This window comes from Chitinophaga sp. H8 (assembly GCF_040567655.1).
Taxonomy (GTDB): Bacteria; Bacteroidota; Bacteroidia; order Chitinophagales; family Chitinophagaceae; genus Chitinophaga; species Chitinophaga defluvii.
The window spans coordinates 2,133,844-2,191,514 of the sequence record NZ_JBEXAC010000002.1 but is presented as its reverse complement, the minus strand read 5'-3'; the positions used below and the strand labels follow the sequence as shown (position 1 = coordinate 2,191,514).

The window sequence follows — 57,671 nt, the reverse complement described above, 5'->3', positions numbered from 1 at the left end:
CCAGTCAGATGTAATAATGCCAATCCTGCTATTGACAGCTGATATTGTGATGCTACCTTCGATAATTGCGCCTCCAGCTGGGAAGTTTGCGCATTCTGCAAATCCAGAAAAGTGATCACCCCATTCCTGTACCTCGACTGTGCCAGCTGCAAGGCTCTTTCTGCCTGCTGCAACAACGCTTCCGAGGTGATCAGCTTTTCCCTGCTGGTTTGTATATCTGCATTGGCTTCCGCAATATCTTTTTGCAGGTTATCCGTTACCTCCTGCGTATGCAGCTTAGCTACCGCTATCTGCTGAGCAGCAATATTTTCCTGTATATGCAGTTTCTTTCCATGAAAAATGGGCACCGACAAAGTAACCCCTGCGCTGTAGTTATACTTTAAGGCACCCAGCTGGGGCAGGTAGCCGTTCTTAAATCCTGTACCAGCATCCAGGAACAAAGAAGGCATATACTGTGTTTTAGCCGTTTTTAATGCCAGCGCTGCTACCTTCTCCTGTTCCAGGGCTGTTCTGATAGCTGCGTTACTGTTGGCCACATCTGCACTCCCGGTAATGTTTTCCGGTGCTGCCGGCCAGTTAAAGTCTGCTTTTACCACGCCGGACGCAGCAGCTCCGGTGAGGTATTGTAAAATAGCTACCTGTTTCTTTAGTTGGTTCTCAAAGTCGATCTTCTTATTACGGTAGCTTTCCAGTTTTACCTTCGTATTCAACAGGTCCAGATCTATCGCATCTCCATGTTTTAATTTCTGACTCACGATCTTTTCCGTTTCTTCCAATAGTTGGATGTTGGCATCCTGTACGCCTATATTCTGATTTACAAATGCGATGTTCAGGTATACATTGGCTACCTGGTAAGCCAGCGTTTCCCTGGCTTCTTCCGTTTGTAGCTGGAGCAGGTTTTGTGCAGCGATAGATTCATTCACGGCACCACCGGACTTACCAAAGTCGAGCAGCAGCTGCCGTCCGCTGACACCGATATTATAGTTCTCTGCCGGAAAAGCCTGGAAGGTAGCATCACTACCTGGTAAGGCTATCTTGGAAACGGGGTACAGATGGTTATATCCTGCTGATCCGTTGATATCCGGCATACGGCTGGTTTTAGTCAGCTGCGTTTTATCTGCTGCTATTTTTTGCTGTACATACAATGATTTGAGCTGTGCATAATGCCCGAAAGATTGCTGTATCATTTCCAGTAAGTCGGATGGCACTGCCTGCGCAGTAATTTCTATAGGCGTATCCGTACTCACGGATGCAGTGCTTTGTTCCTGTTGTGCCGGTGTACTTGCTGTGACTGGCGTAGCAGGCATTTCCATCAGCATGGCCTGTTGTGCGTGCACTCCGGTGGTGGCCAGCATACCTGCTATTAAAAATGTAAGTATTATCTTTTTCATGATCTGATCTTTGTAATAAAATAGATGAGCATGTTCCTGCTCACCGGCATGTATTAATGCGCATGCTCCGCAGCTTCTTTCATAGCGGCTGCACTCAGGCTCCGCGTTTTAACAAAAAACATCAGGGGCAGTACGCAGATGAAGAAAATACCTACCAACCGGAATGCATCCAGGTAAGTAAGCACATAGGCGTGCTTGTTCACCAGTCCTTCCAGCATCGTTAATCCACTCTGGTGTGCCTGCGCAGCGGTCATCCCTCCTTTTGCCACCATACCGGCTGCATATTGCTGCACCCTTTCTGTGGCAATCGGATTATCTGTTGTTACATAGTTGAGTAATTGCATCCGGTGCTCCTGATATTGCCGGGCCACATAAGTGTTCATAAAAGCAATACCGAACGACCCACCCAGCTGCCGCATCATATTATTGACTGCGATCCCCTGCGGCATTTCCAGCGGTGTTAATCCGGACACGGCCTGATTGGTCAGCGGTACGCTCAGCATCGCCGCCCCTAATCCGCGCAATAATAATGGCAGGAAAAAGAAGGTAACGCCCGCATCTCCGCTGGCAAAAGACATCCAGAAACAAAAGAAGGCAAACAGCGTAAAACCTGTTGTAATCAGGTATTTGGGAGGTACGCCCCTTTGGATGGCTTTCCCTACCAGCGGCATCATCACAGCGGCCATGATAGCACCGGGAAATAAGGATTCACCGGTAAGCGTAGGGGTATATCCCATGATCCGCTGCATCCATACCGGGTATACGAACATGGAACAATACATCCCTACCCCCATGATAAATGTAAGGATGGTGGTAATCGCCAGCGTCCGGTTTTTCAGCACTTTCAGGTTCACTGCCGGATGATCTGTTTTTAATTCCCACCAGAGAAATCCTACAAAGGATACAATAGCCGCCACCGTTAATACCACAATATGTTTTGCGGCAAACCAGTCTTCCGTTTGTCCTCTTTCCAGGATGTACTGTAAGGCGCCTACCCATACGATCAGCAGGGCGATCCCGATGTAATCGATCTTAATGGCCTTGCGGTCTATGTTATATTCATGTGGTTGTTTCTCAATAAAAGTATATACCAGGAAAGCAGCAATGATCCCTACGGGTACGTTGATATCAAAGATGAACGACCAGTGGAAGTTGTCTACAATATACCCGCCCAGTGTAGGCCCGATGGTAGGACCAATGATCACGCCCATACCGAATAAGGCAGAAGCTTTGGGCCTTTCAGACACTTCAAAGGCATCAAAGAGGATGGCCTGTGAAGTGGATAACAGCGCACCGCCGCCTACCCCCTGGATAAAGCGCCAGGCCACCAGCTCCCACAACCCGTTGGCGTTGCCGCACATAAAGGAGGCGAAGGTGAAAAGTATAATGGATCCCAGGTAGTAGTTCTTCCGGCCAAAATAAGAAGCCAGGAACCCCGTCATGGGAATAATGATCACGTTGGCAATAGCGTAGGCCGTCACAATCCAGGAAGCATCCTCAATAGTGGCGCCCAGGTTGCCGCTGATCTGCGACAAGGCTACATTGACGATCGTGGTATCTATCAGCTCCAGCATGGTAGCTGATATCACGGTAGTGACAATGACAAATTTTGCAAACCCTTTTGGCGTAGCCATCTGATTAATATTTTAAAGCCACGTCCACACTTAAACCGGCACGCAGGATATTGAGGTATTCTCCTACATTGTCTATGCTGATCTTCACGGGTACCCGCTGTACTATTTTCACAAAATTGCCGGTCGCATTATCCGGAGGAAGCAGGGAGAATTTAGCACCGGTGGCGCGGGAAATATCGCTTACACGCCCTTTGATGTGCAGGTCGGGATAACTGTCTACCGCTATCTCTGCTTCCTGTCCTACTTTAATATTTTCCAGCTGTGTTTCTTTAAAATTGGCCACTACATAAAAGCCTTTGTCATCCACAATCGTAAATAGTGCTTGTCCGGCCTGTACATACTGTCCGGGTTCTACATTCTTTTTACCGATGCGGCCATTGATATTGGCAAACAGGGAGGTGTAGGATAATTTCAGTCTGGCCTGGTCGAGCATGGCTTTTTTGCTGGCTACGATGGCTTCCTGTTTTTTAATAGTGGTACCAGCTACTTCTATGCTGGACTGTGCCAGGCTGATCTGATTTTGTGCCGCCAGGTATTCTTTGTTGTGGGTAAGACTCCCGGCTTTGGTATCGTCCAGCTGGCGATTGGTGATAGCCTGATCATTAAAGAGGCTTTGATCTCTCCGCAGGTCGGCATCCGCTTTGTCCTTTTTTACCAGGGCTACCTGCGCATTAGCCTGTACCAGGCGGAGATTAGCACCTGCGTTCAGCTGCGAGGCTTTTGCTGATAACAGGTCGGCCAGGGCCTGCTGATAATCTGCTTCTGCCTGCTGTACGGCTATTTTATATTCCTCTGCGTCAATATTGACCAGGGTATCCCCCTTTTTCACCTGCCCGTAATCCTGTACGTTTACCAGGTCTACATAACCTGCTACCCGGGCTATTACGGGGGCAGAAAAGCCCTCTACCTGGGCGTTGTCTGTTGTTTCATGATGACGGGCATAATTCCACTGACGGAAGCCAAAAATGCCTCCCAGTACTAATATGATGAGAAAGATGATCCGGACCATTAACCTGCCCTTTTGGGGCGCTGTCTTCGTTGTTTCCATTGTAAAAGTGTGTATTTCGGACGCAAAGGTAAACCAGGTTTACCAAATAGACAAACTAGTTGACTATTTTTAATTTTTTTTTAATTTTGTATTATTACCGGGATACAGGGTAGTACTTTCCTGGACTATACCGGTCAAATAGCTTAAACCATTGATAATCATGAGCAATCCAACAGATTTAAAGTTACAGGCATGTATGCAGAAGCGTCCACGGAGTCTGCTCCGTTTGCTAAGCATTACAAAAAAGGACCTGGATTGGCGGCTCACCGAGAAATTACAGGAAAGAGGATACCCTGATTTTAAACTGGGAGATATGGTTTTGTTAGCCAATATCCAGCCGGAGGGTACCATCAACAACGACCTGGCTAAAAAGGCCCGGATTTCCAAACAGGCCATGAGTAAAGTGGTCAAAAACCTGGAAGCAGCAGGTTATATCCTCACGCGGAAACATGAAAAGGACAACCGTGCAGTGGTCATATTCCTGAGTGAAAAAGGTAAAAAACTGATGATCACCGTATCTGAATGTGTAGATGAGATCCAGGAAGTATATGTGAGCGTAATCGGGGAAGCAGAAAATGAAGCACTGAAGAATACATTAATAAAACTGATCACGGCCCTGCACCCGGAGATTTAGGAACGTGGCTGTTCACCGCCGGAGCGGCATTTATCTTATTTCAAATACATACTGTCACTATATCTCACCGTTAGCTATGTATATAACTTATGGTCTTTAAATACTATGATTATCCATAACTTAGTAGTAGCAAAGACCCGGCATTACACCCAAGCAACTTGCATATGTTATCTGACAGACTCTTACATAACGACCAGGAATATATAGACGGACTGCTTGAAAACTCGCCTGCCATTATTGAAGACATTTACCGGCGGCATGCCCCCAAAGCAAAAAGATTCATTCTACAGCAAAATGGTACCCCCAAAGATGCAGCACATCTTTTTGAAGAAACATTGCTGGACCTTTACTACTATGCCCGTTACCGGTCGTTCGACCTGCAATCTCCTTTTGAACCTTTTCTGCAATTGCTCTGCAAACGCAAATGGGTGCAGGCACTGGAAAAAAAAGGACAACGGATGCCAGGGCTGGAGCAGGAAGAGGTGCTGGTGATCAGCAGTACCAATATGCAGGACATCACCAATATTGTTAAGGAAGGAGATAAACGACGGGAAATATACCATAGCTATCTGCAACAGGACCAGGAATGCCAGGACTTGCTGCGCTGGTCGCTCAGCGATCTGATACCGGCAGATATTGCGGCCAAAGCCAATATTCCGGAAGCACAGCTCCACCATAAAAGAGCGGCCTGTATGGCAATGGTGATCAAACAATTGCCAGGTGCCCAACAAATGAGTCAGGTGCCGGATCATGATTATGAGCTGGCCGACAAGCTTGTTACCCACGATATTTCAGATGCCGAACGTGAGCCATTCGAAGCCCGTGCCAAAAACACGCCGCTCACCGGCGAAATGCTGCGACGCTACGCCATCGTGTTTAAACTGCTGCAACAGGAACTATGGGCTGGCAGCACCCGCGATGGCCTGCTGCAAACATTACTGGAAAACCGTACGGCCTGGTTTTCGCTGAAAGATCACACGCCGTCGCCCATACGTAAATGGGTGATCATGGCGGCAGTAGTGGCGATATGTTTATCAGGGCTCCTGTTTCTCAGCCCCTGGTCCAAAAATATATACCGGCAATTTGCGCCTACTAAAATGCTGCACGAAGATGATCCTAACCTCGCTACCGAACAACTGCTGGACCGTGCAGAGGCTTACTTCAACACCCGGTATTTCAATAAAGCCGTTCCCCTGCTTACACAGGTACTCACAAAAGATTCTACGAATACCAATGCAAGATATTACCGCGGTGTATGCCTGGTAGAGCTGGACCAGCAAGATGCTGCCCGCCGCGATCTGCTCACCATCTACGAAGGCAAATCTGCGCTGCAATATGACGCCGTTTTTTATATCGCCCTCAGCTATCTCAAACAAGGCAACAAACAGCTATGCCTGGAATGGCTGCTGAAAATACCGGAAAATGCCAGCATCTACCTGAAAGTGCAGAAGCTCGTGGGAGAGTTGAGATAAGCTGTTAGCTGTTGGCTATTAGCTTTTAGCCACGCAAAGCTTGCTGAACGATAAACTGTGAATTGATAAGCACTGCTAGCTGCATAACTTCCTAAGCTATGTGCTATAAGTCCAGCATATGAGCTGATTATAACGAACAAAAGCTAACAGCTAAAAGCCAACAGCTAAAAGCTACGTATTACGCTGCATATCCTAATCCTCCTGAGCGGATAATACTTTCCGCTTCATTTTTAATGAGTTCATACACAGCGGGCTGCTCTTTTTTGATCAGCACCAGTTGTTGCAATATCAGGTAATAGATTTCACCACTGTTACAGCCAGTGATCTGTGCGGTTAAAATATCCTGCTTTACTTGTTGATAGCCGGCAATATCCAGCTTCTGGTAAACATGGTATAGGTCATTCATCCAGTTCATAAAACTCTAAATTTTCATAGGCAGTCTAAAAATAGTAATAATATTAACAAAAACAAATATCTGTAAAAGGTATTAACATACTTATCAACAGCAATCGTATTTCTTATACAAAGTGCTTTAAATATCTCAAAGGTGTGAAAGACATGCTACGATGCAAGAAAGAGTTGCGCCTTCACTTCATTCAGTTTAGGCTTATTAATTTCTTCAATTGTTGCACTAATCCTATCTATCTTATCTATTGGGAGAAATTTAGGAATTAATGTCTCAATATCTATTTTGAATATCTTGCTAATAATAACAAGATCCTGAAGCGTAAAAGGTTTAATTCCATTAATTAGTTCAGACATATGAGTTTTGCTCTTATGTCCAAGCAACAACCCTAATTCCTCCTGCGTTAAATTAAAATCTTTCAATTTATGCTGAATCGCCTTTTTTCTTTTTTCAAGAAATACCCTTTCTTTCTCAGCAATCAATTCAGCTTGATCACTTTGATATATCAATTCATTTCCCACAGCATTCTCATCACTCCAAACCCGATTCTCATATACTTTAATTAAATCTCTCAATTTAGTTCGCAAATTCTTAAAATGAACGCTTGTTTTTGCAAGCAGACGCAACTTACGATCAGCAACCATTGCCCGCTCATAATCTAATTCATTCCTTATAGAACCAGACTCAATAAGCTTTTCAATATCCATATGCGTTTTCATTATTCTATATAACCATTTTGTCTAAGCCACCTTTCAATTGTTGACTTATTGTTTTTAAAAGTTCGTTCATATTCATCATGAGATCCAACCCATATTATAGTCGCTTCTCCTTCATCATCAAAGTCTACTAACACTAAAGAACGGTGAATATTAATGTTAAAAAAGTAAAAGCCATCGTTATGAACACAGTCAGCATCCTTTCGTATATCACCTAACTTAAAATGCGTTGGCTTAAACTCCTCCAGATCCTTCAAAAGTTTGTCAATTTCATCACAAAGAAATTTATTGCCTTTATTCTTTCTTTTAAGTTTAACAAGAAATTGGGGCATTATCTGATGGGTTAAAACAATACAATGTGTAAATGAAATTGTGTAATTCATATTACCTCAAACAAATTAAGTCAACCAGCCTCCTCACGCTTTTATAGCCGGACTGGTAAATCCCAGTTTTTGCAAGCCTTGTTTTACTTCCGGGCAGGACATAAATAATTTCCAGAGGAGGCCGGTGCGGTAGTTCTCTATCATTACCACAATAGGACCCTGGTCGATGGCCAGGTATTGATGATCGTACCAATTGCTGGTTTCGCTGAAGGCATCATAAAAACCATATTCTCCCCATAGTTTATCACCTACTTTATTATAAAAATATTTCAGCGCCTGCATGGAATATTCCGGTGTATAAGGGAAAGAGGATAATGCAGCAGTAGGCGTAATCACGCCGAGGTCGTTTGCAGGAGAATGTGCACTATAGAATTCATGGTTATCGCTGGCGGTAAGCCCCCAGCAATCGGCGCTGTAGCCTTTGTATTTTTTTGGGTTTTCTATACAGTACTGCCGGTTGATCAGCGTATGATTTTTATTCTGTTCCCAGTAATCGGCATAACGGTCTTTCAGTCCGTGGGGATCTAGTCCCAGAAAAGAGTAATGGGCAAAGAACAGGGGCCCCCCATAATCAAATCCCAGGGGCAAGGTAATGCCATAAAAAGTCTTTCCGTTAAAAAAGGTATTGCTCATAGCCCATCCCTGATGATATACCTGCGGACTGATGGCAAACTTCGGCGATGCCGCTGCGAGCACATAGGTGATCAGGCATTCATTATATCCTTTGATGGGATGGTTCATGCTCCAGCCGTTATTGGGCGACCAGTGCCAGTACAACACGTCCTGCCCTCCGCGGGTAAACCAGTCCCATTCCGCATCATTCCATAGCCAGCCGATCTTGTCGCGCAGCTCATTTTCTTTGGGTGTATCCTTTGAAAAATATTGCCGTACGCACAGCAATCCCTGAAACATAAACGCAGATTCCACAATATCTGCCCCATCATCCTTCCGGCTAAAAGCAATGGTTTTGCCGGTGGTACCATCCAGCCAATGCGCCCACATCCCGTGATAGCTATCTGCCTTTACCAGGAAGTTCACTATTTTCAGCAGCCGGTCTACCCCTTCTTCCCGTGTGATAAACCCTCTTTCAATACCTACCAGTATGACCATCACCCCAAATCCAGATCCTCCGATCGTTACCACATTAGGTGTTGCTGTACGCTCCGGTGCTAACCCCGATACGGGATGTCCAAACTTCCAGAAATAATTAAACGTACGGTGCTGTACGGCTGTTAACAAAGCTGAATCTCCCAACGGCGCCGCTTTGCGCTGCGCCATGGTGGGCAGGGAGCAGAGCAAACATAAAGCTATTAGCTGTTGGCTTTTAGCTATTAGCTGTTGTGTTTTGCTGAAAAAGCGAAAGATTGATTTAATAGCTATTAGCAGTTGGCTATTAACTGTCAGGTATTGTGTTTTGCTGAAAAAGCGAAAATCAATTTTAATCATTGAACGATGATTTAAAAGAACATAACATGGTGCTAAAAGGTAGTCGCCAACAGCTAATCCCTCTATAACAAAACACAATAGCTAATAGCCAATAGCTAATAGCCAACATCTCCTTAATTATATCCCTCATTCTGGTCCATCTTACCTTGGCTCAGATCGATCTGTTGCTGGGGGATGGGGAATATTTCGTTTTTGTTGGCAGTAAATACTTTACCATCTTTCGCAAATTCGCTGGCAGCGCGGCCCGGAACAATTTTATTCTGACGGACAAGGTCAAAGAAGCGGTCATGTTCCATTGCCATTTCCACCCTTCTTTCTTTCCAGATAGTTTCTCTGGTAACGGAGGTTACGCCTGTAGGGAATCCTGCGCGGATGCGGAGGTCACTGATATCTTTGATAGCAGCACCTGCATTACCGATGGCTAAAGCGGCTTCTGCATGGATCAGTTTTATTTCGCCAAAGCGCAATATCCGCAGATTTTTAGGCAGGTAATCCACTTTACCGCAATTTTTCTCCGCTCCCCGGCTATGATAAGCCTTGTAATTATAGCGGAGGTTTTCCACACTATCCTTACCGGGTATACGGAAACCATCCCATAGTACGGTGCCACCAGGATTGATAAAAATCACGGTAGCAGCCTTTCTTTTGTCGCCTGGTTCGTAGGCATCAATCAGGCTTTGGGAAGGCCCGCCAAATCCCCATCCCAGATCAGCCCATCCGCCTTTGCCGCCCGCACGGGGTCCCTGGCATACTACATAGGAACCGATAGCGCCGTCACAGTTGGCATTGATACCCGTTTGTACTTCAAACAGGGATTCCCTTCCGTTGGCCCCTGTTTCGCGCCAGATGCTGGCGTAATCATCCAGCAGGCCATAGTCGCCCAGCTTTTGGGTAACAATAGAATCCGACAGGCTGAATGCCCGCTGGTAGTTCTGGCGGTACAGAAATACCTTGGCCAGCAACCCGGCAGCGGCGCCCTTTGTGGCTCTGCCCACCTGTGTACCGGGAGCGCCTTTTATGGGCAGGTTGGCCAGCGCAAATTCCAGGTCGGAAATAATGAAATCGTAAATACTGTCTACGCTGGCCCGCACCTGGAACTTATCACTATTCGCTTCCTCTGTGGCAGGTACCCGGTCCAGCTTGGGCAGCTTGCCAAAGAAACGCACCAGGTCAAAATACAGCAATCCTCTTATAAAACGTACTTCTCCCTCCAGGCGCTTTTTCACATCTTCAGCAGCCGGGCTGAGCGGCAATTTATCCAATGCCTGATTAGCCCGTACCACTCCCCGGAAATAACCGGTCCACAAATCATTTAAAGCATTTACGCTGGGGGTCATCGACAGCCTATCGAAGGTTCCCACATTATCCGCATTATCAGTAGCATTACTTCCTTTATCAGCATCGTCGGAAGCGATGTTGGTCATCCCCACATAAGAGAAGCCATGCATCCCGCTATTCCACAACCCGTTATACACGCCGGTTACCAGCGCTTCTGCTGCCTGGGGATCATTTTTGATGGCCTCTTCTTCTATCAATGCCTGTGGCGCTACTTCCAGGTATTTTTTGCAGGACATAATCACCAGGCTGATGATCAACCCTACCCCGGCCACTTTCCATATAATATTGCTATGTGTGTTCATAATACAATTTTTAGAAGGTCACATTTACACCAAAAGAATAAGTCCTGGTGGTAGGATATGCATTAAATTCAATGCCCGAATCCAGTATCCCGCTTTTGTTGCTGGTACTGTTCGCGTCATCTATCTTACCTCCCGGCAGATCAGGCGTAAAGCCGGAAAATTGCTTGATGGTAAATAAATTCTGCGCGGTAGCATATACCCGGAAATTGCTGATGCCGATGGCTTTTAACTTATCTGGTTTAAGGGTATAACCCAGGGTAAGATTATTCAGACGTAAAAAAGCGCCGGACTCTACAAAATAGGTAGAGGAAGGCGTGGCCCTGTCTATCACCCGCGGATCGGTATTGGAAGGACGGTCTGCCTTCCAGCGGTTGTCGGCATATTTGGATTCAATGTTATCCGGTGCTTCTACCCGGTACGCCTTTTTCCCATTGTATATTTTATTGCCCGTATTGCCGTAGAAGTTAGCCCCAAAGTCCAGCCCTTTGTAAGTAAGGCCCAGGTTAAACCCGTAATAAAATTTAGGCTGATAGGACCCGCTGTATTCTTTATCCTGTGCATCTATCACCCCATTGCCATCACGGTCTTCATATTTCAGGTCGCCGGGTTTGGCATTAGGTTGTATCACGGTACCATCTTTATTTTTATAATTATCGATCTCTTCCTGGCTCTGGAAGATGCCTAATGCTTTGTACACATAAAAGCTCCCCACTTCGTGCCCGTTGTCGGTGCGGGTTACAAAGCTCTGCTGTCCTACATTACCACCCAGCAGCGCCTGACCGCCATTTAATCCGGTCAGCTCGTTTTTGTTGAAAGTACCATTAGCCCCGATGTTATAAGTAAAGTCTTCGCTGATGTTATCTTTCCAGTTCAATGCCAGCTCAAAACCGGAATTTTTGAAAGATGCCGCGTTGGTGATGAACGCATTATCGGGATCACCGAGGATACCCGGTATAGCCACAATGGTGAGCGCATCGTTGGTGCGTTTATGGTAGTAATCCAGCTGACCGCTCAGCCGGCTGTTGAGCACACTGAATTCTACACCTATATCAAACTGGTTGGTAGATTCCCATTTCAGGTTGCTGTCTTTGATATCCTGGATCACATCTCCCAGTACAATATTGTTGTCGAAGAAATAGGGGATATTGATCGTAGCCGTGGTGATATAAGCGTTGGAAGCGATGTTATCATTGCCGAGGATGCCCCAGCTGCCCCGTAGTTTCAGGAAGTCGAACAGCTTTTGATCTTTCATAAAGGACTCTTCAGAGATCACCCAACCTAATCCTACGGTGGGGAAGTAACCCCATTTTTCCTTAAACCGGGAGCTGCCGTCTGCGCGGAGAGAAGCACTCAGTAAGTAGCGGTTATCGTATCCGTAATTAACACGGCCTACAAATGATTGGCGGGCATATTTATCGCCACCGTTGTTCAGCGTGGATTGCTGATCCGTATTACCCAGATCCAGGTACCACTGGTCCGGGCTTTCCGGCACATTGATACGGCCACCTTTCAGGAAGGTGCTGTAAAAGCCTTCCGTAACCGCACCGCCCAGCAGCGTCAGGGAGTGTTTTCCGAAGGTTTGATCATAGGTGACCGTATTATCCCATATCCATCCCTGTGAGCGGGTTTCTTCCATGTTCAGCTGACTGTTTTCCTGACGCTGGTTCCCCCCTGCATTTAAAAACGTTTTGTCATCGTTGAGAAATTTATAGAGATAAATACGGTCGTTACCGAATTTAAGGTCTGCGTTAAAAGCAGAGCGGAATTTCAGTGCTTTGACGGGGGTAAATTCCAGGGCTACATTTCCCTGTACCCTGCTTTCCTGGCGGCGGTCGTTGCGTTTGTCCAGGGATAATAACGGGTTGGCCACATTCCCCCAGGCGGAGGTATTTCCATATCGCCCGCCTTCTTCCGGTATTACAATAGGAGATGCCCGGTAGATATTGCCATAGATACCATTCAGGTCCACATCCCTGCCATCGGCACGGGAGTAGGAAAGCTGTGAGCTGAATTTCCATTGATCGGAGATATTGATATCATTATTGGCACGGAAGGTAAAGCGCTTGAAGGAATTGGTTTGCACAATACCATCTTCCTGAATAAATCCGCCGCTGAAATAATAGGTTTGTTTTTCCGTACCACCGGAAACGGATATATTATGGCTCATCTGGAAGGCGTTGCGGAGGATCACATCGTACCAGTTGGTAGTACCGTCGTAGGTGACGGGATCAGCAGGATTTTTATCCGGCGCCGCATCTTTCAGGTAGTCGATGTATTGGTTCCTGTTGGCCATTTTTACCAGGTTGGCCGCCTGCCGGAAACCTGCATTACCATCATATCTTACCTGTGGTTTTCCGATTTTCCCTTTGCGGGTAGTGATGATAATAACGCCGTTGGCTGCACGCACCCCATAGATGGCTGCCGATGCATCCTTCAGGACGTCCATGGTGAGGATATCAGCGGTGCTGATGTTACGGATATCATCTGTCAGCACCCCGTCTACCACATACAAGGGATTGGCCCCTGCCAGCACGGAGCCGGTACCCCGCACTTTGATCTGTGGTTGTGTATTGGGTGCCCCGGAAGTAATGATCTGCACCCCTGCCAGCTTGCCCTGGGCAGCCTGTGTAGCGGTCATTACCGGCTGATTGGACAGCTCCTCTCCTTTTACCGAGGTGATAGACCCGGTAAGATCTTTTTTCTTCTGGGTACCATATCCCACCACCACTACCTGTTCCAGTTCTTTGGAAGAGGATTCCAGCACAATGTCGATGGTGCTTTTGCCCGACAGCGGCACATCTACGGGTTTATACCCGATGTACGACACCTGCAAAACGGCCACATTGGCATTTGGCACCCGCAGGGAGAACGTACCATCAGGACCGCTGGTAGTACCTGAGGAAGTATTCATCAACCGTATGGTAACCCCAATAAGCGGGGTACCTGTCTGATCCGATACCTTACCTTTTACCAGTACCGCAGAATCCTGTGCGATGGTGTGCGGCAGGGTTATTCCTGTTGTTTTATCAAGGGGTGCGTGAGGTGGCTGATACGCGATGTCCTGTGCAAAAAGCGGCCATGCGCTGCAAAGGGCGACCAATAAAAGCAGGGTTCCTGAATAAATACCTTTCATAACTACTGTGTTTTGGGCGGATAAACCGATGAGTAACAAGCATCTGTTAAGGCCAGATCCAGTCCAGGTGTTTAAAAGTCCGGTAATGGGGAGAAAGAGGACAGTAGTAATGGGGAGAAAGAGGACAGTAGCAATAGGGAGAAAACGGACAGAAAGAAATAGGGAAAAAGCGGACAGCGAAATCGAAATATGCAGTTATTTTTCCGGGCACGGTTTAAAATGTGGATATCCACATGGCTCCAGATAGTATAACAACTGAGTTGGATAAAAGTTAAACAGAAAATGAAAGGCAGCTGATATTTTTTAGTATACTTATGTATCAATCAGCAGCATTCACCAATATTCACACATGAATATGAACAAGTTCATTATTTTTCTGGCGATATGCATTTTCGCATTTGCCTGTACTGAAGCAACCTCCCAGGCTATTAAAAAGGATTTACTGGCTTATAATGTTAAAGATTTCGGCGCACTGGGTGATGGGAAAACGGACGATACGCAGGCAATACAACAGGCACTGGACTATATTATTGATCATGGCGGAGGCACATTGTATTTCCCCAACGGGCATTACCGGCTTGCTACCATACAGGAAAAATATGAAGTAAAAGCGCATCTGATCATCAAGCCCAATGCTACTCCGGGAAGATCTTATGTAATGATCCGGTTAGCCGGTGAGAATTGCGTTGTTACTCCCTGCGCCTATGCCAATCATACCGGCAAAGACGAAGGAGCCGTATGGGATAATGGCACCGTACTTTTTTCGGATGTGATGGGAGCAAAACTCACTGATCCCCAGGCAACCCCCACATTTATACTGGCAGCAGGATCCGGTGGCGGGATTTATAAACTTAACCAGGCGGTGATCAGATTGCAGGACCTTGCTTTTCAGGTCAAAGCAGCCAAAGGGAAATACCCTTATTTATCGGGGGTAAATATGGCACATGCTGCCACACTCTACACCGATAATATTTTGATTTACTCCTCCACAAAAAATGTAGACCTTACTGCCCCAACGGATGATGGACATTATTCCGCCGGCTTAGTTGCCCCCAGAATATGGTGTAATCCGGAACAGGAGCTGAGAAATACTTACGTAAAAAGTGCTTTCCGTTATGGATTTATTTTTTCGGAACATGCCAATGGCAATAATCTTTCTGTCTGGAACTGCGACAATGCTTTTGTGTTTGCAAAAATGGACCACTCCGCCTGGCTGGGGCGTATACATGCGCAAAACTGCAAGAACATTATAAAAACGCTGGATGTTGAATTTGCCCGTCAGGTGCCAGGATCGGCCTTCTTTAAAATAGAACAGGTTGGCATCGAAATCAATACCGGTCAGCAGCCCATCGCATTTAATTACAGCAATTTTATAGTAGATCCGGAAAATCTGCTCCATGGAGCATTAAACTATCATATTGTAAAATCCAATGTAGGTGCGGACAACTCCTATTTTAACAAGCTGGGTGGCAGCCATGTACGCAATGATCCCTCCTTCTGAATGGTTCGTTATGCAACATCAGATGCTTATTAAGTAACCAGGCTTTCTTTCATGGCTTTTACAATCGCATTAGACCTGGAATTAACATCCAGTTTGCGGTAGATATTCATGATATGCGATCGCACGGTGCCTACACTGATGTGGCAATGCGCTGCAATATTTTTGTAGGTATCGCCTCCCACCAGGCAGCGCAGTATTTCCAGCTCGCGGGCGGTAAGGCCGTATCCGTTGCCGGGACGTTCTTCCAGGCGATTATTAAAAAATGCCAATACTTTATTTACCGCAACCATATTGGAGTGTATGGCCGCTTCATATACACGGGAAATAAATGCAGATAAAGAAACAGGGGGCTCATGGCCAGCGGAAACTTCCAGCGGACGGGGCTCCACACTCTCAACCGATTGCCTTTCTTCATTTACTGTCAGCAGGATCACATTAATTTCAGGATAAGCTGCCTTTACAATGCTGGCAGCTTCCAAAGCAGACATCCCAGGAATGTCGATATCCATAAACACCAGGTTACAGATGTCTTTAGCTAATTGTTGTAACATTTCTTTCGTTTCACCGTGCAATCCTGCTGCATCCAAAACGTTAGCATCTCCCAAATAATCTACCCCTTTAGGCCGCACTCTTTTCATATTATTGCTTTTGGGTTTTTTATATTCCATGAAACCTCCGCTGGTACTGCAAGTTTGGAAGCTAGTAAGGTGAAATATATTTAAATTGGAAAGTTGACACAGTCTCCATATCTCAAACAAATTTGAAACAAATACCTTCAGTAGACAATCGGATATGTATATGGTTTTTCAATAAATACTAATAAACAAATTGTTTTATATTAAATAAAATATAAATATACAATTTACTGGTTTTTCATCACTAAAAGCAATTCCAGGGTTAACTTAAATGCTCATTATCAGATAGTTAATCTATCGCTCCCGGTTATTTTCGAGTATAAACTGAACAATGGGTGCAGGATCAGTAAGGCTATGTGGATGATGCCCTACACCTGGCTTTTTGATTTCACGGACCGTACCTCCCAATGCGTGGTATCTTTTTACCAGCACGCCGGTATTTTCCTCATAGGGCACTACCTCATCGGCCATTCCGCAAATATGCAGTAAAGGGATCCGGTGTGCCGCCAATGGTTTCAGATTATCCACGGGATTGCCCTTAAAAGTCATAGCTTCCTGTTCGCTAAGACCATAAGCCTGCAAACATTGTTCCCACAATTTTTTTTGTTCGCCTTTATCATTTTTAGCTGATACCGGTCCTTTCCTGCCGGGCCAGCTTTTGATATCCAGCACAGGGGCATCAGCGTAAATACAGGCTACCTGCTCCGGATGCCTGGCGGCCCAGTTATAACCAATTAAACCTGCCCGGCTGAAACATTCCAATACTGTTTTGGGAGAAAGGGAAAAAGTGGTGGTCAGGTATTTATAAAATTGTTCCCATACCTCTACCGCAGCAGGGCTGCCATGCAGATCAGCCACTTCTATATAGGCAACGTGGTATCCTATACGTAGTAGTGCGGTATCTGTCTGGGGCTCGTGCCCCCAGAACAATGCACGCCATATCCAGGGATTTCCGGGTGCAGCTTCCCTGGGAAAAGCCAGTTTGGCGGGCCTGCCTGCAAAGGTAAAAGACCGGGCATCATACCCGAAAAAATCAAAGGGTTCACCGGGATAGGTAGAAGTGGCAACAGGTGTGTCTTGCTGGGCCGTTATTATCTGTATACTGCAGATACAGATAATAACAGTCATAAGTAGTTTTTTCATGTGGACGTGGTGACTGAATTTTTTACAAAATACATTTTTATTTCTGCTTTATGCCACCACCTGTCCGGTATTTCCTGCTACTGTGGTTTTGCATTTACCGGCAGCAGCTTTCTTTTCACGTATAGCCGCTGCGTTGATATCAGCGTACCGGTTGCAGGATAACCTTACGCAGCCAGAAGAGTTCCGTACCGGCTGCCGTCATTGGTTTTATACTAAGCGTCTGACTACCTGGCTGTGTTACTTTTACAATCCCTGCTGCATGTTGTATATACAGAAGGGGTTTATTTATATCATATTCACCTGTTCTTAGTGTCAGGAAAGACAGTTGCTGCCCTACCATTTGCACGACGGCCTCTCGAACGGGCATCTTATCCGTACAGGCATATTCCAGGATTATTTTATAATCGCCGGGATCTTGTACCTGCAGATTAAACACCAGTTCATCTGCAGGCTCACGGATAGCTGTAGCGCAGTTATCATGCTTCCAGTCGCCGAAGTAATGCGAATAAGTAAGCAGTTTATTTTGTGCCTGTCCCTTGGTTTGCGCCCATATGGCTGGAATTTCTGTTTGTGTGTATTGGGTGCTCACCGTTTGGGTACGTTCTCCGGAATAGTCAGGTTGTGTACCGGTATAGTTTACCAGCAATACGGTATTGCGAGTATCCGGCAGCGTAGCCGGCAATTGTACCTGGAGTTCTTCCGGCAGTTGTTTCCATTTTACGGGGGTGGTACTACCCAGTAATGTCACGCTTGTCACTTTTGCTTTCATATAGGGTACGCGCAGCATACCATTAGCAGGAGGCGTCCATACATGCAGGTACAGCCGTTGTTTTTTGGCCGTAGTTACCCCCCAGGGTTGGGCAGGGATGAGGCCGTGGGTGGTACCATAGATACTTTCTCCGTATTGTTTCAGCCATTTGCCGGTAGCCAGCAGGTATTGTACGGAATATGCGGGCCACTTGCCGGTACCATCCGGTCCTACGTTGAGCATCAGGTTGCCGCCTTTGGAAGCCACGTTAGACAGCAGGCGGATAATTTCTCCCGGCGCTTTAAAGTTCATATCATGCGCAATGAATCCCCAGGAGTCGTTATGGGTATAGATCGATTCCCAGGCACCGGGGATGGGTACCGGCGGCACTTCCGAATCGCCAAAATCGCGGTAATCGCCCAGGTCGTGCCCTACGCGGCTGCTGAACAGGCAGCCTGGCTGCAGGGTGCGGAGGCTGTCGATCATCTGCCGGGTCTGCTCTTTGGTAAGTCCTCCCGGCATGTCAAACCACACGATGCCCAGGGGGCCATAGTTGGTCAGCAATTCTTTGAGCTGGGGAACTGATTTCTCGCGGTAATAGCGGAGGTAGTCTTTTTTCTTTTCGTCAAAGTCCCAGTTATTACCTCCGCCGTTGGGCTCGTGCCAGTCGAGGAATTGGGAGTAATAAAATCCGAAGGGAATGCCCTGTGCTTTACAGGCAGCTGATAGCGCCTTCATGGGATCTTTTTTATAGGGAGAGGCATCCATGATATCAAAGTCTGATACTTTGGAATCGTACATGCTGAAACCTTCATGGTGTTTGGCGGTGATAACCATATAGCCGATACCCGCATCTTTGGCAGTTTGCGCCCATTGGGCGGCATCAAAATCGACCGGGTTAAAGCTGTCAGCCACCTGCTCATACTCCGCTGCCGGGATCTGTGCCCGGTATTGCAGCCATTCCCCGCTGCCGTAGTAGCTGCTGTCTTTCCAGTTGCCCCCCAGTTTGGAATACAGTCCCCAATGTATAAACAAGCCAAATTTGGCGTCTTTGAACCATTGCAGATTGGGATGTTCTTTTTGCGTGGCAGCACCTTTTGTCCACATATCAGGCATGTCCTGCGCTATGGCGCGGGCACTTACCAGGGCCAGCCCCAGCAGGAAAAGTCTTTTTACCAGCATAAATAACATGATTACCGCTAAAAAGTAGCTATATCCAACGGCTTATACAAGGTCAGCTAAAAATGCTATCAGAGAAAGGGAAAATGATATGGACATGGAGAATAACCTTTACGTTAACAACCGGTTAACTAAACTTTCAAACCGGAATTCCTACCTTAGGATCACTCTTGTACGGCTTTTTAAATATAAAAATATTTTATTCATCACCCAACGGCCGTTTAACCTGCATTTCCACAGAAGAAAGGGGTTGACAATACAGGCCGGGTGACATGTGAATGTTCGTTGGGCTGACCTTCTGGTCGGCCCTTTTTCATGCCTGCCTGTGCTCAGGTATCCTTATAGCCAAGCCTGCGTTAAAGCGCCTTATAAGTACCTCTCCGCCTGCTTATCCCCGGGGTATCCTTATTACCATTCCCCCCATTCCAGTACCTTTTAACACCTGGCATCCTTATAGCAAAGCCTACGTTAAAGTACCCTTAAGGTATCCTTAAAGTACCCTTAAAGTACCTATATAGTACCCCTTATAAGGGATACTATATAGGTACTATATCCCTGGGTGAAGGGAGTTAAATACCCGGGAATAACCTGACGATGTTGGCAGTATTACCACCCTCTTATAGTATTTTGACAGCATCTAATATTTTTTTATCCGCCATTAACATGGTATTAACAATATTGACAAATAATCATCTTAACGTTGTGTAATTACAAGTTTCAAAAAGTAGTTACAACATAGCAGATTAAGATTTTTTATAGTTAACCGGCACCCCTGGTTAACATTTACTCCCAAAAAGGTTGGTTTTGATTTTTGATGTCCACGTTAACCCTTATCGCTGTCCTTTACACCGTATCCTATACGGCTAAAGTGATGGACTTCGTTAACAGGACTTTTCCTCCCCTCGTAGTATTCACTACGAGGGATTTTTTTTGCGCTGCTATCTGTTTTTTTTCACGGCAAAGGCAATAAGTACGGGCGGATCAAAATAATTCGCAGCGTGTTAACTCCATATTAACAAGCGGGAATAAATACAATTGTAACATTGCAAGGCAAGTGCAGCAATGGGGCATGTGGTACGATGTAAAAATTGTCAAAACAGGAGCAGGAAAAAGCGGCATTAGTCACCCTGCGCATGATTACAACAACCACGATCTAAACAACATATTCGCAAACCAGCCATGCTCTTCCAGAAGAGTACCTCGTTTGTAAAAGTTCTAATTAATCATCATCTAGCTAATAGCTCTCCTGCAGTGTCTACTACGGGAGATCATTTAAAAACATTATTAACGAATGCTTTCATTTACTATCGTTGTGAAGTTAAGTTCCCCCCTGCGGTTTTTACCATAGGGGATTTTTTTTATTCTTTTAATAGTGTTTCCCCTACCTTTGAGGCAATCTGTTTACTACTCCCCCTCAACCCGCTTTCCCTTTCTTTATATATGCTGTGAAGATGCATTGCATCCTTCATTGTTATAAGTGCTTGTTGGCCTCGCCGGCCAACAAGTTGCTTATAGGGTAGCTTTTAATTCTCCCGTTTTCAGCCATGGCACCGGCCTTTTCAGTTTGATTATTTTCTTTTCTACATTAACCTCTGCTTAACCAATTAATCCCCGTTACTGATGTATAATTGCAGTGTTGATCATTTAGTTGTGTTAAAATATCCCGTGTTAGCCATTAAGGACAACACTAACCGGTTTTGAATTAACCAGTTAACCATGTCAACGCGGATGCTTTGGACAAAATGCGGTCACTGCGGATACTTCTGCTTTCATGCCGTAGTGGTCAACGCTATGAAAAAGCAATACCGCCGTGCTTGCCGGCCCCTCAAAAGGCTGGCAAGCGTTTTTATACTAAATACCTGCAACCGGCTTCCCCTCCAGCCCCTGCAATACCAAATTTCCTATAAATATTCCTGAACGCTCCTGCCAGCCGGCCGGCAATTGTAGAATGCCCTCCTTCTAATAACATACGTGATATATCAAATGAATCAGCCAATCTTTCTGCCGGAGTAGCCATAATATTATATATTACTTGTAAAAATTCATTATAAAATGATAATTAAATATTTATGTCTAAAATATTGCTATCAAATCAAGTGCTGAAGTTAGATTTAACTGCTGTGCTAAAATTATAATTAGCTGCTGTATAAAAATTAGGATTAAACGTTGTATAAAAGTTAGACTTAACGGCTAAGCGCACAAATAATTAAAAATTGCAGTGTCCCCTACCCCTGAATGTCCATACATGCTAAGGTCAAGTCATAGTATCAGCTAATACCCCTGATCTGTTAATCGCTGGTTAATAAAAAAAATATTTCTTCCGCGGATTTCTGCTTTTCTCAGAATTATGAATAAATTTATTTGATAGCATAAATATCAAAACGACACCTGATTACCGCGTTACAATTGAACAACCACTGTTACACAAAGCGATACACTTATGCGCTCAGCAACTTACATCCCATTCCACCATCCTCAACCCTCTTTGCATGCATACCGACTCCGACCTTTTGTTACTGCAGCACCTGATCCTTGTAGATCTGGTTCCTCATACACAACCTAATCCACCAGATTATATCAGTTTTTCCCGGACTACACAGGTAGTAACACTCAAAACAGCCAATATTAAAGACAAGCTGGCATTGCTGATCAACACGCAACCGGACAAACAGTTGCTACGGAGTGATCTTTACCATTATCAGCGTTGCCTGGTAGCCCTGGCGGGTGAACTACAGGCTTACATTGCCATCAGTAAAAACATGCCACTGCCCGAAATATTCCAGGAATTTACCTGGGCCAATCTCTATCTCCTGATATACAAACTACTCACCGAATTACTGGCACATATCAATGAGCATTTTATGCCTTATGTAGATGATACTGCTCCCGGCAACTAACCATTGCTGCAAAAATCTGCTCCCCCGGCTTTTTTAGCACCGGCGATAATGTTACTTTGCTCCCTAATACCTGTTACTAAATTACTGTCTGGTAATTTGTCCCCATCCTGCTTGTCCGATCGTCATAAGGATGAAACAATTAAACTTATCAATTATGAAAGCGTTCGTATTAATCTTCAGGGTCAACAGCAGTACAGATATGAAACCCTCTCCCGAGCAGATGCAGGAAAGGATGGACTGGCTGGGCAGCATCGCCGCACAGAACAAACTGGTGAGCAAAGGCAACAGCTTATCTTTTGGAGAAGCCAAAACGGTAAAACCCGGCCATGTGGTAACAGATGGCCCTTATACAGAGATCAAAGAATTTGTAAGTGGTTTTATCATCATCCAAACAGCAACGATTGAAGAAGCGGTAGAAATTGCCAAAAAAAATCCCATCTTCAAAAGTGGTGGCAGTATAGAAGTAAGAGCGGTGCTGACACCGGGGGATAACCAATAATGCCCATGACAGCAAAATCCCACTCACATAAGGAACTTTTGCCTCACCTGTTCAGGTTGGAGTATGCTAAAATGACGGCCGTGCTATGCCGTCATTTTGGCTTGCAGCACATCGAAACAGCGGAAGACATTGTGAGTGAAACTTTTTTAAAAGCAACGGAATTATGGGGGGTAAAAGGTATTCCCGAAAATCCTGCCGCCTGGCTGTATACTGTAGCCAAAAATAAAACCAGGGACTATCTCCGGCGGCAGGCCATTTTTGCAACAAAGGTAACCGGCGCCCTCTTAGCCGATAGCAGCACGCTGGCGCCCGACTTTGATTTTCAGCAGCAAACCATTGCCGACAGTCAGCTGGCCATGATCTTTGCTGTATGCAATCCTGCCAATGCCCCCGAAGCACAGATCTGTCTGGCCTTACAGATCCTCTGCGGATTTAGTGTGCAGGAAATTGCCCATGCCTTCCTGGCCAAACCCGACACCATTAAAAAGCGGTTGCTCCGGGCAAGGGCCAACCTGCGGAACGACCATTTCCAGATCCGTGCATTAGCCGAAGCCAGTATACAGTCGCGCCTGGATACAGTATTGAGCACCCTCTACCTGTTGTTCAATGAAGGGTATTTTTCGGCTACCAATGACCAGGTGATCCGGAAAGACCTGTGCTCGGAAGCGATCCGGCTCACGCTGCTGCTCACTGAAAATGCCCTGACCAATACTACTGAAGCCAATGCGCTGCTGGCACTGATGTGCTATCAAAGCTCCCGCCTGGATGCCAGGGCGAATGATGCGGGCGAAACGATCCTGTATGAAGAACAGGATAAAAGTCTGTGGAGTGCCGAGCTGATAGAAAAAGGTAATCATTACCTCGTTAATGCCTGCACCGGGGCTGAAGTATCCAGGTATCACCTGGAAGCAGGCATTGCGTACTGGCATACCACGCCTACCGCCACCAACAAATGGGCACCTATTTTACAGCTGTACAACCAGCTGCTGCTGATCGCCTATTCTCCCATGACCGCCCTGAACCGGACCTTTGCCCTGGCCAAAGTATATGGTCATGAACGGGGCCTTGCCGAAGCGGAAACACTGCAGCTCATAGACAATCCCCATTACCATGCGCTGCTCGCCTATTTGCTTGCGGATACGGACCCCGGTAAAGCCATCCGCTGTTACCAGCAGGCAATAGCCCTGACCCCTTCCAAAGCAGGTAAACAAACCTTGCAGCAGGCGGTAGCAAAGCTCCGGCAAAAACAACAGGACGGTGCATAACTGTTCCCGGGAAAACCCATTTCCGACTTAAAAGACATTCCTTCCCTCATTGCCCAGCAGTACTCCTTCAGTCGCCGCTCATTGCACCAACAACTTGTTCCCGAAGGGATTCATTACCCGTAGCCCCGCTTGCATTTATTTATTAAAGTTTTGTATATTTATACAGATAGTTTACTGCGTCAGCAAGTGACAATGGCTGTTCCCCAACACCCCGGATTCAACAAGTACAGGCAATGTGTTTTTCCAGCAACCGTAATCTATTTATCAGGCGTACTGTCATTCAAAGAAGCATGAAAAAGAACTACTATGAAATATTTTCTAATCGCCTTTTTGGCGCTGACTTTTCTATTGTCAGCACAGGAGGCGTCGGCCACTAACCTCAGGGGCCGTATTGTTCGTTATGATCCCTACAGCGGACGCTTGTTCCCGTTATACAACGTCCGTGTTGATTTCTGGTTATGGAATGGTACCCAATGGCTGAATGTAGCCTACAGCGTTACTAACGGCGATGGTTTTTATTTCTTTAATAATGTAGCACCGGGCTATCTGTTTAAAGTGCAGGTATTTAATGCCTATTACCCCCTGCAGCAGCCATGGTCTGTTGTCAATGTGCTGCCTCCTTACTTTCAGGATATCCCACAGATCAGTACCTGAGCATACTGTATGGAGATAGCCTTAACACCTATAATTGAACCTGGAATATAAATTTTACTGCAATGACAGATCAGGATGAAAGTATTTACAGATCGCTGCTGAAGGGAATCAGTACCGGCGAATGTGCGCTGATATTAGGTCCTTTGTTTGGCGTTACACAAGATGGAAAAAAGATCCATGAAATGCTCCGGCATACTTTGCAACAGGATTACAAAGTAGACCTGGACACTGATTTCGACAACCTGTTCATTGTCAGAAAATATCCGGATGCGGTGTTTGAATTCCAGTTGCGCGGTGCTATCCAGGAGTTTTATGCAGATATACAACCACAGGTGCATAAAGTGTATGATGATCTTGTGCAGATTAATTTCCATGCCATTGTAAGCTTTACCCAGGATGAATTTTTAAAGGATGCCTTTAAGCGGGCACAATCCCAGAAAGTATTCCAGTACTTCTCTGTTAAAGGCACCGCTGCCGAGAATACTCCCCCCGCCAATAACGCAGGCGCCACTTTAGGCGCCCGGAAAAAAGGGCCGCCTATTCTTTATAACCTGTATGGCCGGTGTAATGACCCCGACTCCCTGATAGTAGGGTATGATACTTTTTATGAGTTCCTCTTTTCCTTTATCGGAGAAAAACAGCAGCAGCAATTGCGCGAGATGTCTGAGCGGCTCAAAGACTCCAAGATGTTTCTCTTCCTGGGCTTTAACCTCAAAAAGTGGTATGTACCCTTACTGCTCACCATGCTGCTCAAAAGACAATCCTCTATCAGGATACCTGCCATTGCCACCATGGATGATACGGATGAACAAAGTAACCAGAACTATATGGAGTGGTTATCCCGCTATCCGATGGCCATGTCTTTTGTAGATGGTACCAGCATTGAGCTGATCGAAAAGATCATCGCTGCCGGAAAAAAAGAGCAGGAGCATTTATCTGCTGATGCCGGCGATAATGCCAATGGCCAGCCTGGCAGACCCCAGAATGGCAGTACGGCCGTCAGAAAAAGTCTTTTAAGACAGGAGGATCACCAGGTGGTGCCCCCTATTTCCATTAATGAAGCCTACAACCAGGTAATCAATGCCAGCAGTGCGGAGGCCTTACTCAAAACAATGCAACGGTTGTTTGAATCATTGGAAAACAGGAATATCAGCAAAGAAACAAACCGGGCGCTGATAGATATCATAGGCGCCCTCAGCGCTTTAAGAAGAGAAATTATTGAAGGGCTACCTTCTGAAGAAGCCAGCTTTCGCCTGAGAAAACTCCGCATGCAGATTATTGAACTTTTTGAATCCATACTGGCATGAGCACCACTACAGATAAGTTTCAAAGCAGGTATCCCGGGCCGGTCCCTTTTTCTGCAGCCTATCGTGAGCTGTTCTTTGGCAGGGAAGATGATATCTCCCAGCTGATCAGCCTGATCCGGAACAAACAGGTTACCGTACTATTTGGCCGTTCCGGATTTGGAAAATCCTCCCTGATCAATGCCGGATTATGCCCGCTGCTGGAACATACCTACTTTAATAAACCCGGTGATACGCCCGCTACTGCTACCAGAACGACGCTGACAGCCGAAGATATTACCGATGAAGCAACGTCCTTTGCTGCGGTACGGGAAGAAGTGCCCGCTGGTTTTTATCCCGATGAAAAGCCTTACCGGATCATCAAGATCAGGTTTGAAATTAATCCCGCTGGTAAAAGCCAGTCGCTCGTGAGCCAGTTTAAAGAGCAGCTATGGGCACATTGCAACTGCGATGACAATGCACTGTTCCTCTCTGCATTGGGCATCCCGAAAGAAGAAGTATCTGCCTGGCAGCTGTTTAAAACCCTGCAACTGCAATCAGAAGAAACACATACCGCCATCCTCCTGATCATGGACCAGTTTGAACAGGTGTTTGATGCCCCGCCGAAAGAATTCCGGCAACTGGCCATCGCCTTGTCTGAGGTGCTGTATAACCGGATGCCGGCCCCGTTTCTGCACAGCCTTAAAACATCCGGGCTGGCAAAATCAGCTGATCCGGGTACGCTGATGCAATTGGATTTTCTGGAAAAAGGCATTCCTATCCGCCTGCTCATTGGCATACGTGCCGACAAGCTATACCTGCTGGACGACCTGGGCGATGATATCCCCATCATTTTCAATAACCGCTACCGGCTCAAAAGATTGCCTGCCTTTAAGATGGACGAGGTGATCTGCAACCCCGCTACTGAAAAGGGCAGTTTTGCCTCCCGTCCTTTTCTTTATACCGCGGAAGCAGTAGCGAAAATAAAAGATTATCTCACCGTTAAACAAAACAATAAGCAGGAAATAAAAGTAGAGACCTTTCTGCTGCAGATTATTTGTCAGCACCTGGAAGAGCAGGCCATGCTCAAACAGGCGCAAACAGATAAGCTGATCATCATTGGGGACGATGATGTAAAAAACCTGAAGGATATCACCAAAAACTATTACAAACAGATTTTCAGCAAGCCCGCTCCCACCCTATCAGAAAACGGGCGCACGGGCAAAACAGAGAAGCCCTTTACCCCTTTAGAAAAGATCCAGATACGTTATCTCATAGAGCGAAAACTCATCAATGAAAAAACCCGCACGCGTATCTGCCTGGATAAAACGTTCGTTTATTCGCTGGGGTTTGATGAACTACTGCTGAACAAGCTGCTCAAAACGCGCATCGTTCGCCGGGAGTTGAACACCGTAAGCGGAGAGAGTTATGAGTTAAGTCACGATGCTTTTATACAACCGGTGCTGGAAGCCTCCCAGGATCATGAGCTGGGCGATCTGCGCACGGCCATCATGGGACAGTTTACCTCATTGTTTGAAAATATGGGTGCTAAAGAATCCGGCAAAGTAAAACAATTGCTGCGGGAACATCTGCTGGACAAAGAAGGGAATCTGTTAAGCATACAAACCAGTTTGCTAAAAAGTGAAGAATGGGACCTGCTGCAAACGATGAAGCGCAACAAGGCCCTGATCCGGGTAGAAGGTATACAGCAGGAGGGCAATGCACGCGCCCCTAAAACCTATATGCTGAACGAGGTGTACCAGGATGCCGCTATCAGCCTGCTGAATATTGAACAAGGCGCCAAACAGAAAAGAAAATATGCAAGTTTGCTCAGCCTGGCAGGCGCATTTCTGCTGATGCTGATCATTATTGGCATTGTGATGTTTAAATCCTGGCGATTGTATTACCGGGAGCGGGCACTGAATGCTTCTATTGCCATTCCGTTTCTGCTGAACAGTGATACCACGCAGGCCGATGAGCAACTGTATGCACTTAAAACAGCCTACGATCAAACCCAGCGTGATACCGCCCGGTACCAGAGTATTGGCAAAAAGCTGGTAGATGTTTTTAATGCCAACGGGATCCTGGGTACCCGTATATGCATGCCCGGAAAATCGGTAGAATCCTATAGCTTATCCGTGATCAATGATATCTTTCTGGTAACGTATATCGATACCCTGAAGCAGCCGGAAAAATATACGTTGCCCGGCACTTTTGAAATGACGCCCCCTCCGCCGCCTCCTAACATGAACAAACTACGGGATGCAGCATTATATCTGCATGCCGGGCAGGACACTATAGTATACCGGGGGGTAAATGCGGCTGGTTTTGTAGAAAATGCCCCTTATCTTTTTATCAAACGAAAAGACTCGCTTTACTTTTATGAGCTCAGTGCACAACATCCACCACAGCTGGCCGCACAGATGCATTTCCGGTTAAATAATAATTCGCTTCCTAAAGAGCAGCTTCAGCAATTGGACGAAGCCAGCAACTTCACCGTGAAGGCCTTTATCCCTAAAGCTGCCAACAGGGAGGCCCGCGCTTATGTATTTACTGAAACAGGATTTAATTACACGTCCTGTTTGTGGTTGCTCAAAGCCGGCGGCATTGAAAAATCGTTATGTATCAATGCTGTTTCCCAACGCATCTACTACAACACCAAAGATAGTGTGGTGATTACTACCAATGATGTGAACGGAGAAGCAGGCATTTTCAACTATGACCTCCAGCGCAGGCAACAACTATCCGCCAAAGGAGATTATTTTCTGTTAACCCCTGTGGCATTACAGCTGCCACATCTCTTGTATGGCAAATGGCGGGATTCTACCTTTCAGATTATGATCTGCAATTTTAAGGGAGATAGCCTGGGTAGTAAAACTTTTTCCACGCCCTGGAACAATGTTTATTTTGACAGATACAATCACCTGGTGGTGAGTGAAAAGGACAGTATCCGTTTTCTTGCCCAGGACCTGTCTATCATTAAGACGATTCCTGTTCCGGTACAAGCCGCTTCTTCCCAGGTGCTGTATGCACTCAATCACCAGCTCAATGCGCTCTTTTTCAACGAAGCCCTTATTGGGTTGTATAATAACGGAGGAACGCGTTACAGCACTACCCTTCCGGATGCGATTAATGCTGCCTGGTTTTCCAATACCGGGGATACCGTGTTTGCACAATGTGGCAAACTACTGTATATATTGGATAAGAAACTGACCGTGATGAAAAAGCTACAGAACGATGCTCCGTTTATAGACCGGCTGGCAGGATTCAAAACGTATAGTTATCTGTTGCTGGCCGACCTCCATGAAAAGCAGGTACAGGAAATCAACAGCGCCGATGCTGCCAGCATCTCCCGGTGGATTTCCAGGTATAAGCATCCCGAAGCACTCACAGACGAGCAACTCAAAGCATATGGGCTGGAAAAACGTAATCTCCTGACTTTTATTATCAAGTTGTTTTTATGAACGGAATACTGGAAGAGGTACAGCTTAGTATAGCCGCCATGCCGGTAAATGAAGCGGTGGCCCACCTGTTTGAAATATTACCGCGGGAAAAGGATATTATCCTATCCCATATGCAATTAAAAACGGTTATGGGCAATTTTTACCGGGGGCTGATATCCCGGGAAGATTATGAGGTAGCGCTTAACAAGCTGCACCGGTCCCTGGACTTTTTTCTTTCCGAGCTGGACCGCCCCAGGATCAAACTGGTATTTGATGCGTTGGGATTACAGCAGCCGGAGGCATTACAACAAAAAAATATCCTGTTTATAGAATCTATGCCGGTAGACCAGCAGCGCTTGCAGCTGGATGTGGAATATACGCGGATAGAAGGTATTGCAGATGCGGGCAGCAACCGGCTGTATACCGTGGCCAAACCTTTGCTGGCCGCTACGCTGGACCTCCTGATCCAGCGGCTGAACCGGGTACAGCCACAAGTGGTGCATTTTTCCGGGCATGGGCATAGCAGCGGGATCGTATTAAGCACCGCCGACAACCGCGCACAGCTGGTACCTACCGATGCCATCACCCGGCTCTTCAGCCTGTTTACCAATACTACCGAGTGCTTGTTGCTCAATGCCTGTTATTCGGCCACACAAGCCGCGGAGCTGTCGAAACATATTAAATATGTGATCGGGATGGATGCACCTATCGATGATGATGCGGCGATTGAATTCACGTCTACTTTTTATACCGCCTTATGCAATGCGCCGGTGGTGAATTACAAAGACTGCTATACGCAGGCTACCGTAAAGCTGCTCACCGTAGCTGGCAATGCCGACGTATTTCCCCAGCTATGGAGTAGCGGTGTACAGGTAACCTGAGCTTTTTACTGACATACGTTCAGCGGGTTCACTTCCGGATAACTGAAAGCATTAGGCAGTACCCACCTGGCCTTGTAGATCTTCAACCCTTCCTGCTTAAACACGGCATTGCCGTTAGTGTCCAGTACCGTATCCGACCACCAGGACGTTTTGGGTTTCATGATAATAACCGGGAACTTCCGCGGGCCGGAAGACACGCTCTTGATATGCGCCTGAAAACGTACAGGCGCTTCCTTTAACTGGTGCGTAGCTATTTCATATTGGTATACCTGCGTGGTATTGGTAAGCCACAGCGCATCCTGCCCATATACCGGGAACAGGTCATGCGCCTCCGTGCCAGGCAACTGAATCACCGTATCTTTTACCAGCTCCGGCTGTGCACAGTTGAAGTTGTACTTAAACGCGATCAGCTCATGCATCGCCGCCGACCACAACCGCTGCCCTTTACGGTCCCACACCACATTATGCCCGAACGCAATCGGCACCTGCTGCTGGTATACGCCCTCCGGAAAGTTTACCGTATCCACACGGAACAGCGTGAGGTGGTTATTGGTACTGGAAGCACTCACAATATTTCCATCGGGCAATAATTCAATGGAGTGCGTATTTCCGCCTGCATAAGCGTAAAACACCGTTTTCTTATCGGCAATACGTATCAGCGCCACCCCTCCGCCAGAAGCACAGGTAAGCACATACTTGCCCTCGTACACCACCTTCGCATCACTGGGGTTGGAAAACCATTTTACATGTTCCGGCTTTACGTTGGATGCCGCCGGTTGCCACTCCCAGATGATCTCCTGCTTTTTCACATCCGCAATCGCTATCCGGTGCTGTGACTGCTCGGCCAGCACGATACACTGTTTGCATTTGTCCACCGGGGATTGCGCGGAGAGCGTGATTGTAACGAGGAGCAGGAATGAAAGGAGTGTTAGTTTTGGCATGGGCATGTTTTTTCCGCTTTGGTTATAATTGATGGTGAAATGAACGTTCGATAAGCATTTGCGTACCGGATGTTTCATACTTAGGTTAATTCATTTCATGGACAAATTAGTGTAAATACGGTCTATATTGTTAACACATGTCTACAAATATCTGATTATTAATACATTAACCCTTTCCACATTTCTTATCATTTTATTCTTAATTACGTTATGACTCACCCTGTTGCTACTAATTCGTCAACTTTTCAATGAATTGGGCTGTCAGATTCAGCTTTGAAATCAGCATATGAAAGCAAACTACTGGATAAATGGCCTTACAGTTTCCATGCTAACGGGTATTTTCAGGGGTAATTCCCACATATTTTTTGCTCCTTTTACAATAATCGTATCTCCTTTGGCTTCGATTTTCCTGAATATCCCCTGACAGCTTATGATACCTAATGCCGTTGAAAATACACTCTTTTCCAGCAATACCCTCCCTTCTTTTTCAAGTTTCAACACCGCCCTCATTTTGTCTTCATTAAAGCGCATCCATAATGTTGCCAATAATGATACGCCATGCAGTTTTACGCTTGATTCCAATAGCTTATAATCAGTTTTAAGTCCCAATTCCAGCCCTTTATGCCAGGCATAACCTGCGGCTTCCAGAAGCGGGATGTTCCCGGTTTGTTCCGCCAATACTTTTACAACTTCATACGCCCTATTCCACATAAAGATGGCACGTTCAGCATGAGACATCTTTTCAAAAGTGTCAAAGTCAAACACATCATTATAGGATAGTTTTCCGAAATAGCTGTGGGCATGGTAACGTCGTATTTCCGGCTGTTGAAGATATTTTTCTTCAGCAATAAAATTCAGCTTCAGCGCCTGTATTCTATCGCCCGTATATACTTCTTTCATTAATCTCTCCTGCAAAAGCATCAACGAAGAAAGCTGTTCGTTCAGCGTTACGATATCCCCATATTCGTCTTCAAAAGACCATGTTATACCACCTATCGGCATCACGGCATTATATTGCTCTCCTTCTTTAAGGTGGAGTATAAATTCCTCCTTCTTCCAGGAAGTACTTTTTAATGTGTTCAAATGGTAAAAGGCTTTTGAGGGCTCCCAATCCAAAAACAATTCGCTTCTAACAAAATCGCCATCCTTTGTATAAAAATCGGCAAAGACCAGGCAAATCTCCATTTGAAAATCAACACGCACCGTTGCTTTCAGCTGTTTATCTGGCGATGTTTTATACTCCTTACACCAGTATTCGTTTTTCAGGTCTGCGGCAATGCCTTTCTCATAAGTATTTTTCAGATGCGCCTGATCCCAGCCATACTGTTTTGCAGCCTTTGTCATTATTTCAAAAATGATGTTCCACAGACACCGCTTTCTTTCCTGTTCCGGATATCTCAGGAATGCTGTTATATCAAAATTCCTGTTGTATTCCAATACCCTTCCCTTGTCAATAAACTCATTTTTCTTCAAAATGCTTCCATTCGATTTTTTGAGCGAAGGGGGTACCAAATCGATTTTCAGAATGGTACGGGTATCTACCTCATACTTTCCCAGGAGTCGCAGGAACAGATGCGTCATGCAATAGGTTTGCCTGTTGAAATCTTCATCATACGCTTCTCCTTTAAGGTAAAAAACGCTAATGTTATTAAATTCCATGTTGTTAATATTTAATGCTTAATAAGAATGTTTGCAGTATTATTGTCTCATAATAGAAACGGCTGTATCAAGAGAATGATACAGCCGTTATAATATCGCCATTTGCTTTTTGGGTCTATGTTCTATTCGGGATAAGTAGCCAATACTTTATTGATACGCTCTACCTCCTCATTATAATTATCGTCTGCATAGATCTCCTCCACTCTGCCAAGCAGCAATTCGTAATCTTCCGGATTGGAGATCTTACCTTTCTTCAATAACCTTTCGATCGCTTTTAAACGCATTTTGTCTACAACATCATAATCGATACCTAATTGCTCCTTGATCTGTTTCTTAAAATCAAGTGCCAATGGTAATGGAAAATCCCTCACATGCGCATCGATATCATTACTTGCTGCTTTTAATACCCTTGTCTTACCAGTCAAATAAGCATCTTCCACTAACCTCTCAGACTCTTTAAAGGCCTCTCTTAATTCGGGTTGCATGGGTTTATTTCCATACAAAAATTGATTAAAAAAAAACCACTTATCCCGCAGTAATTTTAGTGCTCCATCTTTTTCCATGATACAATTTTCTTTTCAATCACAAAATATTGATCAATACCTCACCGTCACTCATCGGCTTACCGGTTTGCATACTTATCATGGATAATCCAATCAAAGTCATAGCTTATCCAGTTACCAGTTCTTAATAATTAAACCGGTATAGCCTGTCAAGTTCCAAAACGCTGTACCACCTACTCCAACAAATAAATCGCGCTATGCTTTCAATAAAGCAACTTCCATATCAATTAACTTTCCGGCCTAAATATATTCGCAATAATATAAGATTCACCAATTAATAATAAAGATGGATTTCTTAATTCAGATACAATTCGCTGCCCATTCCAAAAAATGGGTTTTCTCTCATTAATAATAGTACTCTTGACTCCTTGCCTTTTCAAACATTCAGCAAATTCAATCAACAAACGCTTAGGGCCATTAGCTAACAGGCCATAATTGGATCGCATCAACTCTTCAAATGCTATCTCCCTATTTAAATACTTTTCCACTCCATAATATGGACCGAATGCAGATGCATGAATCTCACACATATCCCAGTAAAGCATATAAAAATTGTCAGGTATTCCATTAAAATACAAACTTGCCTGCAGATCATTATATTCCCAAAGTAAGGGATGATCTTTCTTTAAATCCATCCAAAAGGATTCCGTTCCGGAGATATTACCTGCTAAATAATCGATAGCATGAATTTTCCATTTCTGTTCATACATTTCATCTATGGAAGCAATTTTAATAGTAATATCAATGTAAGGTGGTGCTGCTTTAAAATCAGCCCTATCAATAGATATTGATATTTCCTCAGGATCGTATTTATCTAAACTGAAGACTATTTCTTCTATTGTTAAATTTTTCATTTTGAAACTATTGGATTAAGATCTTCTATCAATATCTTTAAAACCTCATGCACCCTATTCCATATAAAAATGGGGCGTTCCGGCTTTGGGAGCTTATCAAAGGTATCAAAATCAAATACATCATTATAAGATAATTTTCCAATGTAGAGATGAGCATGGTAGCGTAATATTTCAGGATATTGAAGGTACCTTTCTTCATCTGAAAATCGGCACGTACAATAGCTTTGAATTTTTTATCGGGTGAAATCTTATAATCTTTAAAATAGTATTCATTCTTCAGGCCAGCTTCCATACCTTTATCATAGGTATTTTTCAGATGTACCAGGTCCCATTTATACTCCACGGCGGCCTTTGTCATTACTTCAAAAATGATATTCCACAGGCATTGCTTTTTCTCTTCCTCCGAATATCCCTGAAATATTGTTATATCAAAATTCATATAATATTCCAGTACCCTATCAGCAATAATAAACTCATTCTTTTTCAAAACATGCCCTCGGATATCCTGCAAGGAAGGGGGCACCAAATCAATTACCATGATGCGATGTTCCCCCACTTCATAGTTTCCCAAAAGTCTTAGGAATAGATGCGTTATGCAGCAGGCATGGTTTATAAAGTCCTGGTCATAATCGTCTCCTTTAAGATAAAGAACACGGATGTTGTTAAACTTCATGCTGTTAGTATTAATTAAAAGCCCCGGTTTATCACCGGGGCTTTTTTACGAGTTATCAAAGCAGTAATTACATACTAATAGTATCAAAAATATTATTTATGATATGTAGCCAGTACTTTATTGATACGCTCTACCTCTTCATTATAATTATCATCTGCATAGATCTCATCTATCCTGCCAAGCAGCAATTCATAATCTTCAGGATTCGAGACCTTACCTTTCTTCAATAGCCTTTCGATGGCTTTTAAACGCATTTTGTCCACGACATCATAGTCAATGCCTAATTGCTCCTTGATCTGTTTCTTAAATTCCAATGCCATTGGTAATGGGAAATGCCTGACCTGCTCATCAATATCTCTACATGTCACTTTTAGTGCCTTTAGCTTACCTGTCAAATAAGCATCCTCTATTAATCGTCCAGTCTCTTTAAGGGCATTCCTTATATTTGGGTCTGTAGGTTCCTTCCCATATAGAAATTGATTAAAAAAAAACCACTTATCCCGGAGTAATTTTAATTCCTTATTTTCCATGTTATCTATTTTTAACGTACTTTCCAAATTTTAAGTATGATTGCATCATATAGAAAGATCGGTTCAAATTGTATGGAGATATAGGGTTTATTCGATTACCCAACAATGGACTTCCTATACCACCATACGCGTCCACAATATCCTGCTCCCGCCCTCTTATTGCTGGATAATTCTGTCTTCCTTTTACAAAAACATCCAGCTGTGGGCTTCCATAACCATACACCTTTCTCATCTCATGTCCTGCGAATCTCCTCATCATAATAGCGTAGGGATCTCCAAAACCGCTTGATCTGCCAGCATAAATCTGTCCCGTAACTGGATTTTTCAGAGTGTAAGTTACATAAACTCTTTGAGTAGCATCCTGCACTGCTGCAGCTGCAAGTATACCAACTCCAATAGCATCACCGATTAAACTAGGTCCATCTGCAGAAGCTGCTGCTATTGCCGCAGGTATTGCCGTCTCAAATGGACTTTTCTCTTCTTTTCCATAGCCATTAAGCGCTACATCAGCATCAAATGCAGCTTTGGAAATATCCACCCGCTGAAACGTTCCAGAAATGGCAAATCCACTTTCATTTGATTTGGTTACAATATTTCCATCCTCCCCAAAATATCCTCCTACAATGAAGGAATAATTTCTTCCATTGTCATATACAGGGGAGCTAATCAGTGTGCCTCCGGAATTAGCAACAGAACTATAAAAGAATGGTACGTCCATCCCTGCCTGCCAATATCCGCCGCCACCGGAAGCCCATAATACATCAATTAGTGCCTGAACCTGCGCCATTGATATTGCCCCGGTAGGATCATTATAATAAGCAGGGTTATTCTGGCCATAACTAAATGGGCTAAATGCATGGTTTTGAGCAGCTGCAATATCATGCCCTCTAAAACGTCCAATCTGAGGGTCATAAGTCCGTAGTGGTGTATTGTAAATATTCAGTTCAAAATCACTTTCAAATTCAGAGGCACCATTGAACCTATACTTATTTTGCAGCTTACCGGGCGCATCATAACTGATACCAGACAATGCAACTCCATATGGGTAATAGTGCGTTTCTTCTAATATCGGCCCACTTACATGCTCCACCACCAGGTTATCAAAAAACATATCCTGTTGTGTTTCATTGCTGGTATATACATATAAGAAACCGCTGCTGGCTATCTTCATTTTATCTTTAGCCAGCGTTTGTAATTGATCAGGCTCACCTTGTACCTGCTTTACACCACTATTTTCTTCTACCAGGTTAAATTGTTCATCAAACAGTACATAATTCAGGTAAGCCTTAGGCTTATTGGAATTGTACTGAGATGGTTCTCTTTCTTTTAAACGCTGGTATTGATTATTGTAAAAATTGTTATCAAACGGCCCTTGCAAAGCTTCTTGCGAAACATTGTGCAAATCTCCTACTTCCGGATTAGCATTAAATGTCCGTGCCAGGGCTTCTATCATATCTTCTACCGGAGCCAGCGTTTTTTTCTCCTGAGGACCGTTAGATTTAAAGAAAGCGCTAACGCCTATCTGCACACTATCCCCTGCCATTACTTTGAGCACTAAAGATGGCCCGATCTTTTTCCCGCTATTTTCCGCGTTGAGTTTCGCCACATAGGCATTTGTTCCTGAAGTGCTTTGGGGATAACCCGCAGGCTTGGCTATTCTGGTTTCTGTAATATTGCTAAACAAAGCGTTTTCCGTAGCACTTCTTTCCTGCTCCATAGTAGCAGCATACATACTAAAATCCACCTGATCCGTAAGCACCATTCTTGTATTCTGCTGATGATCCTGTATAAAATAGTCATAAGCATAATCAATTGGTTCTCCCGCCTTATATATAGCTCTGATTCGGCCTTTTTCATGAACTGCAAATTGTAGGCTGTCATTCAGATACACCACTCCGTTCAGATAATGGTACACCCTCTCTGGCTGTCCATTTTCCTGTACTACCTTTTTCAGCTTATAGCCTTCGGCATCATAGAAATACCGGATGGTTCCTTTTCCGGTTACCGTTATCTGTTCCGGCTGATTAAGATAATTATAGGTGATCTCTGCAATATTCTTATTAAGATCTTTGGTAAGATTGCCATTCGCATCATACCAATAATCCTGTGTTTCATTATTCACTACTTCCTTAAAGTCGCCTAATGTGCTTTGGGCATCATTTTTCTTATCTGTTACATAACTCAGCAAATTACTCTGGGGCGTGTAACCGTATTTCAAGCTATCCACTATCTGTGTAACACCACCTTTCAGTCCTCTTTGGGTCATGGATAAGATGTTGCCATTCCCATCATACTTCAGGTTACTGACAGTAAAATCGGCTCTATCCTTCGTCCAGTTCGTTGACCCTGTATTTTGTTGAGAAAAATCTGCAATGCTCAACTGGTTTAATTTATCATAGATAAATCCATAGGCCCTGGCTGTTTTATCATTTGCACCTTTCCACTTTACACCAGCAGGGACTCCATTATACCTGGGGATATTAAAACCGGCATCATAACTGAGATCTAATCCAAACTTATTAGTAGTATTATTAGCCTGGGCAACGTAGTCTTTATTGATGCTCTTCAGCCATCCGCGGATATTATAGTCATAAGAAAGCTCTTCCAGGCTGGTGCCATCCGTTTTAACACCTATCTTCTCCAGCTTAGGATTTCCCAGCTCGGCATACTCCTGCTGAACGATAGTACGGTCCAGTGAAGCGTTATCATTCAGTCTTTTCTTTACTGTTTTTACTCTTCCTGCATGATCATAAAAATAAATCGCCTGCATCCTTAAACTGGCAGATACCGCAGATCCAGGGTTTTTATGATGTTGGTAAGAGCCTAACAGTTGGTTATTAAAATCATATAAATTAGTTGCAATATCTTCTCCTCCCGTCAGATTATCTGTGAGGGTTTGTACATTTCTCCCTTTGGTATCATACTTTAAGGTAGCTGTCAGCCATTGGTCACTTCCCAATACCCGCGTTCTGGTTCCCGTTACCAATCCTTTTGTAAGTAAACTGGCGGCCAAAGGGTCTCCATTCACATTATTTGCTGCCTGAAGTTTAGCTGTATAACTATTATCAAATCCTTTGGCTCCTGCAAAGGTATAATCATCATAATAAGTATACACCAAGGGCTCATAGCCTGTTATTCCTGGCAAAACATTAGTAATGATTATTTCCTCGGTACCTAAATTAAAATTAGGATCAATTTCTGCCAGAAAATCTGCATTGGTTTCGCTTTCAAAACCTGGGTTAAAAGAAATACTTTCACCTGCCCTATAGGAGGCCTTTCCAGTTTCCCTGTTAGCGATGAGCAATTCTTTGATCCCTGGAATAGTTTGTGTAATCTTAGTATTCGCAGCAACGGCATTGTTCATAGACAACTGAAGCTGTTCACGAGTAGCTGCCGTAGGATACAAAGCTGTCATTACCTTCCGGTTCAAGCCATCATAAAAATTGACGATCCATTTACCCTGAGTCCTCAGGTTACCATCTCTATGGAAAACTACTCTATCAACCCCATCATACACCTTTTCAACAGCGCCTATCCCAGGCTCTTCTTCTCTGATCACCCGTTTTCTTTCATCATAGCTATATCTGTAACACAGATTTTTCATGATGTTACCCGTATTCAATTTCCAATCCGAGATTATACTTTCCACTGCCAAAGGAGGAATCACTACCCGTAACCTATTCAGTTCATCGTATACGAAATAAGTATTTGACCAACCCATATGTCCGGAAGTAGCCGATGCAGCCTGCTGCTTTCTTGATAGTACCGTTCTTCCCTGTATATCTATATAGTTCACGGACCGTCCGCCATCTTCATCCACCTCTTCTTTTACAAACAATTCCCCAGCAGCATAAATACCCTCATTAATGGGAATATCATCTATTGAAAAGCCAATACTCCATCTCCTCACGGAATCACTCAGCACATTAGCGCGCTCAAAATAATTGACAGCTCTGCCTGCACCAGCCCAGCTATTACCTGGCGCCGCCACCTTCCTTACACTATTTAAAGGAGAACCGTCAAACTCCACTTTCCCATAAAATATTTGCTCTCCACTGTTAATACCACTGTTAAATTGAATGGTGTTAGCAAAGGGGTTCTGTTTTAACTTACCATCATTAAAATTGCCTGTTGATGCTACATAAGGCAAATACTTGATACTTTCGCGGTTAAACTGGTCATACAACGTCATTGTAACCAGGTCTTTCTTCAATGGGGATATTTGTTTTGCCACCACCTGAAACTCCCTGTTACTTCCATCCTGATATTTTGTTACCACGGTAGCATTCTCTATTGGAGTGGCAGTAGTAATGGTACTTGCATCTGTTACCCCTTTTCTTAAGTTATAAACTCTCTGATAGCTTCCCTTGATCACAGCAGGATAACTACCAGGAACTGGTAGTACTGTAGGAGTCCCAGGTGTAGTATTAACAGGATAGTTTTGCGACCATACCATTAATGGTATATTTATCAGGAATGTTGCAAACAACAATGCATTTAAAAACTTTTTCATAAACAAGTTTGATCTGATAATCAATTTATTATATCAGAGGGATTATTATTCGTTAGTACATGGGATTGGACTTGTACCTACCTCTCTATGTTCAATGGTTTGCGAACCATCCGAAAATTTATATACATAGAAGCAATAGTATCCCCCATTATCCGGAAGGGGTTTTGACCAGGTATATACTTTTATGCCTGTTTCACATACCCCATTCACGATCTTCTTATTCTCCCCAATGCATAAATCAGGACAAAACTCACGGTCTATACCACCTGAAATCCATATTTTCAATCCATAAGACGGGTCATTTGTATTTACATTCATTTGCTCTATTTCTACCTCACCCGTATTATTCCCATCTGTCCCATGTTTACATCTCTTATTGCCGGTGTTTGCCCAGATGGGGAATACTCCGCACCAGCGTGATTTTCCTACTACCACCCATCTTGTCGACATATAAGTGGTACTATTGAAATTGATATCTGTCTGCTGGGCTTCTACCATTCCTGTATTACCCATTGCATTCTGCTGACATCTCTTTTCTCCTGTAAAGTCCCATATGGCATTAGTATGCGAGATCTCATTATATCCGTACTCGCTTTTCTGTACAATCTGCTTTTCACTATTTCTGATAGCAATAAGCCTGTTTAATTTATCATAGTCATAGTATGTTAGGCGGTTGGCCTGGTCACATTCACTGGTAACTCCCACAAAAGGATTGTAAGTATTAGTAGTCATTGTAGCAGTTGCAGGATATAGCCGCAGTTCATCAATCACTCCACTTCCCCCTATTGTTACTAAAGCCTTTCCTGTTATAGTATATTCATAATAGGTCCATCCACGTACTATATTAGTTTCAGATTTAGTCCTTACTGCTCCCGCCACATCCGGGGTACCCGTTTTGGCCCAGAATGATATGATATAATTATTAGTAGCTGTGAGGTCTGATTTCTTAATGCTTCCATTACTCAAATTATAAACGGCACCACCTGTAATAGCATTAGCATCTGCTACAGTTGCGCCGCTATATTCCCAATTGCCCTTCTCACTATTCTCAAAGCTGGAATAAGCAATCTCGGCATAGGATGCATTTTCAACAGTCGCAACCGCAGTACTTCTGTCAGCGCCAGGGATCACTGCATTTTTCTGGCCACCCTGATTCTGAGTTTGTAAAACATTTCCTTTGCTATCATAGCGGTCAAAAACAAAATTCAGCTTGAACAAGTTGGGAGTTCTGTTTAATGTGGCTGGATTAAAATTACCGGCAACAGCTACAGGAGCAGGCATTTCTCCGTTAAACGCATACTTTTTAAATGGTACAATCACATTATTTGCCAATTGCGTAAATTCTGTAATCTCTCCTCCTATCATTCTTGGATTTGTATCACCCGTGATCCATTCCTCGCTTGAGACCAGACCATTTATACCCAGATCTTTCAATATTTTGAGGGGCCCGCTTGTTAGATTATAGTCGCTTATATAATATAATCTGCGTTCTATTTTAAGCCCCTTCTGGCGATCCAAAACATTAATTATTTTACTGGGATTATAATTTGACTGATTATATTCATAAGCTGTTTCTTCCGTCACAAGTGATGCGTTTTCAAAAAAGGTGGTATCCGCACTTTTCGTTAATTCAGTGCGTCCCGTTAATGGTTGGTACCACTGATAAAAAAACCTGGAGACTCCTCCTTTTATGCTTTCCAGACCAATTTTTAAAGAGGTAGTCTGCTGACTGGTATTTTGCGCCTGAATAATAGTAAAAGTGTTTGTAGTAGACTTTTTCAACCTACCCTGCGCATCATATATGCTTATTTTTTTTGGTAGTCCTAATCCCCAATCCGCCTTTTGAATAGGCGCAAAAGGGTATTGCAAAAGTTTAGGGTTCAGGCCTATGTCCCTGAAATCCGAAAATTCATAAACCGTTTTACCAATGTTATCACTGGCGGTACCTTCTATCACCTCTACTCTGCTATAACCTACCGGGTTTCCAAATGTATAGTTCAGGTTATTTAATGCTTCACTACCAATAACAGTATATGTTTCCTTATTATTAGAAGCGTCAACCGCTACATATGAATAATCATACTTCGGCATGAATGCCATATAGCCGGAAGAGGTATTACCATCAGCCGCCACATATCTGTACTCTTTAGTAATTTTTGGGGTACCTATACCGGCATCTTCTGTTATCCGTTTTATTCTTAATCCACCACCAATTACCTTCGCACCGGTTACAATATTATTAGTCCAATCTAAACTTATTCTTACATCAACATTGGCGCTACAGGTTCCGGTTTTTTTTATATTCAGCAAGTAAGTCCCATTGGGCAAAGCCAGTTCCCAAAAAAACTGTCCTACCAGATACATGTAATTCAGACTTATATCCCTGGATGCCACTATTTGTCCGGATCCATTCTTCAGCTCCAATGTATAGTTGCAGCCTGTCAGCTCACCTGTGCTATAAACATTACTTCTATCTACACTTACTGTTATCACATGATTACTGGCATAGTATTGTGATAAAAACACATTACTATTGACGGGACTGGCTGACCAAAAATAAGTGTTCATGCTACTGCTTTCCAGCTGAATCCTGTCATTTGATTCAAACTCATACTCCGTGGTTCCCCCTGCCGGGTTGGTTACCTTTTTCAGCACCCCTGCCAGTACATGTGTACTACTTGGGCTTCTATCTGCCCCTCCGGTAAACAGTCCGGCATTAGGTATTGCCATGCTGTTTATTTTCCCATTATAGAACCCCCAATGGTCTCTGGAATAAAGACCAGGTTTATCATCGTACCTTTCTCTCTTAGGTAAAAAATAGGCTGTATTATACTCAAACTCATATGGGACATCCAAGCCAGCTGCTGTTTGTTTTATAACTCTTCTCAGAAAAACTCTCACCTCATTACTCCCGCGATCCCCACCACCTAGTGAATCTAATTCAAACTCATAGTTAGGAATAAGCCGGCTACCATCTGAATAAGAATAATCGAGTCTATAGCCATAGGCCAAATTGTTTTTATCAAATACTTTTACAGATTGCAAGATGGAATCTTCCAGGCTGTTTTTATCGTATCTGTTTTTATAACCAAATTGGATTTTTTGGTCATAAGGCAAGTTGATCTGAGTTATTCTTTTCAGATAACTTGTTTGCTCAACATTATTAAAGTTTGATGCCACTACAGCATGCCCTCTTGTGATGATAGTGCTGGGTATGGTTGCGGTAGATACTGAGGTAATGGACCGGTATTGAAAAGTAATACTATCTGTTTTAAATGGAGCAATGATCTTAGATAAATGCCACGCTACACCATAAGGTTTATCATTAAGCATCGTTTCGGTTCCGATGATAATAGCTCTGACCTTGGCACTTGTGATATCATTAAATAAATATGTTGTACCATCTTCTCCTATTATCCTGAATCCGGCCAAAGTAGTATGTGCGCTTAGTGTAGGATTATAAACAGGTTCAATTCTTAATTTTGTATGTTGTGTTGTAATAATTTCTCCATTCTTTGCAATGATAAAATTTCCGCTCCTACCATTTATATTATAAGTAAATAAATCCGCTTCCACATCCAAACTGTCATTATAAGCTCTCCTGGCTAAAGTATCATGGATGGATCCGGCAAACAATGGCGCATACTTAAATCCTATTCCCGGGTAATCATCTGGTAGCCCTCTCAAATTCCTGGTAACTATACCTCCAGTATTTAATCCCCATCCAATGCCAACCTCCGAGGCTTCTTCTTCTACTTTAATCCCTCCCGAAAAATAGCTTAAGGACAAGTCTAATGTTAATCCACTTCCCTTATAATTAAACAATGGAAAATTTATATCCGGTAATCCGGTAAAAAGATCAACTTTAGTTTGAGATTCCCGTTGAGCAGCCACAAGCCCTGCACTACTTGGCGCGTCAGCAACATTGGGTTTTATTTGCGAATAAGCAAGGGGTATAAATGTAGTAAGCCCTATAATAAAACTTGCTAAAACCTTCTTCATATTATTAGTTTAATACTATCTAACAAAACAACCATCTTCAGAAATTTTCCCCAGAAGATGTTATGCGTCTTTACTTCAGCTGCTTTTTCAATGTCTCAATAATCTTCTCCTGTTGTTCCATCTGGGTTTTCATCTCTATCATATACAGCGTCAGCTCCTCTACCTTCTGCAACAGTTTCTTATTCATTTCTCCCAGGTCAATCCCTTCAGCCGCTACTTCTTTGGCAGAAGGCATATCAGGTAAATGCTGGTGTTGTTTTATATGGGCAGCTACTTCCTGCAGGGAGGGTAATTGATATTCCGGCGCAAATACATAATCAGGCCAGGCCGTTTTTATTTTCACTTTAACGCGTTCTGCAATCATGCTACCACCTACAGCCAGTTTATAGCCTTTGGTATCCGTAACGCCAATACCCACATTACCGGCCACAAACCCATTGCCACTGATGCGAAAAGAAGCAGTCTGGTCTTCAGTTTCCTGGTTTTTTAAGAAATTGGCGCCATCTTCTAAAGCGGTAGCATCAAAGATAGTAGCAGAGGCAATCTGCCAGGTCAATGATGCAGCTGGTGCTGCACCCGTAACAAATACGTATCCTCCTGTACTTACTGTACCTCCATTACCAAACTGCAGTACATAGGCATAATCTTCCCATTTGCCGGTACCTTCATTGCTGGTCAGCCAGTGACGGGTTCCACCTGTTCCCATGGAGTTGGTAGCAGCATTCAGGGTATATCCCACTGGCAGCTTGGCTCTGAACAGGTGTACAAATGTACCATTCAACTTTCCGGGAAAATCTTGCCGGATACCCCCAAAATTAGTGCTGCTGGCCCCAGTTGTTTTTACTTCCAGGTAATAACCGGAAGCATTCGGTATATCCGTACCTCCTACTCTCGTCACAGTTATCGTACCATCACTTACATTGGTATATAGGCGGATCGTGTTGGTACCTGTTGCAAATTCTTCATCCATGAATAAGTTCTTTCCTGCCCTAAGCCCCATCCAGATAGGGTTAAAAGATCCCCTGTCTGTGCTGGTAGCAGGCATCGCCAATACCAGTCTTTTGTTCAGTAATAAAGTACCTGTATTAGCGGTACCATTTACATCCAGATTATAGGCTGGACTGTTTGTACCTATCCCCACATTCCCTGTAGCAGGAAAGGTATTCTGTGCCATCAGTACATTGGCTGATAATAAGAGTCCGGTTATGCTAATAATGATTGCTTTCATGTTATTTATTTTTTAATGCTTCTACTTCTTTTTTCAGGTCAATAATATATAAGGTCAGCTCTTCTACTTTCTGCAACAATTTCCGGTTCATTTCTCCCAGGTCAATCCCTTCCGCGGCTACTTCTTTGGCCGAGGGCATATCTGGTAAATGCTGGTATTGTTTTATATGTGCTTCTACTTCCTGCAGGGAGGGTAAAGTATATTCCGGTGCAAATACATAATCGGGCCAGGCCGTTTTCAATTTCACTTTAATCTTCTCGGCTATCATGCTACCGCCTACAGCCAGTTTATATCCTTTGGTATCCGTAACGCCAATACCCACGTTACCGGCGATAAAGCCATTACCAGTGATGCGGAAGGAAGCTACCTGGTCTTCGGTAGCCTGATTCCTGATCAAATCTTTGGCATGGAGACTGTCCAGCATATCTGCATTTACCCGGCTGCCTTCCCCGTCATTTAAGTGAGTAACATCAAATACGGTGGAGGAAGCCAATTGCCATACCAATGGATTACCAGCGGTAGGGGTAGGTCCACCATCAATAAAAATATATCCTGCAGTACTGATAGTTCCACCATTGCCATATTGGATCACATAAGCATAGTCTTCCCATTTGCCGGTACCTGTATTATTAGTTAACCAATACTTAGTTCCTCCTGTACCTATTACATTACTATTAGAAGTAAGCACATAACCCACTGGCAACTTCGCACGCATTACATGCACATAAGTGCCATTGGCACGGCCAGTAAAGTTTTGACGAAATCCGCCAAAAGCAGGTGACGAGTTACCGATATGTTTAAGCTCAAGATAGTATCCGGAATTATTGGGTAGCCCTGCATCTGTCAACCGGGTAATGGTAACGCTTCCGTTTTCAGAAAGTGTATAGGGAATAATACCATTTGTGTTGCTGGCAAACTGTTCGTCTACAAATAGTTTTCTTCCACTGCGCACTGCCAGCCATATTGGATTAAAAGGCCCTCGCTCTGTATTGGTAGATGGCATTGCCAATACCAGATTTTTATTAAGCGATAAAGTATTCGCATTAGCGGTACCATTCACATCCAGGTTATAGGCAGGGGTTGTAGTACCTATTCCTATGCTGCCACTTTCATTTTCCACCAAAAGCCTGCGCCAGCCTTCCCAGGCAGGAGAAAGTCCGGAACGAACGTAGATCTGGTTATTGCTGGCAAATGCCAGCTCATGTGCTTTTCCGCCACTGTTATCCCCCCAAGGACGTATTCCCATAAGCACTACAAAACTTGGATTTATACCAGGAATCTGCAGGCTATCTGTTCTTTTAAAGTTCAGCAACAAATTCCGGTTATAGGTATCAGGTGTAGTGCCGGTGGTCCGGGTATCTGCAATACTCAGTGAGTTTTGCGCATAGGTATCGCTTATACACAACAGCAAACTGCTGCAAAAGATTACAAACTGTTTCATCAATTAATTTCTATTATGGTTTCTCGTTGTGCTGCTCCAGCGCAGCAATTCTTTTTTCCTGTTGAATGATATACAGGGTTAACTCTTCTATTTTTTGCAACAATTTCCGGTTCATTTCTCCCAGGTCAATCCCTTCCGCGGCTACTTCTTTGGCCGAGGGCATATCCGGCAGATGCTGGTGTTGTTGAATGTGCGCTACTACTTCCTGCAGGGAGGGTAATTGATATTCCGGTGCAAATACATAATCGGGCCAGGCTGTTTTCACTTTCACTTTGATCTTCTCGGCTATCATGCTACCTGCTACAGCCAACTTGTAGCCTTTGGTATCATTGGTGCCAATACCCACATTGCCGTTCAGGGCACCTTTACCGCCAGCCAGTACTACATCTCCATTCGTTTTAAACAGCAACGGAGCAACATATCCGCCACCTTTTCTGGGAGCATAAAACTCCATGGTGGCCCCTGTCACATCTTCACTAAAAAAACCATCTTTCCGGCAGGACATTATCCACCCTGTTGGTCTGCCAGCTCCCACAGTGGTCATTGATTTTAGTGAAAACTGTATATCGCTGTATACAAGGCTGTCTCCATCGCTGATGATGTTAATACCATCGCGGGTACTACCTGCATCGATCGTTAATTTATTGACCGGGCTGGTTGTCCCGATACCGATTCTACCTGCAGCTGTCCACGTACCATTTGCCGGCATTAACACGGTGCCGTTAAAACGATTTTTATAAGGCACCAGTAAGATGGAGGTTGCATCAACCGCCAGCGCTTCATCCTCCGTGGTCCATCCCTCAAAGTTGGCAGGGGTTTCGGCGCTTAATGCCTTGGCAAAGGCCCTTACATTAAACCGGGTAAAATTGGCTTTATCTTCGATAAAGATGACCACTTTCCCACCTTCATTGGCCATATAAACCGGTGGCGTGATATTGCCAAAAGAAGATACTGCTGCATTGATAATATTGCCATTATAAATATAGTAGACAATCGTAAGCCCTATGGGAGAGCTATTGCTATAGCTATATCCTTCAATAGTGATGGTAGGCATCTGGCTGGAATTGGTAAAGGGCAGGTTGGTTTTGATCTTGATGCCATTTACCGGAACAGCATTCAGGTTGTAACTAAGCACCTGATAATTTTGTGCGTGGGCACCCATGGTGATCCCACACAGGGCTAACAATAGTAAAATTCCTTTCATCTTTATAGGTTATCGGTTAATTAAAAATTATATCCCAGCCTGAATTTAATCGGATCGGTACGGGGGATATGCTGATTGTATAAAAAGTCATATAGCAGGACCATCGTGCCTTTCATTTTGGCATTGATCTTATATTTTTTGCTGATACCGAGGAGGGCGCTACCTGTCCAGTTCTGATAATTTTTCAGCTGGCTTACATCCGCAAAGGGTGTGTTGTAGTTTTGTTCAAAGCCACCGTTGACAAAAAAGGTGCCCTTCAGTTTCCAGTCGATGAAGCTGCGCAGCCCCACTCCCTGGCTGTTAAAGCGGATATTATCAAATCCGGTTCCCATACCCAGTTTGTAGGCTGCTCCCAGGCCTGCACTACCATTCTTGTGAAACTTATACCCTACCTGTCCCGCGATATCCGTAGTAGTAGGAAAGAAGCGGCTGCTCCGTTGAAATTGCAGGTTACCACCAAATTCCAGTCGTTGTAACAGGCTTTTGGTTTTCATTTCATTGGGCTTAAAGTCTGGCATTTCGGCTGCGTTGTCCAGGTCGGGAAACTGTTTTTTCAGCTGATCCATCTGGCTGCGGGCGGCCTCCATTTGCTGACTTATGGCAGCACGGGCATCCGGGCCACCACCGCCTATACGCTGCTGGATCAGCTGCTCTACCTGTGCGCGGGTTTGCAGTCCTTCCAGGCTTTGGGAAGCGGCGCTCCCGGCATTTTGCAGGTTAAACAAACCTGCCAGCCGGGAATTCTTCTGCATAAAATCATTGAACGCAGGTACCTTATGCAGGATTTCCATTGCTTTGGCTTCTGCCTTTTTCCGGTCTTTAAACACGGCCTTATATTCATTCAGCTGCTGTGCGTAGTAATAAGCCTCCTTATTTAATTTTTGCAGGTCTTTGGTGAAGCCTGCATATCCGGCCAGTTGGGCTTTCAGCTGCTGGCGCCGTTCGCGGATATAAGCCTTTATCTGTTCGGCCTGTTGTATTTTAGCTTGCAGCTGCTGCACACTTTGCAGGGAGCCGTTCAGCTTATCTTTAGCCCCTTTTGTTTTATCCAGTAATGACTTTGATTCTTTGAGAAAGCCCAGGGATTGCTGTAACGTGTCGAGGTAGCCGGAATAATTGCCCTGCAGGGCCTGCTCGTACTTACCTGTTTTTTGTCGCAGTTTGGCTTTCAGATTACCCAGAGAATCTACTGAGCGGGTAAAAATGTTGTTGGCTGCCAGCGAGTCCACTTTCGACAGGCGCCGCTTCATTTGCTGCTCCTGACGCAGAAATCTGCTTAACGCTTTTTCTGTGCGCCTGGTAATTTGCTGTTCATATTTTTTGGACTTTGCCTGTACCTGCGAATAATATTTATCAGGTACCTGCTGCAGTTTGGCCAGCGCACTATCCTGTGCATCACAACATAGGTATAACAACAGGCATATAGATATAAGTAAAGCTCTCATATAGGTTAACTAAAAAGGCATAGGTAATTCAGGCCTCAAAATAATGCGTTTTTTTACGGCTGAACAAATTCAGGAAAATATATTTATTAGAGATATAAGTAAATTAATGCATAGGAATAATAGCCTGGGAGAAAATGGGGCAGTAACATTTTCATTGGCGATATGCCCCACCTCTCAGTAGAACTGTATCTTTCTGATCCACCTTAAACTGTCGGGAAAAGGAAGTTTAAATTCTTTAAAGTCCTCAGGTGTGATAATTATTTCACTATTTTCAGGATTCTCTTTTTCATATGCAATAGGAAAATGCATCCCTACTAGTGTATCCGCCTGGGAAAATCTGATCCGTTTCGCCATCTTGCAATTAAATATCTCTCCATCCACTTCAAACCAATAGCAGATGTATATTGCTGGATTCCTTGAAATCTTATCAGCACCAGCTACGGTGCCCATTGTGATAATGCGGGTCCTCATCAGGCGGTCCCAGTCCATGATACTATTTACACATGACCTTATTACAATAACCAGAAAAATGCTGGTAAGAAAATAATGCGCATTCTCAGCCATCCACTTGAGAATACGGTTTGTTTTTAAATTTCGCTCCATTTACTATTACTTCATTTGTTCTTTGAGTGTAGTTATTTCTTCTTGCTGCTTTGGGCAACAACAGCAGGCGTAGCGGGCAACAAAATGGCGCATAATAATGCGGCTTTCAAAGTGTTCATTTCTGTTATTTTTTATATAGGGAAACAATAAAATAAGCCGCTAAAATAAAACTTTTTCAGGTAGGATGTATTATCGGGGGTCGTTGTCATAAGCAAACGTCTATGCCGGTACGTATACCAACACAGGCGTTTGGGTATAATATGCTGTTATTTTCCTAGATCTTCTCAAATCCCAGTGCCATTACCATAAACCATTCCCCATCCAGCTGTAATACATCACCGGGGGAGATGGAACGGGTACCTCCCATTATCCGGGCGGCAGGGGTCACCAGCGGATGGCGGATCCAGGGCTCATCCCCGTTCTGGCCTATATCCAAGGCTGTCTTTAGCTCATGCGTAGCTATATCAGCAATAAATTCCAGGGCTTCAATTTTTACGTCAGCAGGCATAGCCGTTTGTGTGTAGTCCGGGTTGAAGAATACTTTTACCATATCCATTGTTTTAGGTGCCACTATACTATCACTTCCAAAACACATGCCAGCTATCGCTATCTCACTATAGTAAATGCCGGGGCAGCTCATCCGGGGCTTTCCGGGTATCCCTGGGAATAGTATTACACGTTATACTGCCTCTATTGCTTTTGCCTCATACTTTTTCATATACCGGGCTAGCTCTTTAAATGCCAGGGGAAATTTTTTCTTCCTATCTTCTAATGCAAAAGGAATAACGGGGTCATCACCCAGGTATTTTTCGAGGATGGCATTGAGGGTTGGGTCGCTGACCATCTGGTCTTGCGGAATGGTGTATTCCCTAATAAAATACAGCTCGCTACCATATTTATCCAGAAAGCCAGGTGTGACGATACTTGTGCCCTGAAACCTTCTTCTATGACAGTGCCATCCCGTATCCCCGTATTTATCAAATCTGAAATATTTTGAACCAAAGCGCCACGCTTCCTCCTTTCTGTTAAAAGTCTGCATTTTAGATTCATGATAATAAATACATACTTCACCTGTTTCATACACCCCTTCTAAAATTTTGTATCTATCATTTCCAAAAAACCTACCCTTTTCATCTTTCTTCATGTCAGATATAAGTACTTTTTTTTCTAATTCCAGTGCTATATCTTCTTCCAAAATCGATTCACTAGCAATCTCAATAACTTCCAATGGTCCTATTTTTAAGGCAGTATGCACTGCATTAATAAGCCAGCCTTTGGCTGTAAGTAAAATGTAATTTAATCTCCTGGCATTAATATTACCCTCCGGCTTGAATCCCGGATATCTTAATTGCTGAATGCCAAAAGATACTTGTTCGTCTGTCATAACACGCATCATTGTGCACATCAGGGCATAAGCCAGAAAGTCTTTGCAAATATCTTCCCATAAAGCCTGACTAAAAGGGAATTCTCCAGCAATACTATTTCTACTTAATGATAGTGGTAATAAAGCGTTAGGATCAAATATACTGATACTGGGAGTTCTAAACGCCCCTCTATCTTTAGAGTCGTTATCGTATTCTAAATCGCTCTCCGTTTTTAAGGGCACTATAAACCCATTACAGGTCAAATAATAACTATCAAATCTTTCATAGGTCCACAATACTCTACTAAATCCTGGAGCTGCCAACTCATTCCAGCATACAGACACCACTTCATCTAAATTAGGCGTATGTATACTTTCGTTATCACATTCATCACCCAGATAATAATAATCTACACGGGGAGTAGATAAAGTATACCATTCATTCCACTCAAGATCATATGGTGGGTTTGAATTTGCTGACATATCAAAAAAGCGTAGCTTTTCTTGCTTAATTTTTATGCGGATGATGGTTCCTTCTGCAATATTAGCATCTTTTATCACATTGATCTGGGCAGCATTCAAACTGGCAGTAAAGCGGTATCCGGTAGCTGCCCCTATAGGTCTGGTACTCACTTCAATATCCTGCCCAATCAGGTAAGCCGCTAATACCCCTACTCCAAATCTCCCGTTTCTGGTAACAGTACAATCTCCTTTTTCATCTATAAAATCCATCTGCCAGGAAGGATTGGTTCTTAAGCTGGCTCCACAGGTCAGGAAATAATCTTGGATCACGGTCAAGGGCATCCCTATTCCATTATCTGTAATTGTAAAATAATGCTCCTCACCTTCTTTGGTGATTTCTACCTTTACTGCTGGTATGTAGGTATCATGCCCATTCCTGATTTCAATAGCCGTTCTTTCATTACAGGCATCTATGGCATTATGCAACAGTTCTCTCACCCCGTAGGTAGGGTTATCTCCATACAGGGGCGCCATCATCAATGGCATCATGTGCTCATTCGCTTTAAAAGCAAAATGATCCGCTACATATTCCTGCTGATGTATAAATGTAGCTTCTTCCAGGTTGCTGGTAATGCGCCGGTATTTTATAGCAGGTTTTTTCTTACTATTGCCATACAGTTCTCCCAGCACAGCCCAGGAAATATCAAATTCGGCCTGTATGCTGGCCAGCAAGCCTTTTAGCTTAAGATACATCATACTATCCTTTGGAAACGCTTGTACAATAATGCGTTCCGGATCTTCCGTATATTCCAGGTTTACACTTTCAACAGCCAGGTGTGCTGCATGTTCCATTTCGGATACCGGGCTACAAAGTGTTCTTAGTTTTAGCAACACTTTGCTGGTTCTATGCTGGTCTATTTGTAAATAGTCGGCTATTCTTAGCACTACCATCAAAAAAACCGCATGGATACCATGTGTTAAAATCTTATTGGTTCTTCCATATGCCTGTTCTATATAATCACTGCATTTCCGGATGTTCATCCCATGGCTCCTGGCTATCAGCCCAATCACATCTCTTTGTTTTTCATCCAGGCCTTTGGCAAAAGGGATGGGAGCCCCCTTTCCCGGAAACCCTTTCAGGGCTATTTCATGTGCCAGGCGGGGATGGTGCCTGCGTATAAATTCTCCTATCAGCTTACGGTGGTTGCCATTCAGTTGTTCGGGATTTTCTAATGGAGGCTCCGCTATCATTACGGTAGTATCTCCAAATATGGCTTTCCGTTGTTTGTCATCAAATCTTTTCGCTTCGCACAAATAGTTTTCCCACAATACCGCCCAGGTATCTTTATCCAGATCTGTTTTACGCACGTCGTCAAAACCGCCTTTTATCACTGCATTTAAACCCTCCGGCGAAAGATGCATCGCAATATCATGCAGTATTACCGCCAGCAGGTAACTGCTTACGTCTACATCCGTCAAAATTGTATTAAAGGTAGCACTGGGTATAAGATGGTTAGAAGCGGCTATTACATTTTCAATATGCCGGATACCGTGATCCGTGTACTCCTCAAAAAAATACAGTTTATTATCCTGCAGGATCTCACCCAAAGTAGAGAGTACCTCGTATACTACGCCTGCATACTGCTGATTATTATCTATTTTCTTTTGAAAACGCGGAGGTAGCTTGATGTTGGCCATCAGATTAGTTTTTAATGGTAGTGTTCTGTTGGTTGTAAAAGCGCGCCTAAGATAAGATGCTTATCATTATAAAAGGTTAACAATAAGTTAATTTGGGCATCTATTTTTATACACAGCTATTCACACACGTGAATGCAATAGCCCTTTTTGCCCGCTTCACACCTGTACCAGTTGCTCCTCCCGGGTATATTTCTGTTGTTCTTTTTCCAGTACCTGCAAGAGCAGTTCGTGTGGTGTATAATGCACAGCAAACTCATCAAAGGGCGCGTTGGATAGCTTAAAAATAAGCTGCTGCATAATATTGCCGGTGATGAAGATGCTACATGCCGGGGCGCTGGCTTTCACATCACGGCACAGCTGTTTCATCACGTCATAGTCATGCTCGCGGGAGTGCTGGTGCAGTACAATAAAATCGGGCTGGAAAGATGCGATATTGCGGGTGATGATATCCGGGCTGGCAGAAATGGTGGTGGTGATGCCCAGTGCATGCAGGTAGTTGGCGCAGGTTATTTCCTCTTCCGGCTCCCGCATGCACAGGATGCCCCGGAGGTTCCTCGGAGGTAGTTGATTACAAATAAAAAAGAGACGGCGGAGGACCAGGGTGCGCAGGCTTGCAGCCAGCTCTTCCAGCGACATTTGCCAGGTGATGAACAGGTCAAACAGTGCTGCTGGAAAGTCCAGCTGGTAGTCATTACGCAGGTCGTTGCCATGAATGATGATCACACTTTCCGGGGAGTGTTGCCGGGCATATGCCGCCATGCGGTATACGGTGGCTTTGCTGTAGGCATCGTCCCGCATGATTTCCAGGAAGATGATTTCAAAGCCGGTGGAGTGGATATAACTTTTCACTTCATGCTCCCAGCCGGTGATATAAGAAGTGTGCGGATGGCGGTTTTTCAGATATTCTACATACGGATTGTTGTACAATCCATCCGCATAATACAATCCCATCATGCTTTTAAGCTTTTTAGATATGGTGTTCAATTACTGTTTACTTTGTTGCGGATCCCGCTGCATAGTTGTTGTATATCCATTTCTATTCCCTCCCGCAGTTGCTGTTGCCAGCCAGTTATCTGCATAAAGCTCTCTTGTATATGATACGTTTCAATTCCTTCTATCGGCGACAGTAAATGTTGAATGATATGTAACAATGCCCCTTTCACCTGGTGGGCTTTATGACTTGTATAGTATGTTTTATCCAGGTCGTATCTGGTATCTGCATATTTTGTGATCAGTATTTTGCGGATCTCCAGGAGTTGCTGCGTTCTTTCTTCCGGGAAGCGGAGGTGATAGGTAGCTGCAATATTCCTGAGCTGGTCTTTCGCATATTGTACTGCCCAGAGAAATTCTCTGGCACTTAACCGGTATTGGTGGATGGTATCTGTATCAAGGTCAAACAGCCAGGCAATTACCTTGTTCACTTCCCTGCTTTCCTGTTCCAGCCGGCTCTTTAATTTTTCAATGGTCACCGCCTGTTTCCTGGTAGTCCAGGCTACCAGCACAGCTGTGATGAGGGTGGTAATAGTACCCAGCAGGGCTACAATAATGGTGGTTTCCATATTCATATCAATGCTGCGGATCTTCGATGATATCCAGCTTATATTTTTTACTTTCTTCTTTCAGGATAAGCAGTAATAATTCCAGCGGCATGGGAGCCGGGTCCATGAGATGATCATAGGTATCGGGATCAACAGGCTGTATTACGGCGTATCTATCCTGGTATTCAATATCACAGCTCACCAGTACCAGGCATTGGGGCAATGCTGTTTTGGTATAGGCGGCCAGTTGTCTTTCCTGTTCATGTGCAGTGCCTTTGGTATCACAATGCATAAACAGAAAATCGGGTTGTATCGCTGCAATTTCTGTAGCTATTTTTTGCAGGTTATTACAGCGGATGATGTTAAAGCCCGCTGCACGGAGATAGTTGTAGGTAAGCGCCGATACACCCGGATGCCGCATACACAGTATCCCGCTGATATTACACGGTTCCTTATTATTGCTCACAAAAGACAGTCTGCGCAGGATCAATGTTTGCATGGTTTCTTCCAGGTCTATCACGCCAAACTTGTTGGTAAAAGAAAAATCATAGCTACCCAGGGGCAAGTTGAGCGGTGCGCTGTATAGTGGGATCATCTTGCTGCGGTGAACGATGATCACCGTTTCCGGTGTATGCTCCCTTACCTGTTCTGCCACTTGTGCTATCAGGTTTACGCTTTCTACATGTTCTGATTTCAACTCCAGGAGAATGATGTCGTATGCCGTCAGTTCCAGATACCGTTGCAGTTCTGCTTCATCGGTAGCCACGTGCGAAGTATCAGGGTATCGGTGCAGGGCATAGTTGATATAGGGATTATCAAATAGTGTGGTGGAATAGTATAGTCCTAACATATAAAAGCAACATTTTTGGCGTCTGTTTTAATAGCTGTTATGCATTCACTTTACTATCGGGGTAATGCTATCAGGGTTTGCTCTCTTGTTCTCTCAGGTTTGGTTTTCCGGCAGTATTTGAAACTGTCCGTCGCAAATGTAGGGGTCTTATTGTTCCGGTTTGTTAATCCCAGGTTAATGATAACAGATTTCTGAACCATTGGTTCACTGCGATGTAGCCGCATGCATGGCGTGGAAAGTCAAAAAACCATCTAATTGCTAGGCTGTCAATCAGTTATTGAAACTTTTTTGTAACTGATGTGCCATTGCAGGGGGGTATCTTAATTTGCATAGACCCTCAAAATGTATTTTTTAACCATAAACGACACCGGTAATGGTTTTTGAAGTAAAGTTGCCATGTATTGAAACCCGTAATTCCACCTGTATCCCTTCATCTTATAAAAAATACAGGATTTCCTATGCGCAGGCCGCTTTTACCACAGGTGATTTTGGAGAGATCTTATCGCAGGAAATCTCCGCCGACTTTTACACCTGCTGGTATCACCAGTATTTTATCCGGGAAGGCGCTACCCTGCCTGTGAGCACTACACAATCAGAATTATCCCTGCATTTTATGCTCAAGGGACAGCTGGACATTATCGCACCTGGTGCGGAGCCACGTACAGATCATGAAGGGCAGTATAACCTGGAGTATGTGCCGGCTACCACCTACGATATCCACTTTGCTGCGGGCGACTACCAGTCGTTCCACATCAACTTCAGCGCGGCCTACCTGGAAAAGCTGCAATGCGCCTATCCGGTGCTGGAGCAGTTGCTGGCCAGGGCACAGGACAACCTGGGCGGGGCTATCAACAAATGCCCCTGTGTGGTGGATACGCGGGTACTTACCCTTATCAAAAGCATCCTGCAGTGCGAGGAGCCTGGCGAAGCCCGCAAGATCTTCCTAGCCTGCAAGGTGAATGAGCTGCTGCTATATGCTCTCAAAGAGGTATCGGCTATCAGCCAGGTAAAGGAAACCCAGCTTTCGCAGCGGGATATCGGCAAGATACAGGCTGCCAATGCCTATATCATGCAAAACCTGGATGCCCATCTCACCATTCCTGAGCTGGCTACCAAGTTTTGCATTGCTACTACCCGGCTGAGCAGTGGGTTTAAACAGCTGTATAATACTACCATCATGCGGTTTATCCTGCAGCAGCGTATGGAAAAGGCGATGGAGGCACTACAGGAGCCTGGCTGCTATGTGGGCGATATCTACCTGACAGTAGGGTATCAAAACTTTTCCAATTTTACCCGGGCCTTTACCGGGTACTTTGGGCATTCCCCCCTGCATTTCCGGAAAAATGCACAGGTGGCTTGTAGTTTGTGAAATATCAGCTTATGCAACTTATACAACCAGGTTTTTCACTACTGGCAGCCTTGCTGGCGGTGGGGATCACAGTGGCTACCCGTGCCACCGTTTTCCGGCATGCGCCTGTTGCCCCCGATGTAGCAGATTGCTATACCCACATCACCTATGGCACACTACCTGCCTGCAAGGCTGCCCACCTGGTTATCAATCAATCTCCCTTTCCGGGGCTGGAAGCACTGGATCAACCAGTATTGCAAGCTTCCGAAGGGATCTCCGAATCCAATATCTGTGCAGAAGGAGGGGATATGTTTTGCTGTGCCAAAGTAATGGTGAGCAGGGCACCTATCTGTGCTCATCAGCCAAAGATCCGGCTGCCGGACAGTACGCAGCACTATGTGAAAATTGTGACGATCTATGGGATGCGGCCGTAATACACTTTATCATCAGTTTTTTTTGTCATCCTCATACTTTCATTTTTAAACCAATTTTCACCATGAAAAAAATGCAAATCAAGTTCTCTTTTCTCGTTGCTATTGCTACCATCGCAATTACTATCGCCGACAAAGCAGGTGCTTTTACCCCTAAGCCACTGGCCCCATCAGCTGTAGACTGCTATACCCGGAACCTGAACGGGTACAGCCAGCCGCTACTTCAAAATTGTAACCAGGCTATCCTGGACCTGACAGGTCAATGCCTGTCTACCAGCCCTACCACGGCTATTG

The 57,671-nt window shown here is 44.3% G+C and carries 43 protein-coding genes (2 of these 43 only partly in view); 13 read left to right on the top strand and 30 right to left on the bottom strand.

What is annotated here, in order from left to right:
* The 3 genes in view from ABR189_RS22710 to ABR189_RS22700 are tightly spaced (at most 53 nt apart) and all read right to left on the bottom strand, a layout consistent with a single transcriptional unit that may run on beyond the window.
* Window positions 1-1,391: the 5' portion of a TolC family protein gene (locus tag ABR189_RS22710; protein WP_354662781.1), read on the bottom strand. Its footprint begins 19 nt before the window's first position; 1,391 of the gene's 1,410 nt are visible here — the first part of the coding sequence; it begins with the start codon at window positions 1,389-1,391; its stop codon lies beyond the left edge, outside the window.
* A 53-nt stretch (window positions 1,392-1,444) separates the two neighbouring features.
* Complete coding sequence (locus ABR189_RS22705; RefSeq protein ID WP_354662780.1) at window positions 1,445-3,025, bottom strand: DHA2 family efflux MFS transporter permease subunit; 1,581 nt, start codon at window positions 3,023-3,025, stop codon at window positions 1,445-1,447.
* 4 nt (window positions 3,026-3,029) lie between these two features.
* Entirely contained in the window at window positions 3,030-4,073 is a 1,044-nt protein-coding gene (locus ABR189_RS22700) for an HlyD family secretion protein (RefSeq protein WP_354662779.1), read from the bottom strand.
* Between the two features lie 160 nt (window positions 4,074-4,233).
* On the opposite strand from ABR189_RS22700, the gene ABR189_RS22695 reads away from it, so the two are divergent.
* Window positions 4,234-4,707, top strand: a complete 474-nt coding sequence (locus ABR189_RS22695; RefSeq protein WP_354662778.1) for a MarR family winged helix-turn-helix transcriptional regulator — start codon at window positions 4,234-4,236, stop codon at window positions 4,705-4,707.
* A 164-nt stretch (window positions 4,708-4,871) separates the two neighbouring features.
* A complete protein-coding gene (locus ABR189_RS22690) occupies window positions 4,872-6,179 on the top strand; it encodes a hypothetical protein (RefSeq protein ID WP_354662777.1) in 1,308 nt (435 codons plus the stop codon).
* Window positions 6,180-6,357: 178 nt separating this feature from the next.
* Here the strand turns inward: ABR189_RS22690 and ABR189_RS22685 are convergent, their stop codons facing one another.
* From ABR189_RS22685 to ABR189_RS22660, 6 genes are all read right to left on the bottom strand, one after another.
* On the bottom strand, window positions 6,358-6,594 hold the full coding sequence (locus tag ABR189_RS22685) for a hypothetical protein (protein WP_354662776.1): 237 nt from the start codon (window positions 6,592-6,594) through the stop codon (window positions 6,358-6,360).
* Window positions 6,595-6,740: 146 nt separating this feature from the next.
* Complete coding sequence (locus ABR189_RS22680) at window positions 6,741-7,304, bottom strand: helix-turn-helix domain-containing protein (RefSeq protein WP_354662775.1); 564 nt, start codon at window positions 7,302-7,304, stop codon at window positions 6,741-6,743.
* On the bottom strand, window positions 7,304-7,633 hold the full coding sequence (locus ABR189_RS22675) for a type II toxin-antitoxin system HigB family toxin (protein WP_354662774.1): 330 nt from the start codon (window positions 7,631-7,633) through the stop codon (window positions 7,304-7,306). Before ABR189_RS22675 ends, ABR189_RS22680 begins: the two co-directional genes overlap by 1 nt.
* Before the next feature lie 84 nt (window positions 7,634-7,717).
* Window positions 7,718-9,130: a glucoamylase family protein gene (locus tag ABR189_RS22670; protein ID WP_354662773.1), complete on the bottom strand. Its 1,413-nt coding sequence runs from the start codon at window positions 9,128-9,130 to the stop codon at window positions 7,718-7,720.
* 113 nt (window positions 9,131-9,243) lie between these two features.
* On the bottom strand, window positions 9,244-10,770 hold the full coding sequence (locus ABR189_RS22665; RefSeq protein ID WP_354662772.1) for a RagB/SusD family nutrient uptake outer membrane protein: 1,527 nt from the start codon (window positions 10,768-10,770) through the stop codon (window positions 9,244-9,246).
* 10 nt (window positions 10,771-10,780) lie between these two features.
* Window positions 10,781-13,903, bottom strand: a complete 3,123-nt coding sequence (locus tag ABR189_RS22660) for a SusC/RagA family TonB-linked outer membrane protein (RefSeq protein WP_354662771.1) — start codon at window positions 13,901-13,903, stop codon at window positions 10,781-10,783.
* 355 nt (window positions 13,904-14,258) lie between these two features.
* Between ABR189_RS22660 and ABR189_RS22655 the strand changes: the two genes are divergently transcribed.
* Window positions 14,259-15,404 carry a glycosyl hydrolase family 28-related protein gene (locus tag ABR189_RS22655; RefSeq protein WP_354662770.1) on the top strand — a complete coding sequence of 382 codons (1,146 nt, stop codon included), beginning with the start codon at window positions 14,259-14,261 and terminating at the stop codon, window positions 15,402-15,404.
* A 29-nt stretch (window positions 15,405-15,433) separates the two neighbouring features.
* Here ABR189_RS22655 and ABR189_RS22650 read toward each other — a convergent pair whose 3' ends face one another.
* The 3 genes from ABR189_RS22650 to ABR189_RS22640 form a co-directional block, all read right to left on the bottom strand.
* Window positions 15,434-16,042 carry a helix-turn-helix transcriptional regulator gene (locus tag ABR189_RS22650; RefSeq protein ID WP_354662769.1) on the bottom strand — a complete coding sequence of 203 codons (609 nt, stop codon included), beginning with the start codon at window positions 16,040-16,042 and terminating at the stop codon, window positions 15,434-15,436.
* A 291-nt stretch (window positions 16,043-16,333) separates the two neighbouring features.
* Complete coding sequence (locus tag ABR189_RS22645; RefSeq protein WP_354662768.1) at window positions 16,334-17,182, bottom strand: alpha/beta fold hydrolase; 849 nt, start codon at window positions 17,180-17,182, stop codon at window positions 16,334-16,336.
* A 139-nt stretch (window positions 17,183-17,321) separates the two neighbouring features.
* A complete protein-coding gene (locus ABR189_RS22640; protein ID WP_354662767.1) occupies window positions 17,322-19,112 on the bottom strand; it encodes an alpha-L-fucosidase in 1,791 nt (596 codons plus the stop codon).
* Between the two features lie 2,486 nt (window positions 19,113-21,598).
* On the opposite strand from ABR189_RS22640, the gene ABR189_RS22635 reads away from it, so the two are divergent.
* The 7 genes from ABR189_RS22635 (at window position 21,599) to ABR189_RS22605 (ending at window position 30,031) form a co-directional block, all read left to right on the top strand.
* Window positions 21,599-22,006, top strand: a complete 408-nt coding sequence (locus ABR189_RS22635) for a hypothetical protein (protein WP_354662766.1) — start codon at window positions 21,599-21,601, stop codon at window positions 22,004-22,006.
* A gap of 154 nt (window positions 22,007-22,160) precedes the next feature.
* Complete coding sequence (locus ABR189_RS22630; RefSeq protein WP_354662765.1) at window positions 22,161-22,505, top strand: YciI family protein; 345 nt, start codon at window positions 22,161-22,163, stop codon at window positions 22,503-22,505.
* 5 nt (window positions 22,506-22,510) lie between these two features.
* The gene (locus tag ABR189_RS22625) at window positions 22,511-23,770 is read left to right on the top strand and encodes an RNA polymerase sigma factor (RefSeq protein ID WP_354662764.1); all 1,260 of its coding nucleotides are present in this window, start codon (window positions 22,511-22,513) and stop codon (window positions 23,768-23,770) included.
* A gap of 306 nt (window positions 23,771-24,076) precedes the next feature.
* Window positions 24,077-24,424: a hypothetical protein gene (locus ABR189_RS22620; RefSeq protein WP_354662763.1), complete on the top strand. Its 348-nt coding sequence runs from the start codon at window positions 24,077-24,079 to the stop codon at window positions 24,422-24,424.
* 62 nt (window positions 24,425-24,486) lie between these two features.
* Window positions 24,487-25,731: an SIR2 family protein gene (locus ABR189_RS22615; protein WP_354662762.1), complete on the top strand. Its 1,245-nt coding sequence runs from the start codon at window positions 24,487-24,489 to the stop codon at window positions 25,729-25,731.
* Window positions 25,728-29,171 (top strand): nSTAND1 domain-containing NTPase, encoded by a 3,444-nt coding sequence (locus ABR189_RS22610; RefSeq protein WP_354662761.1) that lies wholly within the window; start codon window positions 25,728-25,730, stop codon window positions 29,169-29,171. The genes ABR189_RS22615 and ABR189_RS22610 overlap by 4 nt, the downstream gene beginning before the upstream one ends.
* On the top strand, window positions 29,168-30,031 hold the full coding sequence (locus tag ABR189_RS22605; RefSeq protein WP_354662760.1) for a CHAT domain-containing protein: 864 nt from the start codon (window positions 29,168-29,170) through the stop codon (window positions 30,029-30,031). Before ABR189_RS22610 ends, ABR189_RS22605 begins: the two co-directional genes overlap by 4 nt.
* A gap of 5 nt (window positions 30,032-30,036) precedes the next feature.
* Here the strand turns inward: ABR189_RS22605 and ABR189_RS22600 are convergent, their stop codons facing one another.
* The 18 genes from ABR189_RS22600 to ABR189_RS22515 all read right to left on the bottom strand — a co-directional run bounded on the left by ABR189_RS22600 (window position 30,037) and on the right by ABR189_RS22515 (window position 55,598).
* On the bottom strand, window positions 30,037-30,972 hold the full coding sequence (locus ABR189_RS22600; RefSeq protein ID WP_354662759.1) for a DUF6528 family protein: 936 nt from the start codon (window positions 30,970-30,972) through the stop codon (window positions 30,037-30,039).
* 297 nt (window positions 30,973-31,269) lie between these two features.
* Window positions 31,270-32,631, bottom strand: coding sequence for a hypothetical protein (locus ABR189_RS22595; RefSeq protein ID WP_354662758.1), 1,362 nt, complete (start codon window positions 32,629-32,631; stop codon window positions 31,270-31,272).
* A 122-nt stretch (window positions 32,632-32,753) separates the two neighbouring features.
* Window positions 32,754-33,194, bottom strand: coding sequence for a hypothetical protein (locus tag ABR189_RS22590; RefSeq protein WP_354662757.1), 441 nt, complete (start codon window positions 33,192-33,194; stop codon window positions 32,754-32,756).
* Between the two features lie 227 nt (window positions 33,195-33,421).
* On the bottom strand, window positions 33,422-34,048 hold the full coding sequence (locus ABR189_RS22585; RefSeq protein ID WP_354662756.1) for a hypothetical protein: 627 nt from the start codon (window positions 34,046-34,048) through the stop codon (window positions 33,422-33,424).
* A gap of 37 nt (window positions 34,049-34,085) precedes the next feature.
* Window positions 34,086-34,721, bottom strand: a complete 636-nt coding sequence (locus ABR189_RS22580; RefSeq protein WP_354662755.1) for a hypothetical protein — start codon at window positions 34,719-34,721, stop codon at window positions 34,086-34,088.
* Window positions 34,722-34,813: 92 nt separating this feature from the next.
* Window positions 34,814-35,251: a hypothetical protein gene (locus ABR189_RS22575; protein WP_354662754.1), complete on the bottom strand. Its 438-nt coding sequence runs from the start codon at window positions 35,249-35,251 to the stop codon at window positions 34,814-34,816.
* A 1-nt stretch (window position 35,252) separates the two neighbouring features.
* Window positions 35,253-39,764, bottom strand: a complete 4,512-nt coding sequence (locus tag ABR189_RS22570; RefSeq protein WP_354662753.1) for a DUF6443 domain-containing protein — start codon at window positions 39,762-39,764, stop codon at window positions 35,253-35,255.
* 45 nt (window positions 39,765-39,809) lie between these two features.
* On the bottom strand, window positions 39,810-43,766 hold the full coding sequence (locus ABR189_RS22565) for a hypothetical protein (protein ID WP_354662752.1): 3,957 nt from the start codon (window positions 43,764-43,766) through the stop codon (window positions 39,810-39,812).
* 70 nt (window positions 43,767-43,836) lie between these two features.
* On the bottom strand, window positions 43,837-44,994 hold the full coding sequence (locus ABR189_RS22560) for a hypothetical protein (protein ID WP_354662751.1): 1,158 nt from the start codon (window positions 44,992-44,994) through the stop codon (window positions 43,837-43,839).
* A gap of 1 nt (window position 44,995) precedes the next feature.
* Window positions 44,996-46,435 carry a hypothetical protein gene (locus ABR189_RS22555; RefSeq protein WP_354662750.1) on the bottom strand — a complete coding sequence of 480 codons (1,440 nt, stop codon included), beginning with the start codon at window positions 46,433-46,435 and terminating at the stop codon, window positions 44,996-44,998.
* Between the two features lie 13 nt (window positions 46,436-46,448).
* Entirely contained in the window at window positions 46,449-47,639 is a 1,191-nt protein-coding gene (locus ABR189_RS22550) for a hypothetical protein (protein WP_354662749.1), read from the bottom strand.
* A gap of 20 nt (window positions 47,640-47,659) precedes the next feature.
* On the bottom strand, window positions 47,660-49,084 hold the full coding sequence (locus ABR189_RS22545) for a coiled-coil domain-containing protein (protein WP_354662748.1): 1,425 nt from the start codon (window positions 49,082-49,084) through the stop codon (window positions 47,660-47,662).
* Window positions 49,085-49,258: 174 nt separating this feature from the next.
* Window positions 49,259-49,687, bottom strand: coding sequence for a hypothetical protein (locus ABR189_RS22540; protein ID WP_354662747.1), 429 nt, complete (start codon window positions 49,685-49,687; stop codon window positions 49,259-49,261).
* Between the two features lie 274 nt (window positions 49,688-49,961).
* A complete protein-coding gene (locus tag ABR189_RS22535; RefSeq protein ID WP_354662746.1) occupies window positions 49,962-50,237 on the bottom strand; it encodes a hypothetical protein in 276 nt (91 codons plus the stop codon).
* 129 nt (window positions 50,238-50,366) lie between these two features.
* Window positions 50,367-53,210 (bottom strand): HD domain-containing protein, encoded by a 2,844-nt coding sequence (locus ABR189_RS22530; RefSeq protein ID WP_354662745.1) that lies wholly within the window; start codon window positions 53,208-53,210, stop codon window positions 50,367-50,369.
* Between the two features lie 156 nt (window positions 53,211-53,366).
* Window positions 53,367-54,164, bottom strand: coding sequence for an SPASM domain-containing protein (locus tag ABR189_RS22525; RefSeq protein ID WP_354662744.1), 798 nt, complete (start codon window positions 54,162-54,164; stop codon window positions 53,367-53,369).
* A gap of 26 nt (window positions 54,165-54,190) precedes the next feature.
* Window positions 54,191-54,769, bottom strand: a complete 579-nt coding sequence (locus tag ABR189_RS22520) for a hypothetical protein (protein ID WP_354662743.1) — start codon at window positions 54,767-54,769, stop codon at window positions 54,191-54,193.
* A 7-nt stretch (window positions 54,770-54,776) separates the two neighbouring features.
* On the bottom strand, window positions 54,777-55,598 hold the full coding sequence (locus tag ABR189_RS22515; protein ID WP_354662742.1) for a hypothetical protein: 822 nt from the start codon (window positions 55,596-55,598) through the stop codon (window positions 54,777-54,779).
* 373 nt (window positions 55,599-55,971) lie between these two features.
* Between ABR189_RS22515 and ABR189_RS22510 the strand changes: the two genes are divergently transcribed.
* From ABR189_RS22510 to ABR189_RS22500, 3 genes are all read left to right on the top strand, one after another.
* A complete protein-coding gene (locus ABR189_RS22510) occupies window positions 55,972-56,967 on the top strand; it encodes a helix-turn-helix domain-containing protein (protein ID WP_354662741.1) in 996 nt (331 codons plus the stop codon).
* Window positions 56,968-56,978: 11 nt separating this feature from the next.
* On the top strand, window positions 56,979-57,380 hold the full coding sequence (locus tag ABR189_RS22505; RefSeq protein WP_354662740.1) for a hypothetical protein: 402 nt from the start codon (window positions 56,979-56,981) through the stop codon (window positions 57,378-57,380).
* 62 nt (window positions 57,381-57,442) lie between these two features.
* Window positions 57,443-57,671: the 5' portion of a hypothetical protein gene (locus ABR189_RS22500; RefSeq protein WP_354662739.1), read on the top strand. The gene runs 146 nt beyond the window's last position; the window shows 229 of its 375 coding nt (coding positions 1-229); the start codon lies at window positions 57,443-57,445; its stop codon lies off the right edge, out of view.

Excerpts from the sequence above, each read along its gene's own strand:
- ABR189_RS22705 (WP_354662780.1), bottom strand. The coding sequence starts at position 3,025 with ATGGCTACGCCAAAAGGGTTTGCAAAATTTGTCATTGTCACTACCGTG.
- ABR189_RS22700 (WP_354662779.1), bottom strand. The coding sequence starts at position 4,073 with ATGGAAACAACGAAGACAGCGCCCCAAAAGGGCAGGTTAATGGTCCGG.
- ABR189_RS22695 (WP_354662778.1), top strand. The coding sequence starts at position 4,234 with ATGAGCAATCCAACAGATTTAAAGTTACAGGCATGTATGCAGAAGCGT.
- ABR189_RS22690 (WP_354662777.1), top strand. The coding sequence starts at position 4,872 with ATGTTATCTGACAGACTCTTACATAACGACCAGGAATATATAGACGGA.
- ABR189_RS22685 (WP_354662776.1), bottom strand. The coding sequence starts at position 6,594 with ATGAACTGGATGAATGACCTATACCATGTTTACCAGAAGCTGGATATT.
- ABR189_RS22680 (WP_354662775.1), bottom strand. The coding sequence starts at position 7,304 with ATGAAAACGCATATGGATATTGAAAAGCTTATTGAGTCTGGTTCTATA.
- ABR189_RS22675 (WP_354662774.1), bottom strand. The coding sequence starts at position 7,633 with ATGCCCCAATTTCTTGTTAAACTTAAAAGAAAGAATAAAGGCAATAAA.
- ABR189_RS22670 (WP_354662773.1), bottom strand. The coding sequence starts at position 9,130 with ATGATTAAAATTGATTTTCGCTTTTTCAGCAAAACACAATACCTGACA.
- ABR189_RS22665 (WP_354662772.1), bottom strand. The coding sequence starts at position 10,770 with ATGAACACACATAGCAATATTATATGGAAAGTGGCCGGGGTAGGGTTG.
- ABR189_RS22660 (WP_354662771.1), bottom strand. The coding sequence starts at position 13,903 with ATGAAAGGTATTTATTCAGGAACCCTGCTTTTATTGGTCGCCCTTTGC.
- ABR189_RS22655 (WP_354662770.1), top strand. The coding sequence starts at position 14,259 with ATGAACAAGTTCATTATTTTTCTGGCGATATGCATTTTCGCATTTGCC.
- ABR189_RS22650 (WP_354662769.1), bottom strand. The coding sequence starts at position 16,042 with ATGAAAAGAGTGCGGCCTAAAGGGGTAGATTATTTGGGAGATGCTAAC.
- ABR189_RS22645 (WP_354662768.1), bottom strand. The coding sequence starts at position 17,182 with ATGAAAAAACTACTTATGACTGTTATTATCTGTATCTGCAGTATACAG.
- ABR189_RS22640 (WP_354662767.1), bottom strand. The coding sequence starts at position 19,112 with ATGCTGGTAAAAAGACTTTTCCTGCTGGGGCTGGCCCTGGTAAGTGCC.
- ABR189_RS22635 (WP_354662766.1), top strand. The coding sequence starts at position 21,599 with ATGCATACCGACTCCGACCTTTTGTTACTGCAGCACCTGATCCTTGTA.
- ABR189_RS22630 (WP_354662765.1), top strand. The coding sequence starts at position 22,161 with ATGAAAGCGTTCGTATTAATCTTCAGGGTCAACAGCAGTACAGATATG.
- ABR189_RS22625 (WP_354662764.1), top strand. The coding sequence starts at position 22,511 with ATGACAGCAAAATCCCACTCACATAAGGAACTTTTGCCTCACCTGTTC.
- ABR189_RS22620 (WP_354662763.1), top strand. The coding sequence starts at position 24,077 with ATGAAATATTTTCTAATCGCCTTTTTGGCGCTGACTTTTCTATTGTCA.
- ABR189_RS22615 (WP_354662762.1), top strand. The coding sequence starts at position 24,487 with ATGACAGATCAGGATGAAAGTATTTACAGATCGCTGCTGAAGGGAATC.
- ABR189_RS22610 (WP_354662761.1), top strand. The coding sequence starts at position 25,728 with ATGAGCACCACTACAGATAAGTTTCAAAGCAGGTATCCCGGGCCGGTC.
- ABR189_RS22605 (WP_354662760.1), top strand. The coding sequence starts at position 29,168 with ATGAACGGAATACTGGAAGAGGTACAGCTTAGTATAGCCGCCATGCCG.
- ABR189_RS22600 (WP_354662759.1), bottom strand. The coding sequence starts at position 30,972 with ATGCCAAAACTAACACTCCTTTCATTCCTGCTCCTCGTTACAATCACG.
- ABR189_RS22595 (WP_354662758.1), bottom strand. The coding sequence starts at position 32,631 with ATGGAATTTAATAACATTAGCGTTTTTTACCTTAAAGGAGAAGCGTAT.
- ABR189_RS22590 (WP_354662757.1), bottom strand. The coding sequence starts at position 33,194 with ATGGAAAAAGATGGAGCACTAAAATTACTGCGGGATAAGTGGTTTTTT.
- ABR189_RS22585 (WP_354662756.1), bottom strand. The coding sequence starts at position 34,048 with ATGAAAAATTTAACAATAGAAGAAATAGTCTTCAGTTTAGATAAATAC.
- ABR189_RS22580 (WP_354662755.1), bottom strand. The coding sequence starts at position 34,721 with ATGAAGTTTAACAACATCCGTGTTCTTTATCTTAAAGGAGACGATTAT.
- ABR189_RS22575 (WP_354662754.1), bottom strand. The coding sequence starts at position 35,251 with ATGGAAAATAAGGAATTAAAATTACTCCGGGATAAGTGGTTTTTTTTT.
- ABR189_RS22570 (WP_354662753.1), bottom strand. The coding sequence starts at position 39,764 with ATGAAAAAGTTTTTAAATGCATTGTTGTTTGCAACATTCCTGATAAAT.
- ABR189_RS22565 (WP_354662752.1), bottom strand. The coding sequence starts at position 43,766 with ATGAAGAAGGTTTTAGCAAGTTTTATTATAGGGCTTACTACATTTATA.
- ABR189_RS22560 (WP_354662751.1), bottom strand. The coding sequence starts at position 44,994 with ATGAAAGCAATCATTATTAGCATAACCGGACTCTTATTATCAGCCAAT.
- ABR189_RS22555 (WP_354662750.1), bottom strand. The coding sequence starts at position 46,435 with ATGAAACAGTTTGTAATCTTTTGCAGCAGTTTGCTGTTGTGTATAAGC.
- ABR189_RS22550 (WP_354662749.1), bottom strand. The coding sequence starts at position 47,639 with ATGAAAGGAATTTTACTATTGTTAGCCCTGTGTGGGATCACCATGGGT.
- ABR189_RS22545 (WP_354662748.1), bottom strand. The coding sequence starts at position 49,084 with ATGAGAGCTTTACTTATATCTATATGCCTGTTGTTATACCTATGTTGT.
- ABR189_RS22540 (WP_354662747.1), bottom strand. The coding sequence starts at position 49,687 with ATGGAGCGAAATTTAAAAACAAACCGTATTCTCAAGTGGATGGCTGAG.
- ABR189_RS22535 (WP_354662746.1), bottom strand. The coding sequence starts at position 50,237 with ATGGTAAAAGTATTCTTCAACCCGGACTACACACAAACGGCTATGCCT.
- ABR189_RS22530 (WP_354662745.1), bottom strand. The coding sequence starts at position 53,210 with ATGGCCAACATCAAGCTACCTCCGCGTTTTCAAAAGAAAATAGATAAT.
- ABR189_RS22525 (WP_354662744.1), bottom strand. The coding sequence starts at position 54,164 with ATGATGGGATTGTATTATGCGGATGGATTGTACAACAATCCGTATGTA.
- ABR189_RS22520 (WP_354662743.1), bottom strand. The coding sequence starts at position 54,769 with ATGGAAACCACCATTATTGTAGCCCTGCTGGGTACTATTACCACCCTC.
- ABR189_RS22515 (WP_354662742.1), bottom strand. The coding sequence starts at position 55,598 with ATGTTAGGACTATACTATTCCACCACACTATTTGATAATCCCTATATC.
- ABR189_RS22510 (WP_354662741.1), top strand. The coding sequence starts at position 55,972 with ATGGTTTTTGAAGTAAAGTTGCCATGTATTGAAACCCGTAATTCCACC.
- ABR189_RS22505 (WP_354662740.1), top strand. The coding sequence starts at position 56,979 with ATGCAACTTATACAACCAGGTTTTTCACTACTGGCAGCCTTGCTGGCG.